At 64.1% G+C, this 41,744-nt stretch carries 42 protein-coding genes and 1 pseudogene (1 of these 43 cut by a window edge); 25 read left to right on the top strand and 18 right to left on the bottom strand.

The genetic code is table 11. From position 1 onward, the window contains the following. The first annotated feature begins 149 nt into the window (after nt 1–149). Nucleotides 150–497: an EamA family transporter gene (locus tag ACS5Q0_RS17380; protein ID WP_473127908.1), complete on the top strand. Its 348-nt coding sequence runs from the start codon at nt 150–152 to the stop codon at nt 495–497. A 626-nt stretch (nt 498–1,123) separates the two neighbouring features. Here the strand turns inward: ACS5Q0_RS17380 and ACS5Q0_RS17375 are convergent. Further along, nucleotides 1,124–1,378 carry a hypothetical protein gene (locus tag ACS5Q0_RS17375; protein WP_473127907.1) on the bottom strand — a complete coding sequence of 85 codons (255 nt, stop codon included), beginning with the start codon at nt 1,376–1,378 and terminating at the stop codon, nt 1,124–1,126. Between the two features lie 448 nt (nt 1,379–1,826). On the opposite strand from ACS5Q0_RS17375, the gene ACS5Q0_RS17370 reads away from it, so the two are divergent. The 7 genes and pseudogenes from ACS5Q0_RS17370 (at nt 1,827) to ACS5Q0_RS17340 (ending at nt 7,471) form a co-directional block, all read left to right on the top strand. Further along, nucleotides 1,827–2,327, top strand: coding sequence for a hypothetical protein (locus tag ACS5Q0_RS17370; protein ID WP_473127906.1), 501 nt, complete (start codon nt 1,827–1,829; stop codon nt 2,325–2,327). A 36-nt stretch (nt 2,328–2,363) separates the two neighbouring features. Further along, entirely contained in the window at nt 2,364–2,723 is a 360-nt protein-coding gene (locus ACS5Q0_RS17365; RefSeq protein ID WP_473127905.1) for a hypothetical protein, read from the top strand. A 233-nt stretch (nt 2,724–2,956) separates the two neighbouring features. Beyond that, nucleotides 2,957–3,820: a MurR/RpiR family transcriptional regulator gene (locus tag ACS5Q0_RS17360; protein WP_473127904.1), complete on the top strand. Its 864-nt coding sequence runs from the start codon at nt 2,957–2,959 to the stop codon at nt 3,818–3,820. A 50-nt stretch (nt 3,821–3,870) separates the two neighbouring features. Next, complete coding sequence (locus ACS5Q0_RS17355; RefSeq protein ID WP_473127903.1) at nt 3,871–4,632, top strand: ABC transporter substrate-binding protein; 762 nt, start codon at nt 3,871–3,873, stop codon at nt 4,630–4,632. An 84-nt stretch (nt 4,633–4,716) separates the two neighbouring features. Continuing rightward, nucleotides 4,717–5,430, top strand: a complete 714-nt coding sequence (locus ACS5Q0_RS17350; protein ID WP_473127902.1) for an ABC transporter permease — start codon at nt 4,717–4,719, stop codon at nt 5,428–5,430. A gap of 1 nt (nt 5,431) precedes the next feature. Next, nucleotides 5,432–6,139: pseudogene (locus tag ACS5Q0_RS17345) on the top strand (ABC transporter permease); the annotation flags it as partial. Nucleotides 6,140–6,223: 84 nt separating this feature from the next. Continuing rightward, nucleotides 6,224–7,471 carry an NAD(P)/FAD-dependent oxidoreductase gene (locus ACS5Q0_RS17340; protein WP_473127901.1) on the top strand — a complete coding sequence of 416 codons (1,248 nt, stop codon included), beginning with the start codon at nt 6,224–6,226 and terminating at the stop codon, nt 7,469–7,471. Between the two features lie 235 nt (nt 7,472–7,706). On the opposite strand, the gene ACS5Q0_RS17335 is transcribed toward ACS5Q0_RS17340, so the two are convergent. Then, entirely contained in the window at nt 7,707–8,768 is a 1,062-nt protein-coding gene (locus tag ACS5Q0_RS17335) for an ornithine cyclodeaminase (RefSeq protein ID WP_473127911.1), read from the bottom strand. Further along, a complete protein-coding gene (gene rocF, locus ACS5Q0_RS17330; RefSeq protein WP_473127900.1) occupies nt 8,762–9,718 on the bottom strand; it encodes an arginase in 957 nt (318 codons plus the stop codon). The genes ACS5Q0_RS17335 and rocF overlap by 7 nt, the downstream gene beginning before the upstream one ends. Before the next feature lie 123 nt (nt 9,719–9,841). On the opposite strand from rocF, the gene ACS5Q0_RS17325 reads away from it, so the two are divergent. After that, the gene (locus ACS5Q0_RS17325; RefSeq protein WP_473127899.1) at nt 9,842–10,279 is read left to right on the top strand and encodes an Lrp/AsnC family transcriptional regulator; all 438 of its coding nucleotides are present in this window, start codon (nt 9,842–9,844) and stop codon (nt 10,277–10,279) included. Between the two features lie 63 nt (nt 10,280–10,342). On the opposite strand, the gene ACS5Q0_RS17320 is transcribed toward ACS5Q0_RS17325, so the two are convergent. From ACS5Q0_RS17320 to ACS5Q0_RS17310, 3 genes are all read right to left on the bottom strand, one after another. Further along, on the bottom strand, nt 10,343–10,780 hold the full coding sequence (locus ACS5Q0_RS17320) for a hypothetical protein (RefSeq protein WP_473127898.1): 438 nt from the start codon (nt 10,778–10,780) through the stop codon (nt 10,343–10,345). 153 nt (nt 10,781–10,933) lie between these two features. Continuing rightward, nucleotides 10,934–11,215, bottom strand: a complete 282-nt coding sequence (locus tag ACS5Q0_RS17315; RefSeq protein WP_473127897.1) for a hypothetical protein — start codon at nt 11,213–11,215, stop codon at nt 10,934–10,936. A gap of 169 nt (nt 11,216–11,384) precedes the next feature. Continuing rightward, nucleotides 11,385–12,125 carry a Crp/Fnr family transcriptional regulator gene (locus ACS5Q0_RS17310; protein WP_473127896.1) on the bottom strand — a complete coding sequence of 247 codons (741 nt, stop codon included), beginning with the start codon at nt 12,123–12,125 and terminating at the stop codon, nt 11,385–11,387. 332 nt (nt 12,126–12,457) lie between these two features. Between ACS5Q0_RS17310 and ACS5Q0_RS17305 the strand changes: the two genes are divergently transcribed. The 5 genes from ACS5Q0_RS17305 to ACS5Q0_RS17285 all read left to right on the top strand — a co-directional run bounded on the left by ACS5Q0_RS17305 (nt 12,458) and on the right by ACS5Q0_RS17285 (nt 16,006). After that, nucleotides 12,458–13,867 carry an amidase gene (locus ACS5Q0_RS17305; protein ID WP_473127895.1) on the top strand — a complete coding sequence of 470 codons (1,410 nt, stop codon included), beginning with the start codon at nt 12,458–12,460 and terminating at the stop codon, nt 13,865–13,867. Between the two features lie 187 nt (nt 13,868–14,054). Further along, nucleotides 14,055–14,813 carry an oxygen-dependent tRNA uridine(34) hydroxylase TrhO gene (gene trhO / locus ACS5Q0_RS17300; RefSeq protein ID WP_473127894.1) on the top strand — a complete coding sequence of 253 codons (759 nt, stop codon included), beginning with the start codon at nt 14,055–14,057 and terminating at the stop codon, nt 14,811–14,813. After that, nucleotides 14,806–15,027 carry a SlyX family protein gene (locus ACS5Q0_RS17295; protein ID WP_473127893.1) on the top strand — a complete coding sequence of 74 codons (222 nt, stop codon included), beginning with the start codon at nt 14,806–14,808 and terminating at the stop codon, nt 15,025–15,027. The genes trhO and ACS5Q0_RS17295 overlap by 8 nt, the downstream gene beginning before the upstream one ends. An 83-nt stretch (nt 15,028–15,110) precedes the next feature. Next, entirely contained in the window at nt 15,111–15,476 is a 366-nt protein-coding gene (locus ACS5Q0_RS17290) for an ArsR/SmtB family transcription factor (protein WP_473127892.1), read from the top strand. After that, nucleotides 15,473–16,006, top strand: coding sequence for an SRPBCC family protein (locus ACS5Q0_RS17285; protein WP_473127891.1), 534 nt, complete (start codon nt 15,473–15,475; stop codon nt 16,004–16,006). The genes ACS5Q0_RS17290 and ACS5Q0_RS17285 overlap by 4 nt, the downstream gene beginning before the upstream one ends. Nucleotides 16,007–16,160: 154 nt before the next feature. On the opposite strand, the gene ACS5Q0_RS17280 is transcribed toward ACS5Q0_RS17285, so the two are convergent. Continuing rightward, nucleotides 16,161–16,382 (bottom strand): alkylphosphonate utilization protein, encoded by a 222-nt coding sequence (locus ACS5Q0_RS17280; protein WP_473127890.1) that lies wholly within the window; start codon nt 16,380–16,382, stop codon nt 16,161–16,163. Nucleotides 16,383–16,617: 235 nt separating this feature from the next. On the opposite strand from ACS5Q0_RS17280, the gene groES reads away from it, so the two are divergent. From groES to ACS5Q0_RS17255, 5 genes are all read left to right on the top strand, one after another. Then, complete coding sequence (gene groES / locus ACS5Q0_RS17275) at nt 16,618–16,932, top strand: co-chaperone GroES (protein WP_473127889.1); 315 nt, start codon at nt 16,618–16,620, stop codon at nt 16,930–16,932. Nucleotides 16,933–16,984: 52 nt separating this feature from the next. Then, the gene (gene groL, locus ACS5Q0_RS17270) at nt 16,985–18,610 is read left to right on the top strand and encodes a chaperonin GroEL (RefSeq protein ID WP_473127888.1); all 1,626 of its coding nucleotides are present in this window, start codon (nt 16,985–16,987) and stop codon (nt 18,608–18,610) included. Nucleotides 18,611–18,856: 246 nt separating this feature from the next. Continuing rightward, nucleotides 18,857–19,546: an RNA polymerase sigma factor gene (locus tag ACS5Q0_RS17265; RefSeq protein WP_473127887.1), complete on the top strand. Its 690-nt coding sequence runs from the start codon at nt 18,857–18,859 to the stop codon at nt 19,544–19,546. 125 nt (nt 19,547–19,671) lie between these two features. Beyond that, nucleotides 19,672–20,223: a DUF4142 domain-containing protein gene (locus ACS5Q0_RS17260; RefSeq protein ID WP_473127886.1), complete on the top strand. Its 552-nt coding sequence runs from the start codon at nt 19,672–19,674 to the stop codon at nt 20,221–20,223. Then, complete coding sequence (locus tag ACS5Q0_RS17255) at nt 20,220–20,546, top strand: cupredoxin domain-containing protein (protein ID WP_473127885.1); 327 nt, start codon at nt 20,220–20,222, stop codon at nt 20,544–20,546. Before ACS5Q0_RS17260 ends, ACS5Q0_RS17255 begins: the two co-directional genes overlap by 4 nt. A 75-nt stretch (nt 20,547–20,621) precedes the next feature. Here the strand turns inward: ACS5Q0_RS17255 and ACS5Q0_RS17250 are convergent, their stop codons facing one another. Then, nucleotides 20,622–21,338 carry a hypothetical protein gene (locus ACS5Q0_RS17250; RefSeq protein WP_473127884.1) on the bottom strand — a complete coding sequence of 239 codons (717 nt, stop codon included), beginning with the start codon at nt 21,336–21,338 and terminating at the stop codon, nt 20,622–20,624. Between the two features lie 350 nt (nt 21,339–21,688). Between ACS5Q0_RS17250 and ACS5Q0_RS17245 the strand changes: the two genes are divergently transcribed. Continuing rightward, entirely contained in the window at nt 21,689–22,777 is a 1,089-nt protein-coding gene (locus tag ACS5Q0_RS17245; RefSeq protein WP_473127883.1) for a TRAP transporter substrate-binding protein, read from the top strand. Between the two features lie 167 nt (nt 22,778–22,944). Next, on the top strand, nt 22,945–23,943 hold the full coding sequence (locus ACS5Q0_RS17240; protein ID WP_473127882.1) for an LLM class flavin-dependent oxidoreductase: 999 nt from the start codon (nt 22,945–22,947) through the stop codon (nt 23,941–23,943). A gap of 265 nt (nt 23,944–24,208) precedes the next feature. Here ACS5Q0_RS17240 and ACS5Q0_RS17235 read toward each other — a convergent pair whose 3' ends face one another. The 6 genes from ACS5Q0_RS17235 to ACS5Q0_RS17210 all read right to left on the bottom strand — a co-directional run bounded on the left by ACS5Q0_RS17235 (nt 24,209) and on the right by ACS5Q0_RS17210 (nt 32,245). After that, nucleotides 24,209–25,051: an ABC transporter permease gene (locus ACS5Q0_RS17235; protein WP_473127881.1), complete on the bottom strand. Its 843-nt coding sequence runs from the start codon at nt 25,049–25,051 to the stop codon at nt 24,209–24,211. Next, entirely contained in the window at nt 25,048–25,995 is a 948-nt protein-coding gene (locus tag ACS5Q0_RS17230) for an ABC transporter permease (protein WP_473127880.1), read from the bottom strand. The genes ACS5Q0_RS17235 and ACS5Q0_RS17230 overlap by 4 nt, the downstream gene beginning before the upstream one ends. 185 nt (nt 25,996–26,180) lie before the next feature. Beyond that, nucleotides 26,181–27,662, bottom strand: a complete 1,482-nt coding sequence (locus ACS5Q0_RS17225; RefSeq protein ID WP_473127879.1) for an ABC transporter substrate-binding protein — start codon at nt 27,660–27,662, stop codon at nt 26,181–26,183. 158 nt (nt 27,663–27,820) lie between these two features. Further along, the gene (gene ampC / locus ACS5Q0_RS17220; RefSeq protein ID WP_473127878.1) at nt 27,821–28,984 is read right to left on the bottom strand and encodes a class C beta-lactamase; all 1,164 of its coding nucleotides are present in this window, start codon (nt 28,982–28,984) and stop codon (nt 27,821–27,823) included. A 163-nt stretch (nt 28,985–29,147) separates the two neighbouring features. Beyond that, on the bottom strand, nt 29,148–30,584 hold the full coding sequence (locus ACS5Q0_RS17215) for an aldehyde dehydrogenase family protein (RefSeq protein ID WP_473127910.1): 1,437 nt from the start codon (nt 30,582–30,584) through the stop codon (nt 29,148–29,150). Nucleotides 30,585–30,616: 32 nt separating this feature from the next. After that, complete coding sequence (locus ACS5Q0_RS17210; RefSeq protein WP_473127877.1) at nt 30,617–32,245, bottom strand: ABC transporter ATP-binding protein; 1,629 nt, start codon at nt 32,243–32,245, stop codon at nt 30,617–30,619. Nucleotides 32,246–32,415: 170 nt separating this feature from the next. Between ACS5Q0_RS17210 and ACS5Q0_RS17205 the strand changes: the two genes are divergently transcribed. Beyond that, nucleotides 32,416–33,843 (top strand): coniferyl aldehyde dehydrogenase, encoded by a 1,428-nt coding sequence (locus ACS5Q0_RS17205; protein ID WP_473127876.1) that lies wholly within the window; start codon nt 32,416–32,418, stop codon nt 33,841–33,843. A 6-nt stretch (nt 33,844–33,849) separates the two neighbouring features. On the opposite strand, the gene ACS5Q0_RS17200 is transcribed toward ACS5Q0_RS17205, so the two are convergent. Continuing rightward, complete coding sequence (locus ACS5Q0_RS17200; protein WP_473127875.1) at nt 33,850–35,895, bottom strand: sensor histidine kinase; 2,046 nt, start codon at nt 35,893–35,895, stop codon at nt 33,850–33,852. Nucleotides 35,896–36,007: 112 nt separating this feature from the next. On the opposite strand from ACS5Q0_RS17200, the gene ACS5Q0_RS17195 reads away from it, so the two are divergent. After that, the gene (locus ACS5Q0_RS17195) at nt 36,008–37,825 is read left to right on the top strand and encodes an ABC-F family ATP-binding cassette domain-containing protein (protein WP_473127874.1); all 1,818 of its coding nucleotides are present in this window, start codon (nt 36,008–36,010) and stop codon (nt 37,823–37,825) included. A 47-nt stretch (nt 37,826–37,872) separates the two neighbouring features. On the opposite strand, the gene ACS5Q0_RS17190 is transcribed toward ACS5Q0_RS17195, so the two are convergent. Next, on the bottom strand, nt 37,873–38,328 hold the full coding sequence (locus ACS5Q0_RS17190) for a hypothetical protein (protein ID WP_473127873.1): 456 nt from the start codon (nt 38,326–38,328) through the stop codon (nt 37,873–37,875). Between the two features lie 223 nt (nt 38,329–38,551). Here ACS5Q0_RS17190 and ACS5Q0_RS17185 point away from each other — a divergent pair, with 223 nt between their 5' ends. Beyond that, entirely contained in the window at nt 38,552–39,517 is a 966-nt protein-coding gene (locus ACS5Q0_RS17185; RefSeq protein WP_473127872.1) for a DUF6454 family protein, read from the top strand. Nucleotides 39,518–39,675: 158 nt separating this feature from the next. After that, on the top strand, nt 39,676–40,791 hold the full coding sequence (locus ACS5Q0_RS17180; RefSeq protein ID WP_473127871.1) for an NADH:flavin oxidoreductase/NADH oxidase: 1,116 nt from the start codon (nt 39,676–39,678) through the stop codon (nt 40,789–40,791). Between the two features lie 190 nt (nt 40,792–40,981). Here the strand turns inward: ACS5Q0_RS17180 and ACS5Q0_RS17175 are convergent, their stop codons facing one another. Both ACS5Q0_RS17175 and ACS5Q0_RS17170 read right to left on the bottom strand, forming a co-directional pair. Further along, nucleotides 40,982–41,197: a dodecin gene (locus tag ACS5Q0_RS17175; RefSeq protein ID WP_473127870.1), complete on the bottom strand. Its 216-nt coding sequence runs from the start codon at nt 41,195–41,197 to the stop codon at nt 40,982–40,984. A 64-nt stretch (nt 41,198–41,261) separates the two neighbouring features. Continuing rightward, nucleotides 41,262–41,744, bottom strand: partial view of a fumarylacetoacetate hydrolase family protein gene (locus ACS5Q0_RS17170; protein WP_473127869.1) — the final stretch only. Its footprint extends 537 nt past the window's final position; 483 of the gene's 1,020 nt are visible here — the last part of the coding sequence; the start codon falls outside the window, past its right edge — the gene reads right to left on this strand; the stop codon is at nt 41,262–41,264.

Raw genomic sequence — 41,744 nt, 5'->3', positions numbered from 1 at the left:
CGCCGCCTGGGAAGCCGAGCGCAATCGCAACAGAGCCAAGGCGCATTGGCATTTCACCACCACGCAGGCTCGCTCCAAACTACGGCGGCTCTATCCTGCATGATCCCTGTGGCAAAGGACTAGTGGGCTTTTGCGTCGAGTCCCTTCTCTTGAGCCCGCTGGCGCTCAGCTATTGCGCATTCACATTCGCGCAGGGAACGGCTACCGCCTTTCAGGGCGACTGGAGCCGCGACATTCTCCTGGCATTGACGGGGCTGAGCACCGCAGCGCCTCTCATCTGGTTCGCGGCAGCCGCCCAAAGGCTCACATTGTCGACGCTGGGCCTGCTCCAGTATCTGGCACCGACCGGCCAACTGGCCCTCGGCGTTTTCGTTTATGGCGAAGCATTCGGATGGATCGACGCCATCGCATTTACGGCGATCTGGGCAGCGCTCGCGGTTTATACCGCCGGGGCCCTGAAAGCGTCCGGTCGACCGCAGACTCGCGCACGGCGCTGAGCCGCGACCCTGTCGTCAGCAATGTTCGAGAGCGTTGGATGAGCGCGCCGTGCGAAAAACCAAGTCCAGTTTTTCGCACGACGCGCCGGGGGGTTCCCGGAAGCCTGCTCGTCAGGGAATTTTATGCCGTCGCGCGCTCCGCCTATTGCTTTGCGTTCTGCGCATTCGTTTCGGGGCGAAGGGATCGCCGCCTCTCGCGCCGGATGCGTTTCATCAGCGCAATCGACGCGACGATCGTCCGCTCGAGCTGGTGCAGAGCGGGGGAGACGTCAGGCGATGAGGGTGACGGTGTGTTGTCTCGCATCTGTTGAGGGGTCCTCGTTACTTCCAACTAGATTGCCCTAAGGGTAAGTTGACAACGCTTGCTTGGCAGTAAGGCCAGAATGTGGCTTCGCGTTCGTGTCCGCCAGATAACGAGTTGGCTATTTCGGATAATCCGAAGGAGTAATGCGGTCTATTCTTTGTCAGTTCCGTTGAGGTCGCACGATATTGCATTTCGCCCTCGTTGAACGAAACGCGTGTCCGAGCAGCGGTTGCATGGAGATCCTGCTCCGCCGCGTCCGGGAGATTCTGACACTGACGCCAACTGATACTGGCAGCCCTGACGTTCGTCGATGCTGCGCGCCTCAGCACCCGTTACAGATGCCGCGTTCGACGAGGTGATCGATCTCGTGGTCCATGCGGTCCATCTCGCCCACGGCCACACTGTCGATCGAGGAGAAGTCGTTCCGCGGCTCCGAGAACACGTCCCGTTCGAGCTCGGCTTGAGACGGAATCCGGATCTCGCCCGACGCTGAGGCCCGGCTCCAACGATTCTGCGACCAAGCTGGCGATGCTGCGAGTGCGATCGCAAGAATCGCCAGGGTGAAGGCGGCTTTCATGGCGTGTGACTCCTCCAAAGACCTGAGTGCTGTTGCCCTTGCTTGCGCATTCAGGAGCATTCGACGGGAGCATGTCTGGCCGAACGCCGCTTGACCCATCAGGACAAGGTCTGAACACTTTGCGACAGATCTCTGCCGAGCCTCTCAGAAGGGGTAGAGAGCTACCGCTTAATTCTCGCGGGCGATCCGGTCCAAGCGAATAAGCGGACTCAATCAGGACACCATGTTCGGGAGAATGAACATGCCGGTCATCTGGTGTCTCGAAGAGTGCGGATTCCAAGCTGCGCTCTTCGCCGATCGAGCAGTTTAACGGCACTGGTTTATCGCGGCAAAGTCTGGGTTTCCGCGCCGTATCCGCCTCACCATCGCACGAGGCGCGAGAGTTTCACTGAGCGGCCCGGATGTGCGTCCGAGTTGAAGCTGTTTCGTTCACAACTGGAGAAACATCATGACCCGTTTATCCATTCTAGCGGTGGCGGCGTTCACGCTCGTCGCTTCGCCGACATTCCTTCTGGCGACGGCTGGTCCGGCGGCGGCACAAGACGATGATTGGGGCATCGGCGAAACCGATATCAGCGACGGCGGCTTGCGCGGGCTCGTCCAGAACTGGATGGATGAACGCTCCGACCGCCGCGACATGCTGATGGATCTGATTCAGGAACGCAGCGACCGGCGCGATGAGCTCATGGACATGCTGCGGGACCGCATGGACCGCCGCGGCGATCTGCGGGAATTCCTGAGAGACCATCCGGCGCTGCGCGAGCGCCTGAGGGAGCGCCTTGCATCACGATGGGAGGATGAGGGCGATGGCGGCGGCGGCTTGCGTGGGCGTCTGCGGGAGCGGATTGCGGATCGCTTCGGAGGGAACTGTTATTTCCTCACGCGAAGCCTTCGCGCTCAAGATGGAGATCTTCTGGTCGTGGTGCGCAGACGTGTCTGCCGCGATTGATCCGAAGCGAATGTCCCAACCGATGGGAGGATTGACATGAAGAAGGTCCTTGTCGCGGCTGTTGGCCTGATGCTCATCTCATGGCCTGCCTTCAGCCAAAGCTCGAACGACTCCGACGATCGCGGCGGAGGTTACGGCCGCCGTGACCGCGACCTCGAGGATCTCCTGCGCGGGATCGACGATGGCGGTGGCATGGCGAGCCGTATTCCGCAACGCGGCGCCGGATTTCTGCTTCGCTCGGGCGATGCGACGCTTGCCGTGCGGTGCGATCCGAGAGACTCCATGAGATCCTGCGTGGAGGCTGCCACGATGCTGATGGAGCGCGCTCGCAACACGATGCCGAGCGGAGGCGGAGCAGGCGGAACGCCTCCCGGAGGGCCGCCTCCGACCCGCTAGCACTCGCGCAGACCAGTGAGCTTACGCCTCGCCGACGCCGTTGTTGAGACGACGAGGACGCAAGTTTCCGCACGCTCTCTCGTCATGCCCGGCCGTGCGCCGGGCATCCATGTCTCTGGTCGCTCTGGCTCTGAAGACGTGGATGTCTGGGACGATCACTGTATGACAGAAAGATAGCAGCGATTGCAATTATGTCAGAGAGCTGTCTTAATGGCCGCAAGGGGGGAGCGGTCGTGAGCCAGCATGTGAAGCAGCGTCTCGAAAAGAGCCTGGAGTCGGCCACGGCGTCCGGCAGGGCGCTGGCGAGCTACATGCTCGCGAACCTGAACGAGCTGCCCTTCGAGACATCCGCCTCCATCGCCCAGAAGATCGGCGTCAGCGAGCTCACCGTCGGGCGGTTCTGCCGCTCCATCGGCTATCGGCACCTCAAGGATCTCAAGGATCACCTGAGAACGGACCTGGGAGGAAGTCCCTGGCTCCTGGGAGACCGGCTCAAGGACTTCCGGAAACGCAGCCGCCAGGATTTCGGCGAGCTCACGAAGAGCTTCGAGCTGGAGATCGCCGCTCTGGTGCGCGTCTACGAATATGCGCAATCGCCCGCCTTCCAGGCGGTGAGCCGGCGTCTGGCGACGGCGTCGCGGGTCCATGTGGCGGGATTTCAGACGGAGAGGGGGCTTGCCGCCTCACTGGTCCACAACCTTCAATATCTGCGCGACGGCGTGCACCTGCTCGATGCGGGATCCGGGCATTTCGCCGAAGCGCTCCTCGGCGGCGAGGGACCATCCGCCCTCGTGATCTTCGAGGCGCGCCGCTATTCGCGGCACGCCCAGCTCCTGGCGCGCAAAGCGCATCAGCGCGGCATCCCGGTCACCCTCGTCACCGACACCTATTGCGATTGGGCGGACGGCTGCACGAGCGAGGTGTTCCGCATTCCGACCGATCTCAACCTGTTCTGGGAATCGACGGCGCCGATGCTGTCCCTGGTGCATCTTTTGCTGAATGCAGTCTTCAATGAACTCGGCCCGCAGGTCGAGGAGCGGCTGAACGCGACGGCCGCGCTTTATCACGAATTCGTCGGCTACACGGAGAGCCCGTGAGGTCAGACGTGGAGAGGGCCGGTCAGGTCGAAACAACAGAGGGTACAAGAATGGTCAAGACACTTCTCGCGGCAGGCATCTGCATTCTGAGCATGACGTCGCTCGCGTCCGCACAGGAGAAGAAAGAGATCGTCATCGCCTCCGAAGGCGCCTATCCGCCCTTCAACTTCATGGATTCCAACAACAAGCTGCAGGGCTTCGACATCGACATCACGAATGCGCTCTGCGATAAGATGCAGGTGAAGTGCACCATTGTTGCGCAGGATTGGGACGGCATGATCCCGGCGCTGCTCGCCAAGAAATTCGATGCCATCGTGGCGTCGATGACGATCACCGAAGAGCGCAAGAAGCAGATCGATTTCACGAACCGCTATTACCGCACGCCGCTTTCCGTCGCCGTTCCGAACGACTCGAAGATCAAGGACACCACCTCCGCCTCCATGAAGGGCCTGACGATCGGTGCTCAGTCGTCCACGACGCAGGCAATCTATGCCGAGGACGTGTACGGCAAGGCGGGCGCTTCGGCGAAGCTCTATCCTACCCAGGACGAGGCGAATGCCGACCTTGCGAACGGACGCCTCGATGCCTCCGTCGCCGACAAGTTCGTGCTGGTCGAGTGGCTTAAGAACACGGGCAAGGATTGCTGCAAGCTTCTGGGTGACATCGAGGGAACCATGTCCGAGGCCGGCATCGCGATCCGCAAGGAAGACAAGGATCTGAAGGAGAAGTTCAACAAGGCGATCAAGGACATCGTCGCGGACGGCACCTACAAGAAGATCCAGGGCAAGTATTTCGAGTTCGACATTTACTAAGTCGGTCGAGACGACGCTTCGCTGCCAGGAGACGCCACGCGACGGCGTGGCGTCTCCCAAGGGCCCTGCGCAGAGGACGGTCCATTGCAGGATATTCTTTCGCTTCTTTCCTTCTCCGATGGAGGCTGGGGCAGCGCGCTCGCGGCGGGAACGCTCGTGACCCTGTCGCTGGCGCTCGCCACGCTGCCCGTCGGCATCTTCCTGGGCCTTGCGATTGCGCTGATGGCGCGGTCCCGCAGCCCACGCGCGCGCGCCGTGGCCACCGTCTTCACCACGGTGTTTCGCGGGCTGCCGGAGCTTTTGACCCTGCTGATGGTCTATTACGGCGGCCAGATCCTCGTTCAGCGCCTCATGGCGGCGATGGGCTATGAGGGGCAGCTGCAGATCAATGCCTTCCTCGCCGGCGTCCTTGCCTTCGGACTGGTTCTCGCGGCATTTTCCAGCGAGGTCTGGGTCGGCGCGCTCAACACCATCGCGCGAGGGCAATACGAGGCCGGAAGCGCGCTCGGCCTCTCCCGGTTCCTGACCTTCCGGCTCATCGTGTTCCCGCAGCTCATGAGAGCGGCGCTGCCGGGCCTCTCCAACAACTGGCTGACCCTGCTGAAGGATACGTCGCTGATTTCGACCATCTCCCTGGTGGACCTGATGCGGCAGACGAACCTCGCCGTCGGGGCCACTAAGCAGCCGATCGTGTTCTATTTCGCGGCCTGCGTCATCTACCTGATCCTCTCGGCGGGATCGGGGCTCGCCTTCACGGTTCTGGAACGCCGCGCCAATCGCGGCCATGTGAGAGGCTAGAATGACGTTCCGCGATCTTCTGGGCCTCGTCCTCGACCTCGATCTCCTCGACCGCTATGGCTGGCGCTTCGTCGAAGGCGTCGGCGTCACCGCGCAACTGGTGGCGATCTCCTTCACGCTCGGTGCCATCCTCGGGCTGCTGCTGGCGCTGGCGCGCCTCTCGGACAACGGCCTCGTGCGCTGGTTCACGGGCGCCTATATCTATTTCTTCCGCGGCTCGCCGCTGCTCGCGCAGCTGTTCCTGCTCTATTACGGCCTCGGATCCCTGCGCGCCTTCTGGACCGATCTCGGCCTCTGGTGGTTCTTCCGCGAGGCGTGGTACTGCGCCTTGCTCGCCTTCACCCTGAATACGGCCGCCTATCAGGCCGAGATTTTCCGGGGGGCCATCCAGTCCGTCCCGCGCGGGCAGCGCGAGGCCGCTGCGGCGCTCGGGATGCACAGGGCCATCACCTTCGTGAAGGTCATCTTCCCTCAGGCGATGATCGTCTGCCTGCGGCCGCTCGGCAACGAACTGATCCTCATGATCAAGGCCAGCGCCATCGCGTCCCTCGTGACGATCTACGACCTCATGGGCGTGACCAAGCTCGCCTTCTCACGCTCGTACAATTTCGAGCTCTACCTGTGGGCGGCCGTGCTCTACCTCGTGATCGTCGAATGCATCAGGCGGCTCTGGGCGGTGCTCGAGCGGAGGCTGACGCGCCATCTGAGGATGGGCGACCTGCCTCAGCCCGCGCGCCGGACCTGGCTGGGCCGCACGGCGAAAACCGCTCTCAAACCCAACGCTCAGTAAAGATTGATCATCATGCGTTATGACGTCGTCGTGCTCGGCGCCGGGATCGTCGGTGTCTCGGCCGCGCTTCACCTCCAATCGCGCGGCCGTTCCGTCTGCCTCGTGGACCGCCGTTCGCCTGGTGAGGAAACGAGCTATGGCAATGCCGGCCTCATCGAGCGGGCGAGCGTCATTCCCTATGCGATGCCGCGCCAGCTCTCCATCCTGCTCCGCTACGGCCTGAACCGCTCGCCCGAGGTGCGGTATCGCCTGTCCCATCTTCCGAGAATGGGCGCGTGGCTGTTCCAGTATTGGCGGCATTCGTCCCCGGAGCGGTTGCGCGAGGCCACCGATGCCATGCTGCCGCTCATCGAGCGCTGCGTGGCCGAACACGACCAGCTCATCGAGAGGGCGGGCGTGACGCATCTCCTGCGCCGCAGCGGCTGGATCGAGACCTTCCGGACCGCAGAGGGAAAGACGAAGGCCCTGGCTGCCGCCAAAAGCGTGGAGAAGTACGGCCTGCGCTACGACGTGCTCGACGCTGCGGATCTCAAACGACGCGAGCCCGACCTGCTGGGCGCGCCCATCGGCGCGATCCATTGGCGCGATCCGACGACCGTGTCCGATCCGGGCGCGCTCACCAAGGGATACGCAGCGCTCTTCATGGCGCAGGGCGGGCGCTTCGCGTCGGGCGATGCGCGGACATTGATGCGAAGCGGGCGCGACTGGGCCGTCACGACGGAGGAGGGGCCCGTCACGGCGGGGCAGGCCGTCGTGGCTCTCGGTCCCTGGTCGGACCGGATCTTCGAGCCCCTCGGCTACCGGATCCCGCTGGCGGTCAAGCGCGGCTATCACATGCATTACGGCGCCCGGGGCGAGGCGCGCCTGAACCAACCGGTGCTCGATTTCGAGGGCGGATATGTGCTCGCTCCGATGACCAACGGAATCCGGCTGACCACGGGCGTGGAGCTTGCCGGATTCGACGCGTCCGACGACAGCGGTCAGCTCGATCAGGCGGAGGCTCTCGCCCGCGATCTGTTCCCGCTCGGCGAGCGGGTCGATCCGAAACCGTGGCTCGGGCGCAGGCCCTGCCTGCCGGACATGCGGCCCGTCATTGGCGAGGCTCCCCGCCATCCGGGCCTTTGGTTCTGCTTCGGCCACGCCCATCACGGCCTGACCCTCGGACCCGCGACGGGCCGCCTGCTCGCCGAAATGATGACGGGCGAAGCGCCGTTCTGCGATCCGTCGCCTTACCGGGCGGATCGCTTTTAGTGCGTCGAGGCCATGGATGGCTGGGTCAAGCCCGGCCATGTCGATGGGCGAGATTGGCCGCATACCCTCCTCGTCATCCCTGGCCTCGTGCCGGGGATCCACGTCTTCAGGCCGCTGAGGTTCTCAAGACGTGGATGGCCGGATCAAGTCCGGCCATGACGAGAAAGGGCCTTGGCGGGAGGGCGAGGGGCGTTCCCGGTTGGAACGCAGCCCTTCAATGCCAGCGGTCCAGGCCTCACGCAGCGGTCGGAGCCGCGACGGCGGCGCGCAGCAGCATGCCGAAGAGATCGCGCGGGTCGTCCGGATCGGCGAGGAGGTCCAGCTCCTCGTAAAGGCCGGTCTGCTCGATCTGGCGCTTCACGTAGCGAAGGGCCGAGAAGTCCTCGATGGCGAAGCCCACGGAATCGAAGAGGGTGATCTGGCGCTCGCTCGCACGGCCCGGTTCCTGTCCGGCGATCACCCGCCACAGCTCCTTCACCGGGTGATCGGGCGCGAGCTGCTGGATCTCGCCTTCGATGCGCGTCTGGGGCGGATATTCGACGAAGATGTCGGACCGCTTGAGGATGTCGGCATGCAGCTCCGTCTTGCCGGGGCAGTCGCCGCCGACCGCGTTGATGTGCAGGCCCGAGCCGACCATGTTGTCGGTGAGGATCGTGGCGTTCTGCTTGTCGGCGGTGACGGTGGTGACGATCTGAGCGCCCTCCATCGCTTCTTCGATAGTGCCGCATACGGTGATGTCGAAGCCGTGGCCGACGAGGTTGCGAACGCATTTCGCGCTGGCCGAACGGTCGATGTCGTAGAGGCGGAGTTTGTCGATGCCGAGAATCGCCTTAAAGGCGACGGCCTGGAATTCGGACTGTGCGCCGTTGCCGATGATCGCCATCGTGCGGGCGTTCTTCGGCGCCAGATACTTGCCGGCGACGGCCGAGGTCGCGGCGGTGCGCAGGGCGGTCAGGATGGTCATCTCCGTGAGGAGCACGGGATAGCCCGTTCCCACATCCGCCAGCACGCCGAAGGCCGTGACGGTCTGGCGACCCTCGCGCGTGTTCTTGGGATGCCCGTTCACATACTTGAAGCCGTAGACCTCACCGTCGCTGGTGGGCATGAGCTCGATCACGCCCTCGCGGCTGTGCGAGGCCACGCGCGGCGTCTTGTCGAACAGCTCCCAGCGGCGAAAGTCGGTTTCGATGAATTCGGCGAGCTCGATCAGGAAGCGCTCCACGCCGACGGCGAGGACGAGCTTCATCATGTGATCCACGCTGACGAAAGGAACGATGTTGAGCTTCGGGGTCATGATGCATTCACTTTGGGGGTATGGCGATAGCTCTGGGTCGGACGGTCGAGGACGCGGCGCCCCATGAGGCTCGATGCGAGGTCGACCATGAGCAGGGCCGTGCGGCCGCGCTCGTCCAGGAAGGGATTGAGTTCCACGAGATCGAGGCTTCTCACGAGCCCGCTGTCGTGCAGCATCTCCATGATGAGATGAGCCTCGCGGAAGGTGGCGCCGCCCGGAACCGTGGTGCCGACGCCCGGCGCGATGCCGGGATCGAGGAAGTCCACGTCCAGGCTCACGTGAAGGACGCCATCCGCCATGGCGACGCGCTTCAGGAAGGCGTCGAGAAGGGGCCCGACCCCGTTCTCGTCGATGGCGCGCATGTCGTGGATCGTCACGCCCGAATTGGCGAGCGCCGCGCGCTCCGCGGGATCGACGCTGCGGATGCCCATCATACAGACGTTCTCCGGCTTCACCGGATGATGAACCTTCGGGAAATAGCCGTCGAAGCCCGGTCGGCCCGTGGCATAGGCCATGGGGACGCCGTGCAGGTTGCCGCTTGTCGTCGTCGCGAGGGTGTGGAAGTCGGGGTGCGAGTCGAGCCACAGGACGAAGAACTCGCGGCGCTCCTCGGCGGCGCGCTGGGCAAGGCCCGTGATGGAGCCGGCCGACAGGCTGTGATCGCCGCCCAGGAAGATCGGAATGCCCTCTCCGCCGGCCTTGAACGCGGCATCGGCAATCGCTTCCGTCCAGGCGACCGTCTCGGGCAGCGCCTTGATGGCCGGATTCTCGTGCCTTAGCTCGCGCAGGGGCGCAGGCGCGAGGTTGCCCCGGTCTTCCACATCGTAGCCAAGGCTGCCGAGCTCGGTCGCGAGACCGGCCGTGCGAAAGGCACTCGGTCCCATATCGCAGCCGAGCCGGCCGGATCCCTCCTGAACGGGCACGCCGATCAGGATGCAGCGCTTTTGAATCATCGTTTTCTCCACACCATGGAGGCCACGCTACGAGACAAGCTCGGCGTTTTGAACAGGGCAGTTTGACAATTCGAGAAACATAACCGACCAAATTGGAAAGCAACATTTCGCAAAATGGCGACCATGGACGATCTCGATCAGCGTCTCATCACGCTTCTGCGCCATAACGGCCGGCGCAGCGTTTCGGATCTCGCTCTGGAACTCGATGTTTCCCGCGCGACCGTGCGCTCGCGCATGGAGCGGCTGGAGCGCTCGGGCGATATCGTCGGCTATACGGTGATCCTGCGGGCCGACGCCGTGTCCCTGCCGGTGCGGGGCATCATGCTGATCGAGGTGGAGGGGCGGACGGCGGACCGGGTCGTGGACGCCCTCGGCGGCTTTCCCGAGGTCAGCGCCGTTCACACCACGAATGGGAAGTGGGACCTCATCGTGGAACTGGGCGCGGCCAACCTGTCCGATTTCGACGGCATCTTGAGACGCATCCGTCTGATCCCCGGCGTCATCGCATCAGAGACCAATCTGCTGCTGGCGACGCCTCGCAGCACCCGGGCCAGATTGTAGGAAGCACGGTGCGTAACACCTGCCCCGGCACACGAGCCAGTCGCGCCGGGGCAAGCTTCGATGTCAACTCTTGTCCCGCGACGCGAGCGGCTGAACCTCGCCCTGAGGGCTGAGATATTCGATCGAAACCCAATCCGTACAGGCTCTCAGGATGGGGGCGAGATAGGCGCGGCTGCCTTCGATCTCGACGACGCGGCAAGGATAGGCCCGCCGGTCTCCGGGAGGGCGATACACCACTGTGCTGCCGGGCTTGATATCGCCGGGCGCGGTGTGGGGAGGTTCGTTCGGCGTGTAGGGATCTTTGTGGCCGTTGTCCTGGAGGACGGCCGCGCTTCGGCCGGCGCGGTAGCGGTCCAGAGCTTGGATTGCCACCCGGGCCCGGTCGCGGTAGCGGTCGGTGACCACTCTCATCATCGTCCCCTGTTCTCGCCCAGGGTACCAGGAGACGCCACCGATTTTCGCCAGCTCTTCCGCGACGATTTCAACTTCTTCTTCGGTCATGGGCTCATTCCCTCGAGAAAGTAGGAGTGACGCTCAGATCTAACGGTGGCGTACCGTGACCTGATGCATTTTATGGGCCCCGTGGAGTCGCTTTGCGTTGACGCATGTGACTCTGTGTTGGTTTTTATTAGCGCATAGTCTCGAATGCGCCGGTCATCTGTGCGGGATCATACGTTCCTGCAAAATGGCCAATTGCTGGATATACGGCATGCGCCGTTCCTGATGCTGCACCTTCAGTCTTTCGAGCACGCGGATCCTCAGGTTGAAGTCCGTCGAGCTTTTGCTGACCTTCTCCCTCTGTTGTTCGTATTCGAAGTCTATATTGGCTAAGGTGGAAAGGAGAGACTGAAGTAAGGGTTGAGTTTCTGGAGAGTAAATTCCGTAATTGTACGTGGGTTCTCTTGAATTGTTATTACAGAACGTGGATTCCTTCATCCTTTGCTCCATATTAACTTAGGTTAATAACATTAATGGTACTGACCTATGAGTACTCCGTCTGTTATGTATCCGACAAAGCTGTCAGATATTTTTTAGACTTTTCCTTTGAGTAAACGCGACTTTTGCATGGCTGGCCTCTTGTCGGAGGGGCGTGGATACTTAAAGGTCATGCTTCGTTTGCTAAACCGTAGGTACCAGGAAGCAGCCGTTCGAAGCTCCTGCGGATCCTGCGGTAGCATTCGCAGGACATTTGCTCGAGCCCGGTCCGGTCCGTGATCGTAATCACGCCCCGGCCTTGCTGGATTAAGCCCGTGGTCTGTAGAGCCCGGGTGACACTGCTGACCGTGGAGCGTTGCACACCCAGCATTTCAGCCAGTGTTTCATGGGTCAGAGGGAGCGCATCGCGGTCGACGCGATCGCGCGTGCTCAAGATCCAGCGGCAGCAGCGGGCCTCGACGCTGTGGACGGCGTTGCAGGCAACGGTCTGAAACGTCTGCGCCAGAAGAGCTTCCGTGAACCTGAACACCAGTTCCAGGATCTGGGGGCGCTCGCGCCCGGCCTCGATCAGTCGATCCACCACAATTCGCGACGCTGTGCCCGCCACATGCGTGACATAGCGCCCGAATGACTGGCGCGTCATGAGCGCGCTCACGTAGCCTAACATTCCCTCACGTCCGAACAAGGCCATCTCCACCGTGCCGCCATCCTTCAGAATGGTCGACAAGGAGACGATCGCGTCATGCGGAAAGTAGGTGTACCGGATCAAATCCCCGACGTCGTACACGACCTCGCCCCTCGGCAGATCCACGATGTCGAGATGCGGTTCGAGGACACCGAAATCCTCTGGCTCCAGAGCCGCGAGGAGCCGGTTTTTACGATGTGTAACCGCGTTAGGACAAGGCGGCATGTCGAGGCGTACCAATCTGTGTCGTGCGAGGCCCAGTTTAGAGCCGACCTAAGTACAAGATCCTAGTGCAACCTGAAGTGTCAATCGAACGATCGTCGTTGCGGACCCGATCGCCGGACCGATTGATTGGGAAAATTCCTTCGGCAGCAATAAGTTCTGACGCGCACCAGGAATGGGAATAGGGTAAAAGAGGTATTTAATTACTCCTTCTGTCAGGGCTGGATCGGGGTTGCGGGGCGGTTATCGTCTTTGGAGGTACTCCTGTTTACCTTGGGAAAGCGATGGCGCAGCATGGCAGTCACGCGATTCCATGCTGCTTCAGGGCCATACACGTGAGTGCACGAACCTTCAGTCCATTGCCTTCCGATCTCGCCGACTGGTCGGCTGCTCAACTGCTCGAGGCCTTTGCCGGCAAAGCCGTATCTCCCGTCGATGCCGTGAAGGCCGTGATCGCACGCATCGAGGCATATGAACCCCGTCTTCAGGCCCTCTACGCTTACGATCCCGAGGCGGCGCTGAGGGCCGCGCAGGATTCCGAGCGGCGCTGGGTCAAGGGAGAGGCGAGGGCGCTCGACGGCATACCCGCGACCATCAAGGAAAACATCGCAACCCAGGGCACACCCGTTCCCCTCGGGACGGCGGCGCGGCCGCTCACGCCCGCCGAGGCTGATGCGCCTGCGGCGGCACGGCTGCGCGAGGACGGCGTCGTCATTCTCGCCAAGACCACCATGCCCGATTACGGCATGCTCTCCTCCGGCCTGTCGAGCTTCCATCCGCTCGCCCGCAATCCGTGGGATCCGTCCAAGAACCCGGGCGGCAGCTCGGCGGGGGCGGGGGCCGCTGCGGCGGCGGGCTACGGTCCCTTTCACATCGGCACGGATATCGGCGGCTCCATCCGCCTGCCGGCCTCCTGGTGCGGCGTGTTCGGCTTGAAGCCGAGCTTCGGGCGCATCCCGATCGACCCGACCTATTACGGGCGCGTGGCGGGTCCGATGACGCGCAATGTGCACGATGCTGCGCTGATGATGACGAGCCTGACGCGGCCGGATGACCGCGATCCGATGAGCCTGCCGCATCAGGATCTGCCCTGGCTCGACCTCGACATCGATGTCAGGGGGCTGAAGATCGGCCTCATGATGGAGGCTGGAATCGGCTTGGCCCTCGACCCTGAGGTGCGCGCCGCCGTGGAGAGGGCCGCGACGGCGTTCAGGGAGGCGGGGGCGACGGTCGAGGAAATGAAGCCCTTCATCACCCGCGAGATGCTCGACGGCCTCGACGATTTCTGGCGCCAGCGCGCCTGGATGGACATCGCTCCCTTGAGCGAGGAGGAGCGCGCCAAGGTCCTGCCTTACATCCTGCAATGGGCCGAAGGCGGAAAGAACCTGACGGGAGCCCAGGTCTATTCCGGCATGAACCAGATGATGGTGATGCGCCATGCGGCGGTCGCGGCGACCCACGGCTTCGACTTCGTCCTCTCGCCAGTTGCTCCCAACGTGGCTTACGAGGCCGAACTCGCTTCCCCGATCCACGATCCCGAACGGCCGTTCGAGCATATCGGCTACACAGTCGCCTTCAACATGTCGGACCAGCCCGCGGCCTCGGTCAATGCCGGCTTCACGAAAGCCGGGCTCCCCATCGGCCTGCAGGTCATCGGGCGGCGCTTCGACGACCTGGGTGTGTTGCGCCTCTCCAGGGCCTGGGAGGAGATGTGCCCCGACAAGCGGGCGTGGCCGACTGTTTAAGCGGGATCGGCGTTCCCCATTGCGCCATCCCCGGGCTCGGCCCGGGGATCCACGTCTTGTGAAACGCCACGCCTCCAAGGCGTGGATAGCCGGATCAAGTCCGGCCATGACGTGAAACGAAGAGAGCGACACCGACGACGGCTCTACCCGGGTTTTCCCGAAGGCCGACCGCTGGTAGAGAACGGCCATGACGTACACAGTGGCCGCTCTCTATCAGTTCGTCGCGCTGCCCGACTTCCGGGAGATCCGCGATCCCCTCCATGACCTCTGCGCCGATCTCGGGATCAGGGGCACGCTTCTGCTCGCCGAGGAAGGGATCAACGGCACCGTGGCCGGAACCGCGCAGGGCATCGATTCCCTGATGGCCGAGCTGCGGAAAGGGCCGCTGTTCCGCGGCCGGCTCGACCATCTGGAGCTGAAGTTCTCGACGGCGTCCGAGATGCCGTTCAAGCGCATGAAGGTGCGCCTGAAGAAGGAGATCGTCACCCTCGGCGATCCGCAGACCGATCCGACCCGGCGGGTCGGCACCTATGTCCCGCCGTCGGAATGGAACGCGCTCATCGCGGATCCCGACGTCATCCTGCTCGATACCCGCAACGATTTCGAGGTCGAGATGGGGACCTTCGAGGGAGCGGTGGATCCGCGGATCAGGAAGTTCAGCGAATTCAAGGAATTCGTGCAGAAGGAGCTCGATCCCGCCCGGCACCGGAAGGTGGCGATGTTCTGCACCGGCGGGATCCGCTGCGAGAAGGCCAGCTCCTACATGCTGGGTCAGGGCTTCGAGGAGGTCTACCACCTCAAGGGCGGCATCCTGAAATATCTGGAGGACGTGCCGCAGGCCGAGAGCCGCTGGAACGGCGGCTGTTTCGTGTTCGACGAGCGCGTGTCCCTGGGCCATGGTCTCGTCGAGCGTCCGGAGGACAGGAGCCTTGTGACCGATGAGTGACGAGCAATCCACCGATGCACGCCTGGAGGCCCTGGAGGTGCGCGTCGCCTATCAGGATCAGGTGATCGAGGACCTGAACCAGACCGTCATCGACCAGTGGAAGAAGATCGACGCGTTGAGGCGCCAGCTGGCTGAACTGCTCGACCGCGTCCAGGAGGTCGAGGACGGCACGGCCGGACCTCGCGCGCCGGAACCTCCGCCGCCTCACTACTGAAGAGTCCGACCGGTCACGCAATCTGCGGCTGTCATTCAACCTATCGGTTGACTATCTGAACGCTCGCGCTTATATTCAACCTCATGGTTGAATATGAAACGCCCCAGCTCGATTCCGTCTTTCATGCTCTCGGCGATGCCACCCGTCGGCGGATGCTGCGCGACCTCGCACGAGGGGAGCGCACCGTCAGCCAGCTCGCCGAACCCTTCGCGATCTCGCTCGCGGCCGCCTCGAAGCACATCAAGGCCCTGGAGAACGCCGGATTGATCAGGCGCGAGGTGCGCGGGCGGACCCATCTCTGCCGCCTCGACCCCGGGCCTCTGGCGAGCGCCCATCGATGGCTGAGCGTCTATGAACGCTTCTGGACCGACCGTCTGGATGTGCTCGAACGGCTTCTTCGCGAAGAGGATGCCGCAACAAAACCACCTTCCAAAGGAGACGACGAATGACCGATCTTGTGACCCTGGACGCCTACGGCGTGCTGACGGAGCCCGCCACGCTCAAGATCCAGCGACTACTGCCCGGTCCCATCGAGCGCGTCTGGGCCTACCTGACCGAGAGCGAGCTCCGCCGTCAGTGGCTGGCAGCCGGAGAGATGGAGATGAAGGAGGGAGCGTCCTTCGAGCTGGTCTGGCGCAATGACGAGCTCAGCGACCCGCCGGGCCGGCGGCCCGCCGGTTTTCCCGAGGAGCAACGGATGGAAAGCCGGATCACCGAGCTCGATCCGCCCCGCAGGCTCGCCATCTCCTGGGGCAGCACCGGAGGCGTGACGTTCGAGCTGGAACCGGAGGGGAGTGGGGTGCTGCTCACCGTCATTCATCGCCGGGTGCCCGACCGTTCGACCCTGCTGAACGTCAGCGCCGGATGGCACATGCACCTCGACGTCCTGGCGGCCCGCATGGCGGGCCGGGAGACGGAATCGTTCTGGGAGGGCTGGGCGCGCCTGAAGAACGACTACGACCGGCAGAGGCCGGCCTGATCGCCATCCCGGCGGGGCTTCGCCCTGTGAGCGTTTGGAAAAATTCGCTTTCCACGTCATGGCCGCACCTGTTGTGGCCATCCACGTCTTTGGAGCGGTTGAGCCGCCAGGACATGGATTCTCGGGACAAGCCCGGGCATGACGAAGCTGCTGCTTAGACCTTCTTCACGAACTCGGTCTTCAGCACCAGGCCTTTGATCTGCGCCGAGCGGCACTCGATCTCGCCCGCATCGTCAGTCAGGTGGATGTTCTTGAACACGGTGCCCCGCTTGAGAGTGGTGGAGGAGCCCTTCACCTTCAGGTCCTTGATCACCTGCACGGAATCGCCCTCGTTGAGCTGGGCTCCATTGCTGTCCCTGACAACTATATCGGACATTTCGATCTCCCTCGGCGCGTCCTGCGACCGGCCGGGAAGGGCATAGCCGCCGGACCGATCCCTTGTCCATCCGGGCTGTTACGGACCCGCTTGGCACTCGGTTCCCACGACTGCCAAAAAATTTTTCGGACCCCTCTTGAACGGTGAAGCTTGTTCAACCAAATCTTCGCTCGCGGAGGCCCCGAGAGGCTCCGTTTTTGGCATTTAACGCACTGAAAACATTGGAGGAAGCTTCATGAAGTTCCGTCCTTTGCATGACCGCATCGTGGTCAAGCGGATCGATGCGGAAGAGAAGACGGCGGGTGGCATCATCATCCCCGATACCGCCAAGGAAAAGCCCCAGCAGGGCGAAGTGATCGCTGTTGGTCCTGGCGCCCGCAACGAGACGGGGCAGCTCGTCGCCCTCGACGTGAAGGTCGGCGACCGGGTGCTCTTCGGCAAGTGGTCCGGCACGGAAGTGAAGATCGACGGCGAGGATCTCCTCATCATGAAGGAGAGCGACATCATGGGCGTGCTGGAAGAAGCCGCCGTCCAGAAGCAGGCCGCCTAAGGCCAGACATTTCAGAGTCACATATCGTTACGTCTCGAAGGAGTGACGAACAATGGCTGCTAAGGAAGTAAAATTCTCATCCGATGCGCGCGAGAAGATGCTGCGCGGCGTCGACATCCTCGCCGATGCGGTGAAGGTGACGCTGGGCCCGAAGGGCCGCAACGTGGTGATCGAAAAGAGCTTCGGCGCGCCGCGCATCACCAAGGACGGCGTTACCGTCGCCAAGGAAATCGAGCTTTCCGACAAGTTCGAGAACATGGGCGCCCAGATGGTGCGCGAAGTGGCCTCGAAGCAGAACGACCGCGCCGGTGACGGCACGACGACGGCGACGGTTCTCGCCCAGGCCATCGTGAAGGAAGGCGCCAAGGCCGTCGCCGCCGGCATGAACCCGATGGACCTCAAGCGCGGCATCGACATGGCGGTCGAGGCCGTGGTGGCGGACCTCAAGAAGAACGCCAAGAAGGTCACCTCCAACGACGAGATCGCCCAGGTCGGCACCATCTCGGCCAATGGGGACGCGGAAGTTGGCCGCATGCTCGCGGAAGCCATGCAGAAGGTCGGCAACGAGGGCGTGATCACCGTCGAGGAAGCGAAGTCGCTGGAGACCGAGCTCGACGTCGTGGAAGGCATGCAGTTCGACCGCGGCTATCTCTCGCCATACTTCATCACCAACGCCGAGAAGATGCGCGTGGAGCTGGAGGACCCCTACATCCTCATCCACGAGAAGAAGCTCTCCGGCCTTCAGGCTATGCTGCCCGTGCTCGAAGCCGTGGTGCAGAGCGGAAAGCCGCTGCTCATCATCGCCGAGGACGTGGAAGGCGAGGCTCTGGCCACGCTCGTGGTCAACAAGCTGCGCGGCGGCCTGAAGATCGCCGCCGTCAAGGCTCCGGGCTTCGGCGACCGCCGCAAGGCCATGCTCGAGGACATCGCGGTTCTCACGAAGGGCCAGGTCATCTCCGAAGACCTCGGCATCAAGCTCGAGAACGTGACGCTCCCGATGCTCGGCCGCGCCAAGAAGGTGGTGATCGAGAAGGAGAACACCACCATCGTCGATGGCGCGGGCGACAAGAAGGACATCGAGGCCCGCGTCGGCCAGATCAAGGCGCAGATCGAGGAGACCACTTCGGACTACGACCGTGAGAAGCTCCAGGAGCGCCTGGCGAAGCTCGCGGGCGGCGTCGCGGTGGTCCGCGTCGGCGGCGCGACCGAAGTCGAAGTGAAGGAGAAGAAGGACCGCGTCGACGACGCCATGCATGCCACCAAGGCGGCGGTCGAGGAGGGCATCTTGCCCGGCGGCGGCGTCGCTCTGCTCCGCGCCCTGAAGGCGCTCGACGGCGTGAAGCCCGTCAACGCCGATCAGAAGACCGGCGTCGAGATCGTTCGTCGCGCGCTGCAGGCTCCGGCCCGTCAGATCGCCCTGAACGCGGGCGAGGACGGCTCCGTGATCGTCGGCAAGGTGGCGGAGGCCGCGGATTACGCGTCCGGCTGGAACGCCCAGACCGGCGAGTACGGCGACCTCTACAAGTTCGGCATCATCGATCCGGCCAAGGTCGTGCGTGTGGCCCTCGAGGATGCCGCCTCCATCGCCGGTCTCCTCATCACGACGGAGGCCATGATCGCCGAGAAGCCGAAGAAGGAAGCGGCAGCGCCCGCCATGCCCGGCGGCATGGATTTCTAATCCGCTTCCGATCGTCGATCGACCAAGACGGCGCCGCAATCGCGGCGCCGTTTTTTCATGCGCCTCCCCATCGAGCCGGTCGGGAACCTTTCCGGATGTGGTACCATCCAAAGGCCTAGAGCATCGGACCCAAAAGTGGATTTGCACTTTTGGGGTCGATCCGATGCTCCCTTTTTGGAAGAGCGCATCGTTCAAGCGGAAAACCGGGTCCACTTTTCCGCACGATGCGCTGAAGGCAGGTGTCGCATGCACACGCGGATGAAAGCCGTCGCCGATCCGGGAGCCCTGGACGATTTCGGGCTCGTTCGTCGCGCCGTCGCGGGAGAGGACCAAGCCTTCCGGGGCATCATGCAGCGCCACAACCGGCGCCTCTACCGTGTTGCCCGGGGAATCCTCGGGAACGATGCGGAGGCCGAGGATGCGGTTCAGGAAACCTATCTGCAGGCCTTCTCCCATCTGCGGGATTTCAGGGGTGATGCCCGCCTGTCCACCTGGTTGACGCGTATCGTGATCAACGAGGCGCTCGGGCGCGTCCGGCGGCGCCGGGAACTGGTGGATCTGAGCCTGCTGGACGGCATGCACGACGGGGCGGCGCGGGTGCTGATGTTTCCTAGTCCGTCCGATCCCGAGGACGATGCCGGGCGCGCCCACTTGCGGCGGATGCTGGAGCGGGCGGTCGACGATCTTCCGCCGGATTTCCGGTCCGTGTTCATGATGCGCGAGATCGAGGAGATGAGCGTCGAGGAAACCGCCTCGCAGCTCGGGATCAATCCGGCGACGGTCAAGACGCGCCTGCACCGGGCGCGGCTGCTGCTTCGGAAGGCCTTGGCCGCACAGCTCGTCTCGACGTTGAAGGACGCCTTCCCCTTCGACGGCCAGCGCTGCGCGCGGATCGCCGAGCGCGTCATGCAGCGATGGCAGCAGGCGCGGGGCTGAACTTCCGGGAGATCCGCACGCGCCATTTCTCGGGAACCTCGCTCGTCTCCGTCGCATCCAACTCTAGGACATGAGGGGCATCCTCCCGGATGTCCCGCTCATGCCGGATGCTACAGGAGGATCGCATGTCCAGACTTCCCATGGCCCTGTTGGGCGCCGCCCTCTGTCTTGCCGCTCAAGGCGCGACGGCCCAGCAGAGCCCCAAGCCGACCGACCCGCAGATCGCGCACATCGCCTATACGGCGGGCGAGATCGACATCAAAGCCGCCGAACTCGCCCTGAAGCATTCCAAGAACAAGGAAGTTCGCGCTTTTGCGAACGACATGGTGCGCGACCACAAGGCAGTGAACGAAAAGGCCCTGGCGCTTCTGAAGAAGCTGAACGTCAAGCCGGAGGACAACGACACGAGCCGCTCTCTCCTGCAACAGGCGGATGCCAAGCGCAAAGAGCTGGAGGGCCTGAAGGGTGCCGCCTTCGATAAGGCTTATGCGCAAAACGAGGTCGCCTATCACCAGCAGGTGAACGGCGCGCTTCAGAACACGCTCATCCCGTCGGCGACGAACGGCGAACTGAAGGATCTGCTCTCGACCGGGCTCAAGATCTTCCAGGGACATGAGCAGCACGCGGAACATCTGGTGCGCGATCTCTCCACGCAATCCGGAGCGGCCCTGCAATGAATCCGACGGCCACGAGACCGATCAGGATCGTCGTCGCTTCGCTCCTGATGCTCGGACCATCCATGGCCGCGGGAGAGGCGAGCCGCATCGTCATGAAGTCGGTCGAATACGGCCCGAAGGAGGTCAGGGTGCATGTGGGCGACGTGGTGGAATGGCAGAACCAGGACATCGTCGCCCATACTGCGACAGCGAAGGACAAGAGCTGGGACGTCAATGTCATGCCCGGTCGGAGCGGGAGCGCGGTGATGAAGGTTCCCGGCACGTTCGACTACATCTGCCGCTATCATCCCAACATGACGGGAGAAATCATCGTCGAGCCTTGAGACGACGGAGCCCGCGCCGGTCGGTGTCGGCGCGGGCTCCGGTTTTTCGCAGGAATGCCCAAAGGCACTCGGGTTTTACTGCGTGGACTGTGCGGCCCCGGTCATGATCGAGCCCGTTGCCTCGTCGGATGGAATTTTCCGCAACTTCTTCACGAAGGCCACCAGGCTGTTGGCCTGCCCCTGCTCGGGCGCGATATGGGCCAGCACGCCGCTGTCGAACGGCTCCTCCTCCACGGCTCCATCGATCATGATGGTCGTCTTGATGCCGGTCTCCACATCGAAGGAGATGGACCTGACCTTGGTCCGGTGCGAAGAACTGACCGGTTCCGCGATGGCGGGCAGTGGGGCCGCGACCAGCGTCGGGGGCGTGGGAGCGTGCTCCTGAAGGACTGCGGCAGTCGGACGGAGCGCTGGCACAGGTGGTGTCGGGGTTGCCTTGCTCTCCTGCTCGTCCGCCTTGTCGTCTTTCCGCTTCTCTTTCAGGTTGGCCCAGCGTTCGGAAGAGGACTTTCGCGCTTCCGTCGATTGAGTGCTGTCGGCCAGAAGTTGATCGAGCTTCTCCTGAGCCAGCTTGGCTTCCCTTTGCGTCGTCGAACCGAGGGCCTTGACCAGAGGGTGCTTGGCGCTTTCCTCGTCGGCCTTGGCCTTCGCGGCTTTCGCGGCCTTGGCGGCGGCGATCCGTTCTTTGGCCCGCGCCGTCTCCGCGCGATTGTTCGAACTGTAGGAATACTTCTTGCCGTTGATCTCGTAGTAGACTTTCCTGGCTTCGGCACTGCTGCTGACGACTGCCAACACAATAACTGAGCCGAGTAAAACTCTCATCCTGTTCATCGGCATTTAAGAGCCTTCTGGCCCTTCCCCTCGTTTGAATAAAATTCAGTTAAGAAAATGTGGCAACTCTATGAAATAATGGAAGTTGCTATCAGCGAGCTAGGGGTATTCTCTCAATAACCTTGGCAAAATGGGAGTAATCCATAACCGCCGGGGATTTCATCTTTCATGCTCCCGGCCGGTTTCCTTGAGCCCTCAAGCCGTTGTTTCAGAAGGGAATGCACTGAAAGCGGCGCATTATTCTTACGGCGAATTGTCCGATGAACTGACGTTGCGTAAGCAACGGCAGATCAAGACATACGAGGGACCCAATGAAACGCCGTAATTTTCTTGCCACGGCCGGCGCGGGCATCGCCGCCGGCGCCATTGCCAGCCCGGCCATCGCTCAGTCCAATCCTGAAATCCGCTGGCGTCTGACCTCAGGCTTTCCGAAGTCTCTCGACACGATCTACGGCGGCGCGGACTTCCTGGCGAAGTACGTGTCCGAGGCGACCGAGGGCAAGTTCCAGATCCAGCCGTTCGCCGCAGGCGAAATCGTCGGCACCTTCCAGGCGGCCGATGCCGTCTCGTCCGGCACCGTCGAAATGGCCCACACGGCCGCCTACTACTATGTTGGCAAGGATCCGACCTTCGCCGCGGCCGCAGCGGTGCCGTTCACGCTCAACGCTCGCCAGCTCAATGCCTGGCAGTATCACGGCGGCGGCGTCGACCTCGTGAACGAGTTCATGGCCAAGCACAACCTCTTTGCGCTTCCGGGCGGCAATACCGGCACCCAGATGGGCGGCTGGTTCCGCAAGGAGATCAAGACCGTCGAGGACCTCAAGGGCCTCAAGATGCGCATCGCCGGAATCGCCGGTCAGGTCATGGCGAAGCTCGGCGTGATCCCGCAGCAGGTGGCCGGCGGCGACATCTACCCGTCGCTCGAGCGCGGCACCATCGATGCCGCCGAGTGGATCGGGCCCTACGACGACGAGAAGCTCGGCTTCCAGAAGGTCGCTCCGTTCTACTACTATCCGGGCTTCTGGGAGGGCGGCCTGACGCTGCACTTCATGTTCAACAAGGCCAAGTGGGAATCCCTGCCGAAGAACTATCAGGCGATCCTGCAGGCCGCCTGCATGGCTGCCAACCAGGACATGCTGGCCAAGTACGACGCCAAGAACCCGGCGGCTCTGCGCAGCCTCGTGGCGGCCGGCGCGCAGCTGCGTCCCTTCTCGCAGGAGATCCTCGACGCCGCCTACAAGGCGACCAACGAGGTCTATGCGGAAATCTCCGCCCAGAACGCGGATTTCAAGAAGATGATCGACTCGATCCGCGCCTTCCGGAACGAGGAATATCTCTGGTTCCAAGTGGCCGAGTACGCGTTCGACAGCTACATGATCCGCGCCCGCACGCGCGGCTGAATCTGAGGCAGATCAAGGCTTTCGAAGCCCGGCGTCACAAGCGCCGGGTTTTTTCATGCAGGGCTGCTCCGCTCTGGATGGAGAGTTGAGGACTTGCATCGCCCGTGCAGAGTGCTGATCTGAGGGCAACCTCATCTGTGTCCGAACAGCCTCAGAAAGACCGTCCGATGCCTCCCTTGTCCATCCTCGATCTCGCGAATATTCCCGAAGGGGCCACGCCCGCCGATGCCCTGCGCCGGTCCCTCGATCTGGCTCAGCATGCGGAACGCTGGGGCTATCGCCGCTTCTGGCTGGCCGAGCATCACAACATGGTGGGTATCGCCAGCGCCGCCACGAGCGTCGCGATCGCCCATGTGGCCGGCGGCACGAAGACGATTCGCGTGGGCGCGGGCGGCATCATGTTGCCCAACCATTCGCCGCTGATCATCGCTGAGCAGTTCGGCACCCTCGACGCGCTCTTCCCGGGCCGGATCGACCTTGGCGTGGGTCGGGCTCCCGGCACCGACCAGCGCACCATGCGGGCCCTGCGCCGCGATCCCACGAGCGCCGACACCTTCCCCCAGGACGTGGTTGAATTGCAGGCGCTGCTCGGGCCGCTGCAGCCGGGACAGGTGATCCAGGCCGTGCCCGGCACCGACAGCAACGTGCCGATCTGGATTCTGGGCTCCAGCCTCTTCGGCGCTCAGCTCGCCGCGATGCTGGGACTGCCTTATGCGTTCGCGTCGCATTTCGCGCCGAACGCGCTCTTCCAGGCCCTTCAGGTCTATCGCGAGCGTTTCCAGCCCTCCGCCCAGCTCGACAAGCCCTATGCGATGGTGGGCGTGAACGTGATCGCCGCCGATACGGACGAGGAGGCGAGGGGTCTCTTCACCTCGGCCCAGCAGGCCTTCACCAACATGTTCCGCGGCACGCGCGGCAAGCTCCAGCCGCCCATCGACGACATCGAGACCTACTGGACGCCCGCCGAGAAAGCGCAGGCCTCCGCCATGCTCGCATGCTCCTTCGTCGGCTCGGCGAAGACCGTGCGCGAGGGGCTCGAAGGCTTCCTCGAACAGACGGGCGCGGACGAACTGATCGTCGCCTCGGCCATCTACGATCACGGAAAGCGCCTGCGCTCCTACGAGATCCTGGCGGAGGTGCGCGAGGCCATGGGCAAGGCGGCTTAAGCGATCCGGCGAACCCCACCTCAGAGGCTGACACGAGGAGCATGGGCAATGCTCCTCCCTCGTAAGTCGCAGGCGCGCCTGCGACATGCGAGGTCAGGCGCGACATAACTCTCCTCCCCCTTGTGGGGAGGAGTTGGAGGTGGGGGTGGCGGCGCTGAACTGGACCAGCGTAGCGCTCACACCCCCACCCTTAATCCCTCCCCACAAGGGGGAGGGGAAGCCCGCGCCTCTCTCCAAGAGGGCCGTTCTGTTCCGTGAGATGTTCTCAAGCCGTCGCGCCCCGGTCCTTCAGCGTGGGGTCCAGCGCATCGCGCAGGCCGTCGCCCAGGAGGTTCAGCCCCAGCACCGAGAGGGCGATGGCGATGCCCGGCGCGATGGCGAGGTGAGGGGCCTGCGAGAGGTAGGTCTGCGCGTCGCTCAGCATGCGCCCCCAGCTCGGATTGGGCGGGCGCACGCCGAGGCCCAGATAGCTCAGGCCCGCCTCGGTCAGGATGGCCATCGCGAGCTGGATCGTGACCTGCACGATCAGCGCGCCCGCGATGTTGGGCATCACGTCCTCCCACGTGATCCGCAGCGGATGCTTGCCGATGGCGCGGGCGGCCGCGATGTAGTCGAGCGCCCAGACCTGCAGCGCCACGCCGCGCGAGACCCGCGCGAAGACCGGCACGTTGAAGACCGCGATGGCCAGGATGGCGGCGAGCGGGCCGGAGCCCACGAGCGCGCCGATCATGATGGCCGAGAGCACGGCCGGGAAAGCGAACACCACATCCGACACGCGCATGGCGATCTCGTCGGCGAGGCCCTTCCACGCCGCCGCGCTGGTGCCGATCGCCGTGCCGATGGCGGCGCCCAAGAGAACCGCCGGCCATGCGATGGCGAGCGAGTTCCAGGCTCCCACCATGAGCAGCGACGTCACGTCCCGCCCGAAATGATCGGTGCCGAGAAGGCCCGCCTCCAGGGGAGCCTTCAGGCGCATGGCGACCCGCACGCGAGTGGGCACCTCGGGCGTCCAGACGAGCGAGAGGAGGGCGGTGGCGATGAGCAGCGCCGTCAGAACGCCGCCGACGACGAGAGCGGTGTTGAGCCGGATGGGAGAACGCAACGTCATGCCCGGCTCCTCAGGCGCGGATCGAGGATCGTGTAACCGATGTCGACCAGGAAATTCACCACGATCACGAGGCCGGAGAAGATCAGCACGATATCCTTGATCACCACGAGGTCGCGCTGGTTGAGCGCCTGATAGGCGAGACGCCCGAGCCCCGGCAGGTTGAACACGTTCTCGACCAGGATCGCGCCGCCGAAGAAGAACGAGAGCTGAAGGCCGAGGATCGTGGTGATAGGGATGAGGGCGTTCGGCACCACGTGCCGGCGCAGGGTCGCGCCTCGGTTCACGCCCTTCGCCCGCGCCGTGCGCACGAAATCCGCCGCGATGACTTCGAGCGTCGCGGAGCGCGTCACGCGGGTGAGCACGGCTGCCTGGGGCAGGGCGAGCGCCACGGCAGGCAACAGCAGCGCCTTGAGAGCCGGCCAGAACCCGGCCTCCCAGCCGGGAAATCCGCCCGCGGGAAACCAGCCGAGGCGGGTGGAGAAAAACAGGATGAACAGCAGCCCGATCCAGAAATTCGGGACCGCGACCCCCATCTGGCTGAAGACCAGGACGGCGCGGTCGACGGGCCCGTCCCGACGGGCCGCGGCGGCGACCCCGAGCGGCAGCGCGAGCGCGGTCGAGATGACGATCGCGAGCAGGCTCAGCGGCAGCGTGACGCCCATGCGCTCGGCCACCAGCGTCGAGACCGGCATCTTGTAGGTGATGGACTTGCCGAGATCGCCGTGGAGGAGGCCGCCGACCCAGTCCACGTAGCGGAACAGGGCGGGCTGATCGAGCCCGAGCTCGTGCCGCAGCGCCGCCAGCGTATCTTCCCGCGCGGCCGTGCCCAGCATGATGGCCGCCGGATCGCCCGGCAGCACTTCCAGGATCAGGAAGATCGCCAGCGAGACGAAGAGAAGCGTCACGACCAGCGAGAGGAGACGGGAGGCGATGAGGCGCAGCATGGCCTATAGGGGCCTCGTGCTAATCACGCGCTGGACGAGAAAACGATCCATCGAATGCCAATGTACACTCCTCCGCCTTGTGGGGAGGAGATGAAGGTGTGAGCGGTAGCCTGTGACGGTCTGGCGCCGGCGCCCCCACCCTAGCCCTCCCCGCAAGGGGGAGGGAAGGGGCGGGAGAGGGTTGTTCACTCCGTCCACGACGCTTCCGTCACGTCGTTGATCGGAATCGGCGAGTTCTCCCACATGCCCTGGAGCTTCGCGTTCCACACGCCGAGCTTCGGCAGCTGGAAGAGGAAGAGGGCGGGCACGTCCTCGGCCAGGATCTTCTGCGCCTGCGCATATTTGGCAAAGCGCGCCTTCTCGTCGGTGGTCCTCGCGGCGTCCGCGATCAGCGCCTTGAACGTGTCGTTCTTGTAATTGAAGTAGTAGTTGTCGCGGGCGAAGATATCGATGTCGAGCGGCTCCGTGTGCGAGACGATCGTGAGGTCGTAATCCTTGTTCTTGAAGACCTCCTCGATCCACTTGGCCGGGAATTCGGTCGGGATGATCTTCAGCTCGACTCCGACCTCCGCGAACATGGCCGCCATCAGCTCGGCGGAGCGGCTCGCATAGGCCATCTGCGGCGTCTTGATGGTGATCGACAGGCCGTTGCCGTAGCCCGCCTCCTTGAGCAGGGCCTTGGCCTTCTCGGGGTCGTAGGGAATGACGCCGGTCATGTCCACATAGGCCGGATTGTTGGGCGAGAAGAAGCTGCCGATGGGCGTGCCGAAGCCGGAATACGCGCCCTCGATGAGCGCCTTGCGGTCGATGGCGTGCATGAGCGCGCGGCGCACGCGCACGTCGTCGAACGGCTTCTTGGCGTTGTTCATGCCCGCGACCGTTTCGCCTTCCGTGTTGCCGGCCACGGCCTTGAAGCGCGAATCCTTCTGGAACTCGGCGAAAAGCTCAGGAGCCGCGAGGTTCGGGAACGCGTCCACGTCGCCCGCGCGCAAGGCAGCGACCTGCGCCTGCGAGTCGCTGATGAAGCGGAAGGTGACGCTCTCGAGCTTCACCTTGTCCTTTTGCCAGTAGTTCGGGTTCTTGACGAGCTCGACCTTGTCGCCGCGCGTCCAGGATTTGAACTTGAACGGGCCGGTGCCGACCGGATTGGCCGCGTTGCCGGCGGCGGATTCGGGCGCCACGATCACCGCGTCGCCCCAGCCGAGATAGGTGAGGAAATTGCCGGATGTTTCCTTCAGCTTGATCACCACGGTCTTGAGATCGGGCGTCTCGATGCTGTCGATGGGCGCGAAGATCTGCTTCTGCGCGTTGGTGGATTTCGGATCGCGGGCGCGGTCGAAGGCGAATTTCACGTCGGCGGAATCGAAGGCGGTGCCGTCGTGGAACGTCACGCCCTCGTGAAGATGGAACGTGTAGGTGAGCCCATCGGGCGAGATGTCCCAGCTTTTCGCGAGAAGCGGCTGCACCTTGCCGTTCCTGTCGATGCGCACGAGGCCCTCGTAGAGATTGGCCAGGGTAACCTCGCGGATGGCGACCGGCGCGGCGATCGTCGGATCGAGGCCCGGCGGCTCGATGGGCATGCCGACGACGAGGGAGGTTTTGGCGGCGAAGGCCGGAACGGCGCTCACGGAGAGCAGCAGGGCGGCGGCCAGGAAACGCTTCGACATAAGGCGGATCTCCATCCGGTGTGATCAGGAGCGAGGGTCGCTGTGGCCCACAGCTTACGCAGTGTGACGCCGGATGGAAGATGTTCCTTGCCGATTTTTAGGGATTGCCAGGCGCGATGGCGCGAAACTCCGGAAACGCGCCTCCGGCCCCGAGCGGCTCATTCCGTCAGACGCGACAGCACATGATGGGCGGCTTTGACCCGGGCTTCATTGGGGTAGGCTTTGTTCGCGAGCATGACGATGCCGACCTTCTTCTCCGGGATATAGGCGACATAGGCTCCGAACCCGTTGGTCGATCCGGTCTTGTTGAGGATCACGTCTCCTCGCGGAGGCATGGGCGGATCGATCGCGGTCGCCGGGATCGCGCGCGCATTGGCGGTGTTTCCGGCGACGATTCTCTCCAGCGCGACGGGGTAGGGGTATTGCTCCCAGATGAGGTCCTGGATCAGTTCACCCGAACGGAAATACCCGGTCTGCGTCCTCTCGATGGCGCGGGCGATTGTCGCGGGCACCGGGCCGATTCCCATGTTCGCCTCGAGGAAGCGGATCATGTCCACGGCGTTCGATTTCACGCCATAGGCTTCCGTCGCGAGAAGGCCGGGGGAAACCCGGACCGGCTTGCCGTTGCGGTTGTATCCCCAGGCATAGGATGTCATGTCCGACGCGGGAACGTCGACATGGGTGCGCCGTAGCCCGAGCTCGCGGAACAGGCGTTCCGCCAGGGTGGAGAACCGTTCGCCCGTGGCCCTCGCGGTGGTGATGCCGAGAAGTCCGATGCTCGGATTGGCGTAGCTGCGGACGGTGCCCGGAGCGAATTCCGGCTTCCAGTCGCGGTAATAGGCAATGAGCTGTTTCTCGGTCTTCACCTCGTCGGGAAGCTGAAGCGGAAAACCGCCCGCCGTATGGGTTGCGAGATCCAGAAGCCGCACGTCGCCCAGGGCGCTGCCCTTCAGTTCGGGCATGTGCCGGCCGACGGGATCGTTCAGCGACAGCTTTCCTTTGACCTCCGCATAGGCCGCAAGGGTGGCCGTGAACGTCTTGCTGACGGAGCCCAGTTCGAAGAGCGTGTCGCGCGTCACGGGAGCTCGGGGCTCCTTGGAAGCGACGCCATACTCGATGAAATGGCGCGTCCCATCGATCGTCACGGCAACGGCCAGTCCCGGAATTCCATATTGTTCGAGGACCGGCTTCATCGCTTCGTCGACGGCCTGCCGCACCTCGGCCTGGTCCGATCCGGCGCCGAGCGCGGCGGACATGCCGCCGAGGACGAAAGCGAGAAGAGGGGCTGCAACTCTGGGGGAAAGACGCAACTGCAAAAGCATGTCCTTTTCAATTCCGGATCGGAAGACCGGCGAATGCCTGTGATCTTTTGCTGAAGACCATCGGACGGGACACGGCAGGTCCGGTGCTATTGGGAGCCACCGGCAATAGCCGATGGCGGGAGCACCGTCCTGCCGTGCGAAGAGCATCCAGGCGGGATCGAGCCTACCCGTGCGCGATGACGAGCGTCTTGGTGGTGGTGAATTCCACCAGACCCTCGAAGCCCTTCTCGCGTCCATGGCCCGAGCGGCCGAAGCCGCCGAAGGGCAGCTCGATGCCGCCGCCGGCGCCGTAGCAGTTCACGAAGACCTGACCGGCCCGCATGGCGCGGGCGACGCGGGTCGAGCGCATGGCGTCGCGCGTCCATACCCCGGCCGCGAGGCCGTAGGGCGTGCCGTTTGCGAGCCGGATCGCCTCGCCCTCGTCCTCGAAGGGCGTCGCCACCAGAACCGGGCCGAACACCTCTTCTTGGGAGAGAATGCTCTGATGGGGCACGGGCGCGAGGAAGACGGGCGGAACGTAAAAGCCCTCGGCCGGCGCATCGAGGGCCACGGTGCCTTCGCCCATCATGCGAAGGCCTTCGTTGCGGGCGCGCTCCAGGTAGCTGAAGACGCGGCGCTGCTGCGCCTGGTTGATCATCGGGCCGAGATCGGGCTCGCGCTCGGGATGGCCCGCGCGCAGCGCCCGGAAGCGTTCGGCGACGGCGCTTACCACGTCGTCGAAGATGCCGCGCTGGATCAGCAGGCGGCTGCCCGCCGAGCAGGTTTGCCCGCCGTTCTGGATGATTGCGTTGACGAGGGTCGGCAGGGCGCGTTCGAGATCCGCATCGTCGAAGACCACCTGGGCCGATTTTCCGCCGAGTTCGAGAGTCACGCCGACATGGTTCTGGGCGGCGGCGGTCTGCACGGCGGTGCCCGTCTCAGGGCTGCCGGTGAAGGACAGGAAATCGATGCCGGGATGCGCCGAGAGCGCCGCGCCCGCCGTGCGGCCGAGACCCGTCACGATGTTGAGCGCGCCGTCAGGGAAGCCCACCTCGCGCGCAAATTGCGACACCCGCAGAATGGTCAGCGACGCATCCTCCGCAGGCTTCACGACGGTCGCGTTGCCCGCAGCTAGAGCCGCGCCCACGGAGCGGCCGAAGATCTGCATCGGGTAGTTCCACGGGATGATATGACCCGTGACCCCGTGAGGCACCCGCTCGACACCGATGAAATGGGTGTTGAGATAGGGGATCACGTCGCCGTGCAGCTTGTCGGCGGCGCTGCCGTAGAATTCCAGATAGCGGGCCAGGGCGATGGCATCGGCGCGCGATTGGCGCAGGGGCTTGCCGTTGTCACGGCTCTCCAGGGCCGCGAGTTCGTCCGCATGCGCCTCGACGATGGCGGCGAGCTTCATCAGCAGGCGTCCACGCTCGGTGGCGGTCAGCTTGCCCCAGGAGCCTTCGAACGCATCGCGCGCGGCCTTGACCGCCGCATCGACGTCCTGCGCCGTGCCCGACGCGATCTTGGCGAAGAGCGCTCCGTCCACCGGCGAAACGACATCCAGCAGCATGTTGTCGGAGGCGGGAACCTCCTTGCCGCCGATGAGATGCCTGAAAACCATGTCGGGTGCGATATGCGGGTTGATCTGGTCGTTCACCGGTCTGGGCCTCCGTCAATCATTCTGGTTTTTCCCGGCACGGCGGCCAGGAGCTGGCGCGTATAGTCATCGCGCGGGTTTGAAAACAAATGCGCGGTTTCCGCCATTTCGACAATTCGACCTTTTTGCATGACAGCCACCCGGTCGCAGATCTGGGCGGCGACCCGCAGATCGTGGGTGATGAAGAGAATGGACAGGCCCAGCTCCTCCTGCAGGGTTTTGAGCAGCTTCAGGATCTCGGCCTGCACGGAGACGTCGAGGGCGGACACCGCCTCGTCCGCCACCAGAACGTCGGGCTTCATGGCGAGCGCCCGGGCGATGCCGATGCGCTGGCGCTGGCCGCCGGAAAATTCATGCGGATAGCGCTCGGCGGCCTGCGCGGGCAGGCCCACCTTTTCCAGCAGGATGCGCGCGTCCTCGAAAGCCTGCTTGGGATCGATCCCTTGCGTGATCGGACCCTCCGCGATCAGATATCCCGCTGTGCGCCTCGGATTGAGAGAGGCGAAGGGATCCTGAAACACCATCTGGATCCTGCGGCGGTGCGGACGCAGGTCGTGCTGCGAAAGGGAGCTGAAGACGAGGTCTCCGATCTCGATCCTTCCGCCGTCGGGCTCGATCAGGCGCAGCACGCAGCGCCCGACTGTCGATTTGCCGGAGCCTGACTCGCCGACGAGGCCCAATGTCTCGCCGCGGCGGATGTCGAAGGTCACCGCATTCGCCGCCTGAACCTCCCGGTTCCTTCCGAAGAAGCCGCTGCCGCCATAGGTCTTGGTGAGAGCGTCGACCTTGAGGGTGATCGGTTCGTTCTGGAGCTGCTTCGGAGGCGGCGGCGTGAGCGACGGCACCGCCGCGAGCAGACGTCTGGTATAGGGATGCTGCGGATTGTTGAGCACCTCGTCCGCGGTTCCCTGTTCCACGAGCTCGCCGTTCTGGAGCACGGCGACACGGTCGGCGATCTCGGCGACGACGCCGAAATCATGCGTGATGAAGAGAACCGCCGTGCCCTTTTTCCGGCGCAGGTTGTCGATGAGCTTGAGCACCTGCGCCTGCGTCGTCACGTCGAGAGCGGTCGTCGGCTCGTCGGCGATGAGGAGCTTGGGCTCCAAGGCGAGCGCCATGGCGATCATCACCCGCTGGCGTTGGCCGCCTGAGAGTTCATGCGGGTAGGCGCGGGCGATGAGTTCGGGGTGCGGCAGATTCACCTCGGTCAGCAAATCCATGACGCGCTTGACGCGGTCCGTCGTGTTCAGCAGGCCATGGGCGCGGAAGGTTTCGGCGATCTGATCCGCCACGCGCATGACCGGGTTCAGCGAGGTCATGGGTTCCTGGAACACCATGCCGATGTCCCGCCCGCGCACGTCGCACCACCCTTCTTCGCCGAGGGCAAGAAGATCGCGCCCGCCGAGCCTGACGGCTCCCGAGAGCACGGTCACCGCCGGCGGCAGCAGGCCGATGGCCGCCATGGCGGTCATGGATTTGCCGGATCCCGATTCTCCGACGACGCAGAGGGTCTCTCCCGGCCGGATCGCCAGCGACAGATCCCGGATCGCATATTGCCGGTCCGCCAGGGCGGGCAGGCCGATGGACAGGCTCTCGATCGACAGCACAGGGGAGGGGTCGTTCACTCACAGTCTCCTGCTGCGGGCGCAAGGGAACCCGACAAGAACGGCAGCATCTTCGCCCCATGGCCCCTTCGTCAATCCGCCAGGGCCGTTTGGGGCTTGAAAACCCGCTTGGTTGAGAAGAGGCGCTCTCTTCCCATATCCTCGCCGTGGTTCAGGCGGAGTTCGTGCCGGTGCATGATAGCGTTTCACTCGCCCCGAGAGGGCGGCTTCAGGACCTGTTCGACGTGCAGCGGCGAGCCTGGGCCGAGCATGGGGCGCTTTCCGTCGCGCGTCGCGCCGAAACCCTGGAGGCGCTCTCCGCGGCGCTCGTCCGCCATGCAGATGATTTCGCGCGCGTGATCGCGCAGGATTTCGGCCATCGCTCCACGCAAGAGACGAAGCTTGCGGATCTCTATCCCACCGTGGCCGGGCTGCGCCACGCCCGAAAGCATTTCCGGCGCTGGATGAAGCCCCGCAAGCGGCCGATCCAGATGATGTTTCAGCCGGCGTCCGGCTCAATTCACTATCAGCCTCTCGGCGTCGTCGGGATCATCAGCCCCTGGAATTATCCGGTGCAGCTCGCCCTGTCGCCGCTCGCGGGGGCGCTGGCCGCAGGCAACCGGATCATGATCAAGCCCTCGGAGCTGACGCCTCGTACCTCGGCCCTGCTGGAGCAGGTGATCGGCGAGGTGTTCGACGAGAGCGAGGTTGCGGTCGCGCAGGGCGGCGTGGACGTGGCGCAGGCCTTCGCGCGCTTGCCCTTCGATCACCTGTTCTTCACCGGCTCGACGGCCGTGGGGCGCGACGTGATGAAGGCCGCCGCCGAGAACCTCGTTCCAATAACGCTGGAGCTCGGAGGAAAGTCGCCGGCGATCATCGCTCCCGATTATCCGCTCGAAAAGGCCGCCGAGCGGATCGCGGTCGGCAAGCTGTTCAACGCGGGGCAGACCTGCATCGCGCCCGATTACGTCCTGGTTCCGAGTGAGCACGAGGCGGCTTTCGTCGCCGCGTTCCGGGATGCCGTGGAGCGCTTGTATCCGACGCTCGCCGCCAATCCGGACTATACCGCCATCGTCAACGAGCGGCATTACGAGCGCCTTCGCAGCCTCATCGCGGATGCCGAAGCGAAGGGAGCCGTCCCGCACGCGATCAACCCGGCAGAGGAGACGTTGGAGCCGGCCATGCGCAAGATCGCGCCGGTCGTCCTGACCCGAGTGCCCGCGACTGCGGCCGCCATGCAGGAGGAAATCTTCGGCCCCGTGCTGCCCGTCGTTTCCTATGGTGCGATCCAGGAGGCGATAGGCTTCGTCAACGGGCGTCCGCATCCCCTGGCGCTGTACGTGTTCAGCCACGACAAGGCGCTCGTCGAGCAGGTGCTCGATCGGACCTCGTCCGGCGGCGTCGCCGTCAACGAGACGCTGCTTCATTGTGTTCAGGAAGAGCTGCCTTTCGGTGGCGTCGGCGCGAGCGGCATGGGATCCTATCACGGCGAGGCGGGCTTCCGGACCTTCAGCCATGCCCGCTCCGTCTTTCGCCAGGCCCGCATCAATGGGGCCGGGATGACGAAGCCGCCCTATGGCGGGCGCCTGAAGCGCATGCTGTCCTTTCTTTTGCGATGAAGCCCGCTATGGCAGGGGAATGGACATGTCGTAGGAGACGCCGACCGCGTCGAAGGTGATCGACATGGTGCCGTTCAGCTCGCCCTCGATACTGCGGCGGATGAGGCGCGAGCCGAAGCCCTGGCGTTTGGGGGGCTGAACGGGAGGACCGCCGGTTTCGGCCCACCGGAGGCGCAGATAGGGCGGTTGGCTCTCGGATTCGACGATGGCCCATGACAGTTCGAGCCGGCCCGTCAGAACCGAGAGAGCGCCGTATTTGGCGGCGTTCGTGACCAGTTCGTGCAGGACGAGGCCGAGATTGATCACATAGCGCGGTGGGAGATTCACCTTCGGCCCGCTGAGCACGACCCTCTCGTCCGCCTCCCGCTTGTAGGGAGCGAGCTCCTGCTCGGCGAGGTCGTGCAGATCGGCCTCGCGCCAGGATTTCAGGGTCAGCAGGTTGTGGGTCATCGAAAGGGCGAGCAGCCGTCCCTCGAACGCGTCCTTGAACTGGGTCGGGCTCTTGGACGAGCGCAGGGTCTGGGCGGCGATGGACTGGACGGTCGCCAGGGTGTTCTTGACCCGATGGTTCAACTCGTCGAGGAAGAAGCGCTGCTGCTCGTCCACCTGCCTGCGCTCGGTGATGTCCTGGATGATGCCGACGAAGAAGACGGGCTTCTTCCGGCTGTCGAAGGACACTTTTCCCCTCGATCCGATCCAGCGCACCGTCCCGTCCGGGCGACGCACGCGATACTCGTCCTCGTAGTTGCCGTTGCCGAGAACGGCGTCGCGCAGCTTCGCGAGGACCTGTTGCGCGTCGTCCGGGTGAACGATCGATTTCCACTCCTGCACGTTGTTCAGGGTATGCGCTACGGGCAGGCCCAGGAGAACGGCCGCCTGGTTCGACCAGCCGCCGATGCGCTTGCGGTGATCGTACCACCACGTGCCCATGTGACCGGCCTCGAGGGCGAGGCGGGCCCGCTCCTCGCTCGCCTTCAGGGCTTCCTGGCGCTCGGCGACGTCATCCATGAGATCATTGAAGGCTTTCGCAAGGAGTCCGAATTCGCCCGAATTTCTCGGCAGGTTGATGCGGGCCTGATAGTCGCCGCGCCGCCAGTCCCTGACGGCGTTCGTCATGATCTCGAACGGTTTCGTGATGAAGGCGCGGCTTGCCAGCCATGAGAGCGAGAGAGCGAGGACGAGCGCCGCCGCGATCAGCATGAAGCCGCGTTTCGCCGCTTCGTTGATGGTCGCGAACGCGACCTTCGACGACAGACCGGCGCTCACATAGATGTCCTCGGCGGGAGGGCTCCCTATGGGAATATAGCCGTAGATCCTGTTCGTGCCGTCGAGGCTTTCCGCCCTGAAGGTGCCGGGATCTTTGGCGCTCAGGTATCCAGAGAACGCATCGGGTATCTTGGTTCCGATGAACCTCTCCGGATAGGGCTCCCGCGAGAGGATGATCCCGTTGCTGTCGGCGAGGGTGAGAGACCCGCCGACGGGGAGCACGCGCGCCTTCAATTCCCTGTCGAGCCAGCGCAGATCCATGGCGGCCGCAATGACGCCGATGATGTTCCCGTCGTCCCCCCAGATCGGAAGCGACAGGGGAATGACCGAGTATGCGCCGAGCCCCGCTTCCGTGAATTCGGCCGTATACGTTCCTACGGCGAACGATCTCTTGGTAACGCTTTCCTGAAAATAGGGACGGTCCTTGAAGCGCAGATCGGCGTTGATGAAAGCTCTGTCGTTACAGCGAACGGCTCCTTCGAGGTCGAGCACCACGAACGCGATGATGTGCGGAACCTTCTGGTGCACTGACCGCAGATAGGCATTGCAGGCCGGCCTGTCGAAAGTCCGGATCGACGGTGTCTCGTCCATGGCCAGGAGAAGGCTGTGAACGCCGTCGAAGATATGGCCGACCTCCGACGCCACCAGCGTCGCCTGACGGATGACGAGGTCGTTGATTTCGGCCTCCCGGGCGCGTCTCAGCGAAACCTCCGTAAACGCCCAGATGACGAGTGCGGGCAGAACGGAGATCAAGGCCAGGAGGAGCAAACGTCTCGTCAGAGTCATGCAGATGCCCAGTCTGAGAGCAGCAGGGGATCATAAAGATTGTTGAGCGTCCACCCCGTAAGGAACACAAGCGAGCTTGCATCCTCAGGCAAGAGGTGTCAGGGGAGCAGAGATGGCTCTTCCTCCTCTTCTCCACCTTCAGGACATTGCGCTCACCTTCGGCGGAACGCCCTTGATCGAGAGCGCGGAACTCTCCGTATCACCAGGCGAGCGGGCCTGTCTCGTCGGCCGCAACGGCTCGGGCAAATCGACCCTGCTCAAGATTGCCGCAGGTCTGGTCGAGGCGGACGGCGGCAAACGCTTCGTGCAGCCGGGCGCGACGGTGCGCTATCTGGCGCAGGAGCCGGACCTGAGCGCCTATCCCAACACGCTGGCCTATGTCGAAGCGGGCCTCGGCCCGGGCGACGACCCCTACCGGGCGCGCTACCTGCTGGAGCAGCTCGGCCTGACCGGCGAAGAGAAGCCGGCCGACCTCTCCGGCGGCGAGGCCCGCCGGGCGGCCCTGGCCCATGTCCTCGCGCCCCAGCCCGATATCCTGCTGCTCGACGAGCCCACCAACCACCTCGACCTGCCGGCCATCGAATGGCTGGAAAGCGAGCTGAAGGGCCTTCGCTCGGCCCTCGTGCTCATCAGCCACGACCGGCGGTTCCTGGAAAGCCTGTCCCAGTCCACCATCTGGCTCGACCGGGGCCGCACTCGGCGCATGGACCGGGGCTTCGCCCATTTCGAGGAATGGCGCGATCAGGTCCTGGAGCAGGAGGAGGCCGAGCACCACAAGCTCGGCCGCAAGCTCGTGGCCGAGGCCGACTGGCTGCGCTACGGCGTGACCGCCCGGCGCAAGCGCAACGTCCGCCGCCTCGGCAACCTGCACGCCATGCGCCAGCAGTACCGGGACCGGACCCGCGCGGTCGGCACGGTCTCCATGACCCTCGCCGAGGCCGAGCAGTCCGGCACCCTCGTGGTGGAGGCGGAGGGCGTCTCGAAATCCTACGGCGAGCGCCCCATCGTCTCGAACCTGTCCCTGCGCATCCTGCGCGGCGACCGGCTGGGCATCATCGGGCCGAACGGCGCGGGCAAGACCACCCTCATCAACCTCTTGACCGGCAATCTCGAACCCGATTCCGGCCGGGTCCGGCTCGGCGCGAACCTGCAGATGGTCACTCTGGACCAGCGCCGGGCGAGCCTCGACCCCACCGCCACCGTGGCTGAGACCCTCACCGGAGGGCGGGGCGACAGCGTCACCATCGGCGGGCAGACGAAGCACGTCATCGGCTACATGAAGGACTTCCTGTTCTCGCCCGAGCAGGCCCGCACCCCCGTCGGTGTGCTCTCCGGCGGCGAGCGCAACCGGCTCATGCTGGCGCGCGCCCTGGCGCAGCCCTCGAACCTCCTCGTCCTCGACGAGCCGACCAACGACCTCGATCTCGAGACCCTCGATCTCCTGCAGGAGATGATCACGGATTATTCCGGCACCGTGATCCTGGTCAGCCACGACCGCGATTTCCTCGACCGCACGGTCAGCTCCGTCCTCGTCTCGGAAGGCGAGGGGCGCTGGATCGAGTATGCGGGCGGCTATTCCGACATGGTGGCCCAGCGCGGGCAGGGCGTTCAGGCCCGCGCCGTCGAGAAGGAGGCCAAGCCCAAAGCCGCCGACAAACCCGCGTCTGGGACCGCGGCTCCGGCCCAGGGCAAGCGCAAGCTCGGATTCAATGAGCAGCACGACCTCAAGACGCTTCCCAAGCGCATGGAGGAGCTGGAGGCCAAGATCGCCAAGGTGCAGGAGATCCTCGCCGATCCCGAGCTCTATTCCCGCGATCCGGCCCGGTTCCAGAAGGCCATGGACGCGCTCACGCAGCTGCAGGCGGATCTGCACGCGGCGGAGGAGCGATGGCTGGAGCTGGAGATGCTGAGGGAAGAGCTGGAGGGGTAAGAAGCTCGGTATCTTGGCTTCGGGCTAATGACGAGCTGCCGTTCCGTTCACTCGAATTCCCATCCTGCGACGACCACTTCCGTGAGGTCGCCGGACCGACCCGCTTCGACGCTGATTGCGACGGTTTGATCCTCGCGTTCGCAGGTTACTGCCAGCTTTTGCTCTTCGCTTGGCAGCCGCTGGACGACAAGGCCGACGGAACGGCAGCGGGCGCTGTACATATCAATGACCTCCTCAGGAGGGACTCTGGTCTTGAATGCCGCTCCGGCATAGGCGGGAGCCGTGCCTTCTTCTCCCTGCCCGGTATATGCAATGGTGCCGGCAATCGGTTCCACCAGACCCAGGTCCCCGACTTGTGTCCCGCGAATGAGGAGCAGGTAGCGCACATCGTAGGGGCCGAAACAATGGGTATGGTCGGAGAGCCATCCGGCAGTGCCCATGAGAACGGCAAACACAAGCGGTATGGTGGCGACATAGGCCAGCAGTATCAGGAAGCGCAGCAAGATTCCTCCATCTGTCGCGCCCGACCTTGGTCGGTTTTGAAACAATGTATCAGTCGGGCGTCGGGTCATCAAACGCGGGATTGTTATCCAATGGGACCGAGGCTTGAGCACCGCTACGGACGGTATGGGCATGACCTAACGGCATTGCTCAGGATCGGACCTCGACACTAAAGTGACATCACCCGCTCTCTAGAAGCGGATCGTCACCATAGGGAGGAGTGCGATGAATCGCTTTTCACGACGTTGCCTGACCGTGTTTCTGACGATGCTGGGAGTGGCGGGCATGACCTCGATTCCGCAGGCCGCCGAGCTCGACCGGAACCTCCTGGCCGAAAGGGTCACGAAGCTGTCCCGCGGGACGCAGTGGAAGCCCGTGATGGCCGTTCCGATCAATTTCGTGACCCATCACCCGCAGGGCATGGTGAAGATCGGCGATACGCTGTTCGTCTCGTCGGTGGAGATCAAGGAGCCGACGAAGCGCTTCCCGCAGCCGGTGGACGGCTATGACCGGGATACGGGCGCGGGCGTCGGCCATCTTTTCAAGATCGACATGAAGGGTAACCTCGTGTCCGAGATCACCCTCGGGGAGGGCTCGATCTATCATCCGGGCGGAATCGATTACGATGGGCGCTACATCTGGGTGCCCGTGGCGGAATACCGGCCGAACAGCCGCGCCATCATCTACCGGGTCGATCCGGAGACCATGAAGGCGGAGGAGATGTTCCGTTTCGCCGACCACATCGGCGGCCTGGTCCACGACACCGACGACAATTCCCTGCACGGGGTGAGCTGGGGTTCGCGCCGGTTCTACCGCTGGACGCTCGGTTCCGACGGCAAGCCCACCAACGCAGACGAGGCGCCCGAGAAGCTGAGGACCCTGAACACGTCGCATTACCTCGATTATCAGGACTGCAAATATGCCGGCCAGCACCGCATGCTGTGCTCCGGCGTCACGGAAATGCGGGTCACGCCCGATGCGGCGCCGTTCCGGCTCGGCGGGCTCGACCTCGTCAGCCTCAGCGACGGCCGCCCGATCTTCCAGACTCCGGTGCTGCTTTGGACGGCCGGAGGGATGGACATGACCCACAACCCGGTCTGGATGGAACCCAGCGAGGCGGGAATCCGGGGCTATTTCATGCCCGAGGATGACAAGTCCGTGCTCTACATCTACGAGGCCGAGGTGAAATAGCGGCCCAGCGCCATGAGCTCCCGACCGGCGGCAGGATCGGCCACGACTCCTGCCGCCGGTCGGGCGGATCGCGTTTCATATAGACCTTTTGGACCCCTCGCGCGTTTTAGCCCGAATGGCCTTAAGCCCCCATTTTCCCACTACGTAAGAGACAGCCGATGGCGCATGCGAAATTGTTCACACCCTTCCGGGTGAAAGAGCTCGAACTTGCCAACCGTATCGTGATCGCCCCCATGTGCCAGTATTCGGCCGAGAACGGGAACATGACCGACTGGCACCTGATCCATCTGGGTCATCTGGCTATGTCCGGCGCCGCGCTCCTGACCATCGAGGCCACCGCCGTGGTGCCCGAGGGGCGCATCACCTACGCCGATGTCGGCCTCTACTCGGATGAGAACGAAACTGCCATGGGGCGCGTCCTGGACAGCGTCCGGCGCTGGTCGGACATGCCGATCGCCATCCAGCTGGCCCATGCCGGGCGCAAGGCTTCCACCGAGGTGCCGTGGAAACGCGGAGGCCAGATCCCGCCCGACCACCCCAACGGATGGCAGACGGAAGCGCCTTCCGCCGTTGCGTATGCAGCGAGCGACAATTCTCCAACGGCCCTGGATCGGGAGGGGCTCGCCCGCCTGCGCAACGCCTTCGCCGAGTCGGCCAAACGGTCGGCCCGGCTCGGGATCGACGCCATTCAGATTCACGCAGCCCATGGCTATCTGCTGCACGAATTCCTGTCTCCGCTGTCGAACCAGCGCACGGACGAGTACGGCGGCTCGCTGGAGAACCGGATGCGCTTTCCGCTGGAAGTGTTCGAGGCGACCCGCGCCGCCTTCCCGGCGGACCGGCCCGTCACCGTGCGCGTCTCGGGAACGGACTGGGCCGAGGGAGGCTGGACGGTCGAGGGCACGATCGCCTTCGCGCAGGCGCTCGAAGCCCGCGGATGCGACGCGATTCACGTGTCGAGTGGTGGGCTGACCTCGGCGCAACGGATCCCGGTGGGACCCAGCTACCAGGTGCCGCTGGCGCGCGCAGTGAAGGCCGCCACCAAGATGCCGGTCATCGCGGTGGGCCTCATTACGGACTTCGTGCAGGCGGAGGCGATCCTCGCCACGGGGGACGCCGATCTCATCGCCCTCGCGCGGGCCATTCTCTACGATCCGCGCTGGCCCTGGCACGCCGCCGCTCATTTCGGCGCAACGGTCAAAGCACCCGATCAGTACCTGCGCTCACAGCCGCACCAGTATCCTCACCTCTTCGATGTTCGTGCGGACGACTGAGGATCCTTTCCCGCGTCATCCCCGGCCTCGGGCCGGGGATCCACGTCTTTAACCCCGGTGCAAGTCGAAGACGGGGATGGCCGGCAACGGACGTTGAAGGCCGAGGCCGCGTGTCCGCGGGATGCTCTCTTCTCAGGAGAATGCATCGGATCGGACCCAAAAGTGCAAATCCTCTTTTGGGTCCGATGCTTTAGCCGCCTTCGTCCAGGGTGAAGCCGGCCTTCAGAACGACCTGATAATGGCGCACCTCGCCGTTTTCCACGTGGCCTCTGGTTTGCAGGACCTCGAACCAGCGCAGGTTCCGCAATGTCTGGCTCGCGCGGCGGATCGCGGTCTGAATCGCGTCCTCGATGCTTTTGTCCGACGAACCGACGAGCTCGACGACTTTGTAGACATGATCGTTCATCAGGGGCTCCGTGCCGTGTCGCAGGCATGGACCTAGAGCGTTCTGCGGAATTTCCCAGGCCGGGTTAGAGGTCCTTCCGATAGGCCACCACCTCCTGCTCGATGGCGCCGAAGATCGAATGGCCGGCCTTGTTCTTCATCTCGATGCGGACACAGTCTCCGAAGCGCATGAAGGGCGTCCGGGGCTCGCCATGCAGGATGGTCTCGACCGTGCGCTGCTCCGCAAGGCAGGAATAGCCGTGGCCGCCATCGGCAATCGGCTTGCCCGGTCCGCCGTCCTCGTCCCTGTTGGAGACGGTGCCGGAGCCGATGATCGTGCCCGCCCCCAGAGGCCGGGTCCTGGCCGCGTGGGCGATCAGGGTCGGGAAGTCGAAGGTCATGTCCACCCCCGCATTGGGTTTGCCGAAAGGCCTGTCGTTGAGGGTGGAGAGCAGGGGCAGGTGGAGCCGCCCCCCGTCCCAGGCCTCGCCCAGCTCGTCGGGCGTGACGGCGACCGGCGACAGGGCCGAGGAGGGCTTCGACTGGAAGAAGCCGAAACCCTTGGCGAG

This window comes from Microvirga sp. HS2 (assembly GCF_055792805.1).
Note: the sequence above shows the minus strand (reverse complement) of the source record. Positions and strands in the feature narration are given on the sequence as shown.

Excerpts from the sequence above, each read along its gene's own strand:
- ACS5Q0_RS17375 (WP_473127907.1), bottom strand. The coding sequence starts at position 1,378 with ATGAAAGCCGCCTTCACCCTGGCGATTCTTGCGATCGCACTCGCAGCA.
- ACS5Q0_RS17370 (WP_473127906.1), top strand. The coding sequence starts at position 1,827 with ATGACCCGTTTATCCATTCTAGCGGTGGCGGCGTTCACGCTCGTCGCT.
- ACS5Q0_RS17365 (WP_473127905.1), top strand. The coding sequence starts at position 2,364 with ATGAAGAAGGTCCTTGTCGCGGCTGTTGGCCTGATGCTCATCTCATGG.
- ACS5Q0_RS17355 (WP_473127903.1), top strand. The coding sequence starts at position 3,871 with ATGGTCAAGACACTTCTCGCGGCAGGCATCTGCATTCTGAGCATGACG.
- rocF (WP_473127900.1), bottom strand. The coding sequence starts at position 9,718 with ATGATTCAAAAGCGCTGCATCCTGATCGGCGTGCCCGTTCAGGAGGGA.
- ACS5Q0_RS17325 (WP_473127899.1), top strand. The coding sequence starts at position 9,842 with ATGGACGATCTCGATCAGCGTCTCATCACGCTTCTGCGCCATAACGGC.
- ACS5Q0_RS17320 (WP_473127898.1), bottom strand. The coding sequence starts at position 10,780 with ATGACCGAAGAAGAAGTTGAAATCGTCGCGGAAGAGCTGGCGAAAATC.
- ACS5Q0_RS17315 (WP_473127897.1), bottom strand. The coding sequence starts at position 11,215 with ATGAAGGAATCCACGTTCTGTAATAACAATTCAAGAGAACCCACGTAC.
- ACS5Q0_RS17310 (WP_473127896.1), bottom strand. The coding sequence starts at position 12,125 with ATGCCGCCTTGTCCTAACGCGGTTACACATCGTAAAAACCGGCTCCTC.
- trhO (WP_473127894.1), top strand. The coding sequence starts at position 14,055 with ATGACGTACACAGTGGCCGCTCTCTATCAGTTCGTCGCGCTGCCCGAC.
- ACS5Q0_RS17295 (WP_473127893.1), top strand. The coding sequence starts at position 14,806 with ATGAGTGACGAGCAATCCACCGATGCACGCCTGGAGGCCCTGGAGGTG.
- ACS5Q0_RS17290 (WP_473127892.1), top strand. The coding sequence starts at position 15,111 with ATGGTTGAATATGAAACGCCCCAGCTCGATTCCGTCTTTCATGCTCTC.
- ACS5Q0_RS17285 (WP_473127891.1), top strand. The coding sequence starts at position 15,473 with ATGACCGATCTTGTGACCCTGGACGCCTACGGCGTGCTGACGGAGCCC.
- ACS5Q0_RS17280 (WP_473127890.1), bottom strand. The coding sequence starts at position 16,382 with ATGTCCGATATAGTTGTCAGGGACAGCAATGGAGCCCAGCTCAACGAG.
- groES (WP_473127889.1), top strand. The coding sequence starts at position 16,618 with ATGAAGTTCCGTCCTTTGCATGACCGCATCGTGGTCAAGCGGATCGAT.
- groL (WP_473127888.1), top strand. The coding sequence starts at position 16,985 with ATGGCTGCTAAGGAAGTAAAATTCTCATCCGATGCGCGCGAGAAGATG.
- ACS5Q0_RS17265 (WP_473127887.1), top strand. The coding sequence starts at position 18,857 with ATGCACACGCGGATGAAAGCCGTCGCCGATCCGGGAGCCCTGGACGAT.
- ACS5Q0_RS17260 (WP_473127886.1), top strand. The coding sequence starts at position 19,672 with ATGTCCAGACTTCCCATGGCCCTGTTGGGCGCCGCCCTCTGTCTTGCC.
- ACS5Q0_RS17255 (WP_473127885.1), top strand. The coding sequence starts at position 20,220 with ATGAATCCGACGGCCACGAGACCGATCAGGATCGTCGTCGCTTCGCTC.
- ACS5Q0_RS17245 (WP_473127883.1), top strand. The coding sequence starts at position 21,689 with ATGAAACGCCGTAATTTTCTTGCCACGGCCGGCGCGGGCATCGCCGCC.
- ACS5Q0_RS17240 (WP_473127882.1), top strand. The coding sequence starts at position 22,945 with ATGCCTCCCTTGTCCATCCTCGATCTCGCGAATATTCCCGAAGGGGCC.
- ACS5Q0_RS17235 (WP_473127881.1), bottom strand. The coding sequence starts at position 25,051 with ATGACGTTGCGTTCTCCCATCCGGCTCAACACCGCTCTCGTCGTCGGC.
- ACS5Q0_RS17230 (WP_473127880.1), bottom strand. The coding sequence starts at position 25,995 with ATGCTGCGCCTCATCGCCTCCCGTCTCCTCTCGCTGGTCGTGACGCTT.
- ACS5Q0_RS17225 (WP_473127879.1), bottom strand. The coding sequence starts at position 27,662 with ATGTCGAAGCGTTTCCTGGCCGCCGCCCTGCTGCTCTCCGTGAGCGCC.
- ampC (WP_473127878.1), bottom strand. The coding sequence starts at position 28,984 with ATGCTTTTGCAGTTGCGTCTTTCCCCCAGAGTTGCAGCCCCTCTTCTC.
- ACS5Q0_RS17215 (WP_473127910.1), bottom strand. The coding sequence starts at position 30,584 with ATGGTTTTCAGGCATCTCATCGGCGGCAAGGAGGTTCCCGCCTCCGAC.
- ACS5Q0_RS17200 (WP_473127875.1), bottom strand. The coding sequence starts at position 35,895 with ATGACTCTGACGAGACGTTTGCTCCTCCTGGCCTTGATCTCCGTTCTG.
- ACS5Q0_RS17195 (WP_473127874.1), top strand. The coding sequence starts at position 36,008 with ATGGCTCTTCCTCCTCTTCTCCACCTTCAGGACATTGCGCTCACCTTC.
- ACS5Q0_RS17185 (WP_473127872.1), top strand. The coding sequence starts at position 38,552 with ATGAATCGCTTTTCACGACGTTGCCTGACCGTGTTTCTGACGATGCTG.
- ACS5Q0_RS17180 (WP_473127871.1), top strand. The coding sequence starts at position 39,676 with ATGGCGCATGCGAAATTGTTCACACCCTTCCGGGTGAAAGAGCTCGAA.
- ACS5Q0_RS17175 (WP_473127870.1), bottom strand. The coding sequence starts at position 41,197 with ATGAACGATCATGTCTACAAAGTCGTCGAGCTCGTCGGTTCGTCGGAC.